The following is a 57,671-nucleotide window of genomic DNA, read 5'->3' on the forward strand; positions in this document are numbered from 1 at the left end:
CATGTTGACAGGATTATATCTGACCCGTCCGGTCTCACGCGCCGGCAGTTTGTCGAGATACTTAGTTAGATCAATTCCCTCCATGAATTTGTCAAAAGTTAAAACAGGGTCACAAATATCAAGAAAATCTGAAATAAACATTGGCAAAGTGCCTTGTTTTGGTATAGAATAAGTTGTGGTATTGTTTTTCATAGCAGATAAATTTTACCACAAAAAGAGGATTTTCAACCACTAAAGTGTATTGAAAATCCTCTTTTTTTATTCGGACTGTTTTTTCACAGCCTCAAAATACGATCGGGGTGTCCCATATGAGGGATGCCCTGTCCCTTTTTGCTATAGCAAAGTTTATTTGACGCCTCTGCCGGGAATAGTATATGATAATGAAAAACAAAACAAAGGAATTATAAGGAAAATGAATGAAAAGACGTATGAATTTGACGCAGTCATCAAAAAGGTCCCTGACATTGACGGTGCTTATATAGAAATCCCTTTTGATGTCAGGGAAGAATTTGGCAAGGGGCGGGTTAAGGTCTGTGCTGCTTTTGATGGTATAGAGTATAACGGCAGTTTGGTCCGGATGAAGACGCCTGGATATATTCTGGGCATGAGGAAGGATATCCGGACGGCACTGGGCAAGCAAGCGGGTGATTTAGTTCATGTGACGCTCAGGGAACGGCAGTAGAGGAGCAGGGAAAAATGAATGTATATGAGGATATTTTAGAATTCAAGGGTACTTGGAGGAAGTACCAGAGGCGGGTTCTTGAATCCGCAGAAATGTATAGGAATGACGGTAAAATTCATGTTGTTGCCCCTCCGGGTTCCGGCAAGACGACACTCGGTATTGAACTGATACGCCGCCTGGGAGAGCCCTGTCTGATTTTATCGCCGGCTATTGTCATACGGGAACAATGGCTGGAACGTGTGAGAGAGGCCTTTTTATGCGGAAGCGGGTACGATAAGGCGATTTTATCCAACCAGATCCAAGCGCCTGGCCTGATCACGTCCATTACATACCAAAGCTTATATAGCGCTGTGTCAAAAGGAAAAGAGGAGGAAGACTCTCTGGATTATGCAGATTTTGATTTGCTTCATACTGTCAGAAACCGGGGAATAAGAACTATCTGTCTCGACGAATGTCATCATCTCAGAAGTGAGTGGTGGAAGGCTTTGGAGGAATTTGTGAGGGAGCTGAAGGATGTCTACATTATAGCCCTGACGGCAACCCCGCCCTATGATTCCACCCCATTGGAGTGGGAAAGGTACAGCCGTCTGTGCGGTCCTATTGATGAAGAGATCCTTGTGCCTGAACTTGTGAGAGAGGGGAGTCTCTGCCCTCACCAGGATTATGTATATTTTAATTATCCCACAAGGGAAGAGCAGAAAACCGTCCGAAGCTTTCGAAAAAGGGTAGATGAAACTATAAAACGGCTGATGTCAGACGAACTGTTTGTAAGCGCCATTTCCGGTCACCGGGGAATCGGTGATTATGCAGCCTGCGCGGATACACTTTTGGAAAATCCTCCGTACCTCTCCTCTCTTCTGATTTTTTTTCAGGAGAAGGGGATTCCGTATTCCCGAAAGTGGCTGAAACTTTTAGGGGTAACACATCTTCCCCGCATGAATCCTAAATGGATGGAAATCCTGCTCCAGGGGTTTTTGTATGAGGATACAGACAGCTATCCCTGTGAGGAGGGATATCGCGAAGAACTGTTAAAGGAGCTGAAGAGGGCTAAGCTGATCGAGAGAAAAAAAGTGGGACTGGTGATGAACCAAGCCATAGAGAAGCTGCTGATTACCAGCAAGGGAAAGCTGAACAGTATACAAGATATCGTAATCTCGGAACACCAGACGCTGGGCAGAGAGCTTAGGCTGCTTATTTTAACTGACTATATCCGAAAAGAATATATACCTGCTCTGGGAAATCCAGGGCAGGCAGCAGACAGTATCGGCGTACTGCCTATTTTTGAAATGCTCCGCAGAAACCTTCCTCAAGAGCTGCGATTAGGTATTCTGTGCGGCAGCATGGTGATTCTTCCTTCGGAAGCGGTTCCCTATCTGAAAGAGCTTGCAGACAGACAGACGGTAGGAAAAGTTACCGTAACCGGAAAAGAGCTTGCAGACAAAGAAGGAACAACTCTTGGATACACAGAAGTTGTCATAGGCGGAAAAAAGCATACGGCGACGCTTTTGGTGACCAAAATTCTGGAAGCCGGATATATGCAGGTGCTGGTCGGAACCAAGTCTTTGTTGGGAGAAGGATGGGATTCCCCCTGCATTAATTCCCTGATACTGGCCAGTTTTGTAGGCTCCTATGTACTGAGCAACCAGATGCGGGGGCGGGCTGTCCGGGTAATGCCCGGCCATCAGGAAAAGACAAGCAATATCTGGCATCTGGTATGCCTGGAGGGTCCGGAGGAATCCCAGGACTATATTGCTCTGAAGCGCAGGATGGAAGGCTTTTTGGGGCTCAACTATACGGAAAATACCATTGAAAATGGAGTCGAACGGCTGACTGCAATCAAGGAACCGTTTACCCCTGAACGCGTGGAGGAAATAAACGAAACCATGAGAAAGATGGCGGAGAACAGAGCGTGCCTGAAAGAAAAGTGGGAAAAAGCGCTGGTTATCTTTGATAAGCCGGAAGTGGCCGATGAATGCAGGATCCCGAAAGAAAAACTTGCCCCCGGTCTTTTGCTTTATAATATCATCGGGGCTCAGCTTCTCTGTCTCTTACTCGAAGTGTGCAACTCCGTATTTTATTTCTACGCCAGAGGGCAGGGCGGAACGTCTCTTCACGCTTTATTCTTTCTTCTGTGTTCTGCCGTCTGTCTCATGGGCCTGATCCGGTACGGAGGGAAGCTGGCCAGGATTTTTACACCCTGCAGGCGTCTTCAGTCTATCGGGAACGGGATACAGAAAGCTTTGATTCAGGGCGGATATATTGTTTCCGAAACAAAAGTAGCGGTACAGGAGCAGGACGGGGTATTATTTTATGCGTGGCTGAAGGGCGGAACCGCCAGGGAAAAGGATATCTTTGCCTCCTGCCTGAGTGAATTTCTCGGAGTTGTGGATAACCAAAGGTATCTGCTGCATGCCGGGCAGCAGAGGAGGCGGGGAGAACAGTGGTTTCCTGTACCCTCTCTGTTTTCCAAATCAAAGGAGGAAGCATCCCTGTTTCACCGCGCGGTAATGCCGAGCATAGGAAATTACAAACTCATCTATACCAGGACACCGGAAGGACGCCGAATTCTGTTGAAAGCCAGGTGCTATTCTTATGCAAACCGCAGTGACCGCATCATTCACAGGGACAAGAAAATTAAGAATGCATTAGAGTAGATAGTACGCAGCAGGAAAAAATTGATAAAAAATTGAGAAAGACCTGGTATAGTTGAAAGAAAGGAGGTGCTGTATAAATGTCTCCCAAACTATTAATCGCAGACGATGAAACAGGCATTGTTGAGATTGTAAGCAGCTATTTTCAGGGGCTGGGGTACCAGACAATTACTGCGGCAGACGGAGAGCAAGTGCTCAGCAAGGTCTCCTGCGATCCGGATCTGATACTTTTGGATATTACTATGCCCGGACTGGACGGTCTGTCCGTATGTGAACGTATCCGGGAATATGTCGCCTGTCCGATACTTTTTCTTACTGCCAGGGTAGAATCTCAGGATAAAATCAAAGGATTTCAGGCCGGAGGGGACGATTATGTGGTTAAACCCTTTGATCTGGAGGAACTGGGGGCCAGAGTGGAGGCGCACCTGCGAAGAGAGCAGCGCAGGCAGTTCTCAGGAAATGTACGCTTTTTTGGAGAGCTTGCCGTTGACTATACAGCCAGAACCGTAACCGTAGGCAGGAAATCTGTGAACTTTTCCCGGCGGGAGTTTGATATTATCGAGCTTCTCTCATCCCATGAAGGCCAGGTATTTGACAGGGAGCGGATGTATGAATGTATATGGGGATATGACGGAGGAGGGAACAGCGATACTATTATGGAACACATACGAAAAATACGCATCAAGCTCTCTGCCTTTGGATTGGAACACTTGATAGGAACCGTCTGGGGGTGCGGATATAAATGGAATACATAAAACGAATGGGACTCAAACAGGCATTTTTCTGGCTTACTTTCTGGTGTCTGCTGGGAGGACTCCTTTTAGGAGGAATTGCTTTTGGCTCCTGTGTTTGTCTTCGTTCCTCACTGTCTGGAACAAGCCTGGAACTTGAAATAGGGCCTGAAACAACGATGCGATTTTTGCCCCCCGCTGCTTCCGGATCCGGGGACGGACTCTCAAGGATTTTGTCCATTCTGCAGTTTGCACTTCCTGCCCTGTTTCTGACCGGGGGGCTGGTGCTGGCAGATATTCTGTTTTACCGGTATAAATTAAAAAAGCCTATAGCTGATTTAACATACGCAGCAGAAAAAGTAATCGCCAATGACCTGGACTTTGTAATGCCTGAAGCCTCAAGAGATGAACTTGGCCAGCTTTGCCGGGCATTTGAAACCATGCAGAAAGAACTGCTAAGGAATAAACGGGATATGTGGAGACAAAACGAGGACAGAAGACATCTGAATGCAGCCTTTTCCCATGAGCTGCGCAATCCCGTAACTGTTTTGAAGGGCTCTCTTACACTGCTCGAGCATGAGCCTCAGAATCCCGAGATCCTCAGGCGCATGGCGGTTTATACCCGCAGAATCGAACAATATGTAGAAGCTATGAGCAGTGTGCAGCGGTTGGAACAGCTGCCTGTCCGGTGCAGGAAGACTTCTGTGGATACCCTTATCGCGGAATTGAAGGAGACGATAAAGCTTCTTTCTGCGGAGCAGCAGTGTGATGTGGAAGGGAAGGGATGGGGCCAGGTATATCTGGATACCGATCTTTTTTCTCATATTGCAGAAAATCTGATTGGAAATGCCGTCCGATTTGCCGAACGCAGGATTCATATTTTCCTGAGTGAATCAAGCTCCCATCTGACGCTGACAGTTACTGATGACGGTCCCGGTTATCCGGAAGAGATTCTAAAAAACGGTCCCTGTCCCTTCCAGAAAGGGACGGAAGGGGACAGGCATTATGGCATGGGACTCTACATCAGCAGAATTTTGTGTGAAAAGATGGAGGGTAAATTATATCTGAAGAATATGGGAACCGGTGCCAGAGCGTCGGCTGTATTTATGAAATCGCCTCATGACCGCAGGTTGAGAGAAAATTGAGATTTGTATCGTACACTCTTCTTTATCAGAAAGGAGAGTGTTTTTTATGGAGATTTGTGTAAACGGCGTATCAAAAATTTACGGAAAAGGAGAGAGCCAGATTATTGCCTTGGATCAGGCGGATATGGTCATAGGGGAAACAGATTTTTTGTCTATTATGGGGCCTTCCGGCAGCGGAAAAAGTACCCTTCTGCATATTATCAGCGGTCTGGACACCCCTACAAGGGGTACCGTAACCTATAATGGCAGAAACATACATAGAGGCAGCGATAAAGAGCTGTCTGCTCTCCGCCGCCAAAAAGTGGGGTTCGTATTTCAGCAGTTCCATCTGCTTCCGGTTCTGACCGTCCGGGAGAATATCTTGATGCCGCTGCTTTTAGACCGGCGGAAGCCGGATGAGGAATATTTATCTTTTCTAATGGAGATTCTTGGATTAAAAAACCGGCTGGACCATCTGCCGGGACAGCTCTCAGGGGGACAGAAACAGCGGGCTGCCATTGCCAGAGCCCTGAGTGCGAAGCCGGAAATTATCTTTGCAGATGAACCCACAGGCAATCTGGACTCCCGGAACGGGAAGGAAGTCATGGAACTTTTGCTGGCAATCCACAGAGAGATGAAAAAGGCCCTTGTGATTATTACACACGATCCTCGGATTGCAGAACAGGCTGGGCGGCAGTTTGTTATGGCGGACGGAATCCTGAGGGAGGTGGAGCGGTTATGAGATCCTACACATCCCTGGTATGGAGAGAACTGAAGGTACAGAAGGTTACCTCCTTTCTTATCCTGGCAGCTGTCATTCTGTCCTCCCTCATGACTGCTGTAATCTGCCAGTCCATAGGAATCCTTACTGCTATGCGGCTTCACCAGGCCTCTGTGCTGAACGGGGACAGACATGTAACTTTTCACCAGATTACCCGGGAGGAAAAAGAAAGGCTGTTTGCTGACCGCCGGCTGGAATTTGCCGCAAGCTGGCAGAGTCTCGGAACTGCCAGCTTGGGGAACAGCGGACTGCGTCTGCAGTTAAGAGAGTATCTGGAGGAGGATTTGTCCATTTATCCCCAAATAAAGAGAGTGAAAAAAGGACGTCTGCCGGAAAAACCTCTGGAGATAGCTCTGCCGGAGGATGCACTGCAGCTTTTAGGATTTTCCGGAGAGATCGGAGATACCATCTCCCTGAGGCTTTCTATAACCCTTCTTCATGATGACCAGCTGCCCTGGGAATATACGCAGGATTTTCTTTTGACAGGTATTCTTGAAAACAATTATCTGGGGTACACCAGCGGTGCTGTTTCCGGAATAGCCGGGGAAAGAACCGCAGAAAGGGTACTTCCGGAAAAATACCAGCTGTTCGCTGCGGATCTCCGCCTTCGCAGCCTGGATGACTTTCAGGAACAGATTGAATCTCTTGGGGAGTCCATCCATATGTCCGAAGATGAGATACAGTATAACTGGATCTACCTGAATGCCCTTGGCGTACCTTACGGGGAAGAGACAGAAGAAGCCCAGGGATTCCCATTTTTAATGCTTTCTGCAATCATGGTTGGTGTTCTGGTTCTGCTTGCCAGCGGTCTTGTGATTTATAATATCCTAAAAATCACAGTTACCCGGCGGATGAGCCAGTATGGAGTCCTTCGGGCGATAGGAACAGAGCGTATACAGCTTTACTGGCTTATTACTCTGGAGATCCTGATATTCTGTGCCGTTGGGATTCCGCTGGGAACCGCCGGCGGGATAGCAGCCTCAGGAGAGATTCTGGAAAGCGTGCTGACTATTTTATCCCCTGAGGCATTTCAAACCGGTTCTCCAGAGGAATTGCTTTCTCTGGTACGGCAGTCGGGAGACAATAGTCTGTGGGCAGTGTCAGGCAGCATTCTGATTACCCTGGCGTCCTCATTATTGGCTTCTCTTCCTGCTGCATCTTATGCGGCAAGAGTTTCTCCGGTAACAGCCATAGGGCATACATCTGCAAAGGCAGGAAGGCGGAGAAGAAGAAGGAAGAAGATAAAGCATTTTGAGGCATTTTACGGACGTCTGAATCTGAGACGCAACCCTGCAAGAACCTTTATTACGGTCCTGTCTCTCGCAATGAGTATCGCAGTTTTCGTTGCACTCCAGAGCTTCACACGATTGCTTGACACATCAAGAGAGGTGAGAGATATGCATCCGGGAGATTATTCCGTCACTAATAAAGCCACAGGATTTACTCCCCATGAGGCGTCAAATCTGGCAGCGGACCCTGCTGTTGCATCTTTTCGGGCGACAAAATTCAGCTGTTTCCAGCAGGATGACAATGGGGAGCTTCCTCTGGATGTAAATCTTTCCCTTCAGCCAGGGGAAACCTTCCAGATTACAGGCATAGATACCGGGCGTATCTGGAAGCTTGCCGGGGAATTGTCGGAAGAGAAGAAAACTCAGATACAGGAGGGGACTGCCTGTGTGGTTAAAAATCCGATCCCTGTGTCATTCCAAGGCAGAGAGCTTGCCCGCACACAGATTCAAAAAGGAGATACCATAGAAGTGGAAGGCCATAAACTGGATGTTGCCGCAGTGACTGACGGCTGTGTTACGGTCAATAACGACGGGTTTCAAAATGGCGTACAGGTGATTGTGACAGATAAGCTCTACGATCGTTTAACAGGAAGCAGTCAATATACGGAACTGTATCCGGTTCTGACCTCCAGGGCTGATGAAGCTGCGTTTGAAGAAAGACTAAAGGCATTCTGCGGACAGATCCCCGGGAGTACCTGGCTGTCCTACAGGAACACGGACCGGCAGCTGGAGGAGAGCTTTCAACAGATCCGGCTGCTCAGCTGGGGATTTATAATTTTTATCGGGCTTATCGGCATCTTAAATATAATCAACACTGTTTATACGAATATTCACACCCGCATCACAGAAATCGGTATACAGCGGGCGGTGGGAATGAGCACGGGATCCCTGTACAAGACGTTTCTGTGGGAGGGAGTGTATTACAGCCTCTGGGCTGCCGGTACAGGTTCAGCGGCAGGACTCTTATGTACCTATGTGATTTACAGAGCGGCAGGCGGCTCCTTTTCACTCCGGGAACTCCCTCTGTCTGCTGTTGCTGCGGCATCGGTATTCGCAGCTTTTGTCTGTCTTACTGCCACAGCCATTCCTTTAAGGCAGGCGGCGAAGAGGAGCATTGTGGAAGCTATCGGTACAGGGGAATAAAGGTTTGTCACCTGGCCTTCCCTCGTGATATAATAAAGAACAAGCGGACCCCGGTCTGCTTATGATAATTCCCGGGAACTTGCTAAGTCACCAGCAGAGGAGCATATAGATATGAAAAACAGAAAAGATGTCATTGACTTTTGTCTGAAACTTAAGAATTCTTATGAGGATTATCCCTTTCAGGATCCCAACTGGACCGTGATGCGGCACAAAGAAAACCAGAAGGTATTTGCCTGGATCTTTCAGCGGGAAGGACATATTTGGGTGAATGTTAAATGTGATCCCCAGTGGAGAGAGTTTTGGAGGGAGGCATTTTCCTCCGTAATCCCCGGGTATCATCTGAATAAAATGCACTGGAATTCTATCATATTGGACGGAACGGTCCCGGATAAAGACATTAAAAGAATGGTGCAGGAGAGCTATGATCTCACTGCACCGAAAAAGAGAGCCTAGACTACCTCATGAATCCCGGAGATATCCGGTTCGATCATGAGAGAGTAGTTGGTATAATAGATGACAAAGCCTGGTTTTCCCCCGCCGGGCTTTTTCACATTTTTTTTCTCCGTATAATCAATTTCAACCTTGGGAGCCTGCCTTCCTTTGGAATAATAGGCAGCCAGCCGGCCGGCCTCCTCAAAGGTGCGGTCAGGCAGCTCGTCTCCGTTTGTCTTAACAATGACGTGGGAGCCTGGCTGTCCTTTTGCGTGAAACCACCAGTCATTGCCCACAGCAAATTTAAAGGTCAGCTCCTCATTCTGATAATTATTTTTCCCCACATACATATGATAACCGTCAGAGGAAATATAATGGAGAGGTTTTGCAGTTACTCTTACTTTTTTTCCTGAAGGTCCTTTCCTTTTTATATATCCGTACTGCACAAGCTCTTCCTTAATCTGTACCAAATCCTCTTCTTTTCTGGCAATATCCAGGGCAGTGCTGATAGACTCCAGGTGCTCGATCTCGCTTTGTGTATCCTTCAGCTGCTCTTCCAGCGCCTCAGCCGTCCGTTTCAGCTTATTATACCTGTCAAAATATTTTTTTGCATTCTCCTGGGGCGTCATGGCAGGATCCAGGGGTATGACAATCTCTTCATTGGTGTAGTAATTCAATGCCTGAAAGGAACGGCAGCCCTCTTCCAGATTATATCCGTAAGTATTAAGTAATTCCCCGTAGACCTTATATTTGTCTTTTTTCACAGTATCCTTCTTCTGTCTGGTCTGCAGATCGAATTTTTTCCGGTTCCTCTCCAGCGCAGTCTGAACCACTTTTCTCAAATCTGCCGATTTCTGACGGATCCGGGTGATTACATTTTTTGCCGCATAATAATGCTCCAGCACCTGGGAGATAGAATCGTATTCCTCTGTCCGGAATCCCTCATACTTCATAAGAGGAACCGAGGCATATTCCAGGGGAGCCTCATCCTCGAAAATAATAGTTGGGCAAAAGTTCCCCTGCCGGATATCATCCATCAGCCGTTCAAATGTATGGAACAGGTGGATCTTCTCGGCTTCTGAAAGCGAGCTGACAGAAGCGCCCCCGTCCACAGAGGCCCTGCAGCAGATTTCTTCGCTCATAACAGGACTGATTCCGGTGAGAGAGGTATAGAGAGCTTTGGAGACCGGAAGGGGTTTGCTGTAGACAAAATCGGCAAATTCATCTTCTGAAATATTCAGAGGATTTTTTTTCTCCTGGGTCTCCGGAATAAAATAATTTCTGCCGGGAAGTACCTCTCGTACGGAACTCATGTGAGAGGATACGTGTTTGATGCTGTCAAGGATCTTTTCTGTCTCATCCAGGAAAATAATGTTGCTGTGCTTTCCCATGATTTCCACCGCCAGGGTTTTGTGACAGAGATCCCCCAGTTCGTTGAGGTGCTCAATCTCGATCCGGATGACCCGCTCGAGCCCCGGCTGGGTTACTGCAGTGATTTTTCCGCTTCCAATATGCTTGCGCAGAAGCATACAGAAATTCGGTGCTGTAAGAGGGCTGGGTTTATTGTTCTGGGTCAGATAGATCAGGGGGAGCGAGGCGCTGGCTGAGATGAGAAGCCGGTGCTGTACTCTCTGATTTTTAATTGTAAGAAGAAGTTCGTCTGCTTCCGGCTGGGCAATTTTATTGATCTTCCCTCCTGTAATAGTCTGATTTAACTCATGTACTATATTTGCAATGGTAATTCCGTCGAATGCCATAAAAAATCTCCTTTCCGTTCTGGAGTTATTATAGCAGAAAAAACGTCTGCAGGCAAAATACATTTGAAAAAGGATTTGACTAGGGATTTGTAATGACTTATAATAATTTTGTATGTTTATGCCCGGGAGGCAAATCAGGAACAGAAAAGAGTGGATGAAATGATTAAAAGTATGACGGGCTTCGGCCGTGCCGAGATCGCTGATGAAGAGAGAAAATTCACCGTAGAGATGAAGTCCGTGAACCATAGATACCTGGATATTAACCTTCGGATGCCTAAGAAATTAAGCATTTTTGAGGCATCTATCCGCAATCTCCTGAAAGAATACATTCAGAGGGGAAAAGTTGATGTATTTATCACTTACGAGGACTTTACCCAGAAAAGAGTCAATATAAAGTACAACCGGGAGATCGCTGCTGAGTACCTGGGATATCTCAGAGATATGTGCAGTGAGTTTCAGCTGAAGGATGATATCTGCGTGTCCCATCTTTCGAAATATCCGGAAGTGTTCGTCATGGAGGAGCAGTCCCTGGATGAAAAGGAGCTGTGGAGCTTTCTGGAACAAGGAATTACCCAGGCTGCCTGCCAGTTTGTGGAGGAAAGGAAAAAGGAGGGCGCGCATCTCAAAGAAGACATTATTACCAAATTAGACGGAATGAACGATAAGATTCATCTGGTAGAGCAGCGTGCTCCAGAGATTCTAAAGGAATATCGGGCCAAACTGGAGGAACGCACCAGAGAGCTGCTGGCCGATTCTCAGATTGAGGACAGCCGTATAGCCGCTGAGGTGGTATTATTTGCAGATAAAATCTGCACGGATGAGGAGACGGTCCGCCTGAGAAGCCATGTAAATAATATGAAAAATGTTCTGCAGGAAGGGGACGGCATAGGGAGAAAGCTGGACTTTATCGCCCAGGAGATGAACCGGGAGGCAAACACCATTCTCTCGAAAGCGAATGATTTGGAAACTTCCAATACAGCCATTGATCTAAAAACCGAGATTGAAAAAATCCGGGAACAGATACAGAATATTGAGTAACAGAGAGGGATACCATTGGCAAAGTTAATTAACATTGGATTTGGAAATGTTGTAAATACGGATAAGATAATTGCCGTTGTAAGTCCCGATGCCGCTCCCATTAAGCGTATGGTACAAAACGCCAAGGAGGCCGGCAAAACGGTCGACGCCACCCAGGGAAGGAAGACAAAGTCTGTCATTGTGACAGGGGAAGATATTCTTGTGCTTTCCGCCCTGCAGCCGGAGACGATTACAAAAAGATTTTCCTCTTTCAGAGAGGGAGAGATTAAAGGGGAATATGATGAGTAAAAAAGGAGTACTGGTTGTGGTATCCGGATTCTCCGGAGCCGGCAAGGGCACACTGATGCGGGCCCTGATGAACAGATACATGAATTACGCGCTGTCTGTCTCAGCGACAACAAGAGCCCCCAGGGAGGGAGAAGAAGACGGACGGGAATACTTTTTCAAAACAAGGGAAGAATTTGAACAGCTAATTAAAGAGGATGCCCTGATTGAATATGCGCAGTATGTTGGGAATTATTACGGCACTCCCAAGGACTACGTGGAAAAGCAGCTGGAGGCGGGCAGAGATGTCATCCTGGAGATAGAGATCCAGGGAGCCTTAAAAGTTAAGGAAAAGGTTCCGGACGCCCTTCTTTTATTTGTGGCTCCTCCCAGTGCCGGAGAGCTGAAAAGAAGGCTGGTGGGACGGGGCACAGAAACCTCCGAGGTCATTGCATCCCGGCTGCAGAGAGCTGCCGAGGAGGCAGAGGGCATGGAAAGATATGATTATCTTTTGATCAATGATGAATTGGAGCAGTGCGCAGAGGAAATGCATCAGGTGATTCAGAGTCAGCACCACAAAGTCAGTGAAAATCTTTCCCTGATACAGCAGATTGGGAATGAATTAAAGGTATTTATGAAAGGAGAATGAGGATATATGATACATCCATCTTATTCAGAATTAATGCAGGTAGTAAACAGTGAGCTTGAACCGGATGAGGCACCATTGGTAAACAGCAGGTATTCTATAGTCCTGGCCACCAGCAAAAGAGCCAGACAGATTATCGGCGGGGAAGATCCCCTTGTGAGTTCCCGGGGGAAAAAGCCTTTGTCCATTGCAGTTGAGGAGCTTTATAAAGGGAAAGTTAAGATTGTCTCTGACGACGAGCTGGATAAAAAAGAAAGCGAAGAATAACAAGAAAGGAGTGGCGCGTATCTGGTGGCACTCCTTTTATACATAAAAAGAAAAGGAGACTGATGTAGTGAAAAAAGTTTTATTCATCTCTCTGGGATGCGATAAAAATCTTGTGGATTCCGAGGAGATGCTCGGGCTTTTGGTTGCCCGCGGATATGAAATCACGGATACAGAGGAGGAGGCAGATGTAATAGTCGTTAATACCTGCTGTTTTATCCATGATGCCAAGCAGGAGAGCATTGATACGATTCTGGAGATGGCTGAGTACAGAAACACCGGTAAATGCAGGGCCCTTCTGGTAACCGGATGTCTGGCCCAGCGGTATCAAAAAGAAATAACGGAGGAGATTCCGGAGGTAGACGCCGTTCTGGGAACTACCAGCTATAAAGAGATAGTTACAGCCCTGGACAAAGTATTTGCCGGTGAAAAATACCTGGAGTTTCAGGATATCAACTTCCTGCCCCTGGCGGATACAGACCGTGTAGTCACCACCGGGGGACACTATGAATATCTGAAAATAGCGGAGGGCTGCGACAAACACTGCACGTACTGCATTATTCCGAAATTGAGGGGAAGCTACCGAAGCATACCTATGGAACATCTGATCCGCCAGGCAGAATATCTGGCGGAACAGGGGGTCAAGGAATTGATTCTGGTAGCCCAGGAGACTACTCTCTACGGACTTGACCTTTACAAAGAAAAGTCACTTCATATCCTTCTGAGCCGCCTGTGCAGAATCAAGGGAATTCGATGGATCCGGGTTCAGTACTGTTATCCTGAGGAGATATATCCCGAACTGATTCAGGTCATGAAGGATGAAAAAAAGATATGTCATTATCTGGATCTTCCTATCCAGCACGCCAATGACGCTGTCCTGAAGCGCATGGGCAGGCGTACGACCAGGGAGCAGCTGACGGTCATGGTGAATACGCTTCGGCAGGAGATACCGGATATCGTTCTGCGGACTACTCTGATCACGGGCTTTCCGGGGGAAACCCAGGAGCAGCATGAGGAGCTGATGGGATTTGTGGATGAGATGGAGTTTGACCGGATGGGAGTCTTTCCTTATTCTCCGGAAGAAGACACGCCTGCAGCAGAGATGGAGGGGCAGATTCCGGAAGAGGTAAAAGAAGAGCGCAAGGCCGAGCTTATGGAACTCCAGCAGGAGATTTCTCTGGATAAGGGGGACTCCAGAATTGGGATGGAGCTTGAGGTGATGATAGAAGGAAAGGTGGCTGATGAAAATGCCTACGTGGGCCGTACGTATGCAGACGCACCGGGAATCGACGGATATATTTTTGTGAATACAGAGACAGAATTAATGTCCGGAGACTTTGCTCTGGTTCATGTCACCGGAGCCTTAGAATATGATTTGATAGGAGAATTAGCTGATGAATACACCGAATAAACTGACTTGTCTTCGTGTCATAATGATCCCGTTTTTTGTATTTTTTATGCTGACAGATGCTGCGGGCAGCGCCGGTAAGTGGATCGCGCTGGTTCTGTTTATTGTTGCAAGCCTTACAGATACTTTGGATGGATATCTGGCCAGAAGGGACAATCTGGTCACTAATTTCGGAAAATTTATGGACCCGCTTGCCGATAAATTGCTGGTATGCTCCGCGCTGATCTGTTTTGTGGAGACAGGCAAGCTCCATGCATGGCTGGTGATCATAATCATAAGCCGGGAATTTATTATCAGCGGTTTCCGTCTTATTGCTTCAGACAATGGGATCGTAATTGCCGCAAGCTACTGGGGCAAATTTAAGACAGTATCTCAGATGATAATGACAATCCTGCTAATTGCCGATCTGGGCGGTGTTTTTGACATAGCGGAGACTGTTTTTATCTACCTGGCTTTGATTCTTACCGTTGTGTCACTGGTAGATTACTTATGGAAGAACAGGCAGGTAATCAGCATGCAGGATTAAGGACCTGCAGCTGCTGCGAAAGGAGAATGTATGGTTGTAGAATTAGTCTGTGTAGGTACAGAAATACTTTTAGGAAACATTGTGAATACGAATGCCGCCTATCTGTCGGAAAAATGCGCCAATCTTGGCCTTTCCCTCTATTATCAGACAGTGGTTGGCGACAACGAGGAGCGGATGACCACAGCCATTGCCACGGCCATTGACCGATCGGATATTGTAATACTCTGCGGAGGACTTGGCCCCACAAAGGATGATATGACAAAAGAAATTACAGCCAGGGTAATGGGAAGGGAACTGGTGGAGGATCCGCATACCAGAGAAAGAATTCAGGCATTTATGGATAATTATATAAAGTCCCAGCCCGAAGGCAAAATTACAGCCAACAACTGGAAGCAGGCCCTGATTCCCCAGGGGGCATCCGTCCTGGACAATCATAACGGGACAGCTCCCGGGCTAATCATAGAATCCGGAGGAAAGACTGCTATTCTCCTTCCCGGTCCCCCCAATGAGCTGAAGCCCATGTTTGAGGAAGCCGTATACCCTTATCTTAGGAAAAAACAGCCGGAGATCATTTATTCAGAGATGGTTAAAATCTGTGGAATCGGGGAAAGCAAGGCAGAAACGGATATCAGCGATCTCATTGCTGCCCAGACGAATCCAACTATTGCAACCTATGCCAAAACAGCAGAGGTGCATATCCGGGTAACCGCCAAAGCCTCCAGTGAAAAAGAGGCCAAGCAGCTGATCAAACCAGTAGTCAGAGAACTGAAGCTGCGGTTTGGCAAAAATATATACACTACAGATGAGAATAAAACACTGGAGGAAGCGGTGGTTGAGCTTCTGCGGGCCCAGCATCTTCGTCTTACCACAGTAGAGTCCTGTACCGGGGGCGCTTTATCCGCACGGATCGTCAATGTTCCGGGAGCGTCGGATGTTCTGAAGCAGGGGTTTGTCACTTACTCGAATTCTGCCAAGAAAAAGTTTATTATGGTGAAAAAAAGCACTCTGAAAACCTACGGCGCAGTCAGCAGCAAATGTGCAAAGGAAATGGCTAAGGGAGGCAACTTTACCACAGGATCGGATGTGGCAGTTTCCGTCACCGGCATTGCTGGTCCGGACGGAGGAACTCCCGAAAAACCGGTGGGTACTGTATTTATTGCCTGCTGTCTGAAGGGAGAGACCAAGGTACGGGAATTCCATTTCAACGGCAACCGAAGCAAAATAAGAGAACAATCAGTAGTAAACGCACTTATTTTACTCCGGGACTGCATTCTGGAGAATTTTAAAAAATAACAGAAAATAGCTGTGTTCTGCGGCTTTTCAGCCTGCAGAACACAGCTATTTTTCCCAGAGCTTAGTAGTTTCTGAAAATTACACGCCGCCTCTTTTTTAGTATGCCCAGTAAAATTCCGCCGAGAACCCCGCAGGAGAGGATCTCGCCGATGCCAACCGTCACCATAAAAAAGAGGATGGGCAGATGAATGCCGTATCCATACCTCAGTACAAAGGGTATGATCAATGTATTGGCAGCAATGGGTGGGAGCACCAGCAGGATTCTCTGGCCGAAATGCCGCACCCCGTAGGTGCCCAAAGCTCCCAGCAGGGTTGCCAGACTTCCGAATAGTATATCCGGGAGAATCCCTCCTCCCATAATATTGCCCAGAAGGCAGCCCACGAATAGCCCGGGAATAGCAGCCGGGGTGAACAGGGGCAGAATCGTAAGTGCTTCCGCAAGACGGATCTGTATCTGTCCAAAGCTTATGGGGGCAAAGATCATAGTCAAAGCCACGTACACAGCAGCAATTACAGCAGCCTGTGTGATAAAGGTTATGTTTTTGTTTTTCATAGTGATTCTCCTTTAGTTTTGTTTAACGTGTGGAAGGTCTCGAACACACGATGCTTCAGCGTCTTTCAGTATAGCACCCCATTTCGTGAAATGCAAGAAAAAGGGGCAAAAGTCTGCCCCTCCCTGCCCCTGCATATTAACGCATCATTTTCATAAGCTGCAGCATACGATCTATCTTTGCAACCTCAGCCGGCGGTTTGCCAATCTTCAGCACCTCAATAATGGTATCCATCTCATTTTTTGAGAACTGCATTCCGCTGGATTTGCTTTTGGACGCTGCTGCCATGAGAAATGGCATAATATCATTTTGTCCTTTCTGGCTGCCTTGTTCCGCCAGGGACTGGAGCATCGCCAGTTTGGCCGGATCCATTCCCGAAAGATTTGGATGGTTCATCCAGCTGTTGTTCTGATTATTTTCCTTATTGTTTCCATTATTGTCCATCTTTTATTCCTCCTTTATGTGTTGTTGTTATCCTGGGACAGTTCGAGTATCTGAACCATGACCAGAGTGTTGATAAGGCTGTCGATCCGCTCCTGAGTAGGTCCGTTGCAGAACCGGCGGATATCCTGGAGCATTTCCAGAGGCTCCACCTTTTCATTTTCCACCGCACAGATACTCATTTCTCCCCGCGGTTTGGAAAAAAGGGAAATGGTATTCTGCAGTTCCATCATTTTGGCCATAACGGACAGAAAACGCTGCCCGGAAGGGGGAACATAAGGAAGTGCAGCTTTCATTACTTGTATTTGATCCTGGGAGACCATCTGATCCAGAATCGTCCTGTTGTCTGATCTTTGTTCACTCATAAAAATTCACTTTTTTTAAAGCCTATGTTTTTCATTATTAAGATATGACAGATACTGGGAGATGACATAAGATAAACTATAAAGGAGTAAGGAGTTATCTATGAATACACACAAAACGAAGCTTATTATAGAAGATAACACTCTGTACGAAATCGATCTGGAGTGTGCAAAAAAGAAAAAGAATTCTCCCGAACAGGGAGTGAGAAAGCAGGAGCCTCAGATAAATCAGGGGGTCCGGCGGTATAAAAGAAAATAGCCGGGGAAAACTCCCCGGCTTTTTATTGACTGGTACTAGCAGAAAGAACCGTTTCCGCAGAACAGAAGCAGTAAGATAATCCAGCAGCAGTTGTTGTCGTTTCCGCATCCGCATCCACAGGAATCACCGCCGAAGCCGCCGTTGCCGCAGCAGCAAAGCAGGATCAGGATCCAAATCAGAGAACCACAGGAATTTCCGCCGAAGCCACATCCACAGTCTGAACGTACACCACATCCGCGGTCACCGCATCCGCAACCTCCCTGACAAGTATCTTCGCATCCGCATCCACAGTTTGTAGCAGCTAAATCGCTCATGTTTGTTCCTCCATTATTTTTGTTTGATTACACTTCATCTTATGTGTCAGGGCCTGTATGTGTTACTGAATAGATGAAAAAGATGAAAAGATCTGATAGACGTCCAGGGTTCCGTATCCCCACTCCCGGTTGGGGTAGAGCCTTGAGGGGCTGCGGTTCGCCCCCCGGATCAGCAGTGTTTTTATCTCCTCGCTGTTGAATACCCGCTCCTGGCTGGGGTTGGTGATTCCCCATTCGGCGATTAGAGCCACTGCCCCGGAGGTAATGGCAGAAGCAACTGAGGATCCTGTCATTGTGGTGAAGCCTCCTCCTGCACGGGGACCGAATACATTGACACCGGGGGCAGCAATATCCGGCTTGATATCTCCAAGACGGGTGTATCCTCTGCTGGAATTTAAAAACAGGCTTCCGTCATAGGCATTATAAGTACTGGGAGTAATTACCTGGTCCGAGGCAGAAGGGGTGGTCAAAGTGGTGTCCGGATTAGGCTGAAGAAATATCACGTCAGGATCTGAAAAGCCTGACACGGGCAGCCAGATGTGAAAGTTTCCGGTTCCCTCAGAACTGCAGTATATTCTTAACCTCCATACTCCCGGTGTGGGGTCTGTAAAACGAATAAATATCATTTGTCCCCCGGATATCGTCTGTATTCCTTCATAATTCACAAAGATCTTCGTCCTCTCCAGAACGAAATCAATGGTGTCTGTCAGGCGGATCCGGGCCGGAATTCTGGGAACCACCTCTCCAAGAGGTGTTTCAAATCCCACGGAGTAGGTCTCCAAGGGGGAACCCCACAGTTCCATGGTAAATCCAGAGGTGTTTTCTTTGACCTGGATTTCTGCCTCGTGATAACAGTTGGTATTTGTGGACTGATAATAATGATGCGCCTTTCCAGCCTCATTGCCTGCAGCTACGACGGCATGGGTCCCCCGTTCTTCTGAAATAGAACTCAGCACGGAGTTCAGAGGCGATTCCCCTGAGTGGGAGCCCTGGTTCGTACCAAGACCAATGCATACTACAAGAGCCCTGTTCAGCCGGCCTGCCAGTGACAGGAGATAACGTATGCCCAGAATAATATCCGTGTCCTGATAAAAGGGGCCGGGTCCTGTGGCAAAATAAAATTCCTTCAGATAATCCTTTGCCTCTTTTAACTTTACCATGGCGATGGCTGCTTCCGGAGCCGCACCGATAAAATCTTCCTCCGGTATTGCAGAGCCTGCGGCAACACCGGCCAGAAAGGTACCGTGCCCGTTGGTGTCTTCTGTGGGAACCAGCGCAGAGGGAGTGTCTGAACGCAGGGCTTCATTGAGCTGCTCATTGGTATATTCGGTGCCATAGTACTGACCCTCCGGCGGTGTTCCTGTCTGGATTGTCTGATCCCAGATACCGTAGATCCTGCTGCTCCCGTCACTTCTGCGGAAAACCGGATGGGTGTAGTCGATCCCGGTATCCACAAATCCCATGAGTATACTGCTTCCTTTTAAATTCAGGGTCGGCTGGTTCTGTACTCTTGTGATTCCGGAGGCATCAAGACTGACGGTATCCATAAGAGTCAGGATCTTTGGAGTGAAATTATAGGTAAAGCTGCTCAGATACTCCAAGAATCTGCCGTTTAAGGGATAGTGTATCAGTCCGTAATACCTGTTTAATACCTGTGCACCGTATTCCCTGTAATTTTCCAGAAATCCCTGCCGGTTGGGGATAATGAAATCTCCGTAATTCTGATCCAGTATCATATCTCGTATTTCTGCCAAGAAAATCTCCTTAAATGTTTCCTTGCTTTCATTTTATGTTGCAAAGAATTAAAGTAGGCTAATGGCTTTTTTTCTGATAGCGAATATCTTAAAGTAAGCATAAATAACGAGGCAATACAATTGGACACGAACTATAAGCTGACTGGACGCCATATCGGGGTAGCGATACTGGATACCGGTATCTTTCCCCATGTGGATTTTGAAGATAGAATTGTTGTTTTTAAGGATTTTATTCATCATCGCCGCACCCCCTACGATGACAACGGACACGGAACTCATGTGGCGGGAATCATAGGGGGAGCCGGCATAGCTTCTAAGGGGCGTTACTGCGGAGTGGCGCCCGCCTGTGATCTTATCGCGCTTAAAGTGCTGGATCAGGATGGAAACGGCAGCAAAGCCCATGTACTGAAAGCCCTGGAATGGATACGAGAGAACAGAGAAAATTACAATATACGGATTATTAACATCTCTGTGGGCACCACACAAAAAGTAAACGATGAACATAAAGACCTGATTGAAGGAGTGGAGGCTGCCTGGGATGATGGCTTTATCGTAGTAACCGCAGCAGGCAACATGGGGCCGCACCCGGGAACCATTACCGCTCCGGGCAGCAGCAAAAAGGTGATAACCGTGGGCTCCAGTGATATGCTGACACGCCATCAGGGGATCTCCGGAAGGGGACCCACCAGTCAGTGCATCTGCAAACCGGACATTGTGGCCCCGGGCAACAGCATTATTTCCTGTTCCTCCAAACCGGACAGAAGGTCTTATACGGTTAAGAGCGGGACTTCTATGTCCACGCCTATGATATCCGGGGCAATTGCCCTGCTTCTGGAAAAATATCCGGCAATGAGCAACCTGGAAATAAAATACAGGCTGAAGGAGACAGCAAGGGATCTTGGGTACACCCACAACATTCAGGGATGGGGAAGCTTTTCAATTCATGATTTTTTAGCTTCCTAAAATTTCCTGGAATGCATTGACAAATATTGTATCATCGTATACAATCATCTTAATTGTTTGATTGTATACGATGATACAAAAAAGAAAGAATTGAGAAAAAGGAGTAAAGAACATGCAAAACAGACCTGTAAAGATGGATCCGCATACGAATTTGTTAACTCTTGAGGAACATATGTATCCTCTGGTAGATGTGGAGACCCCCAATGTATTCCGTAACCTGTTTCCCTACACTGAGGTGCCTAAGATTGCATTTAATGACCGCATTGTTCCCCATCATATGCCGGATGATATCTGGATTACAGATACCACATTTCGGGACGGACAGCAGTCACGCGCTCCTTATTCTACGGAACAGATTATTACTATGTATGATTACTTTCACAGACTGGGGGGACCCAAAGGGAAAATCCGCCAGTGTGAATTTTTCCTGTACAGCAAGAAGGACAGGGATGCTGTTTATAAATGTCTGGAAAGAGGCTATCAGTTTCCGGAAGTGACCAGCTGGATCCGGGCGAATAAAAAAGACTTTGAACTGGTGAAAGATATCGGATTAAAAGAGACAGGAATCCTGGTAAGCTGTTCGGATTACCATATCTTTTATAAGATGAAGATGACCAGAAGACAGGCAATGGAACACTACTTAAGCATCATCAAAGAATGCCTTGAGATTGGAGTAAGTCCCAGATGCCATCTGGAGGATATTACAAGGGCGGATATTTATGGTTATGTGATCCCCTTCTGTCTTGAGCTGATGAGACTGATGAAAGAATACCAGATCCCCATTAAAGTTCGCTGTTGCGATACTATGGGATATGGTGTAAACTATGCAGGGGCAGTAATTCCCCGTTCTGTGCAGGGGATCATATACGGCATCATGACACATGCCGGAGTTCCCTCAGAATTAATTGAATGGCACGGTCACAATGATTTTTATAAAGCAGTAAGCAATTCTACCACAGCATGGCTCTACGGTGCAAGCGGAGTGAACTGTTCTCTGTTCGGCATTGGAGAGCGGACCGGAAATACGCCTTTGGAAGCTATGGTTTTTGAATATGCCCAGTTAAAGGGAACCCTGGACGGGATGGATACAACGGTGATCACGGAACTGGCAGATTACTATGAAAAGGAAATCGGTTACCGTCTGCCTTCCAGAACCCCCTTTGTGGGACGTGCATTTAATATTACAAGGGCAGGGATCCATGCGGACGGTCTTCTGAAAAATGAAGAGATCTACAACATTTTTGATACAGAAAAGTTTCTGAACCGTCCGGTAGAGGTCGCAGTCTCCAACACTTCAGGCTTGGCAGGCATTGCCCACTGGATTAATACACATTACCGTCTGAAGGGAGATGCGCAGGTAAGTAAAAGCTGCGAACTGGTAGCAATGGTAAAAGCCTGGGTAGATAAAGAATATGAGGATGGACGTGTTACGGTACTGACCGATGATGAGCTTACATCTGTGATCGCAGAGACTTGTGAGCGGCTTGGAATTACGCTGGGAACGAATTAACAAGGAGGTCTAATTGTGGCAGACTATGACGGCCCGGGAGGCGAATTAAAGAAATCGTCACTTCGAGGCAAAGTTTTTCAAAAAATCAGAGAGGATATTTTAAGCGGCAGATATCAGCAGGGAGATGAACTGATAGAGGCCGCTATCGGAGGGGAGCTGGGTGTCAGCCGCACACCGGTGCGGGAGGCGCTGCGCCAGCTGGAACTGGAGGGACTGGTGCATATTGTTCCTAACAAAGGGGCTTTTGTGACTGGCATTACGGTGAAGGATATTCAGGATATTTACCGAATCCGAGCCAAGCTGGAAGGGCTTTGTGCCCAATGGGCGGCCCAGAGCATTACAAAGGAGCAGCTGGATCTTATGGAAGAGACTGCGTTTCTGTCCGAGTATCATGCCCAGAAGGAGCACTATGATCAGGTATTTGAACTTGACGGAAGATTCCATGAGCTGCTTTATGAGGCTTCCAACAGCAAGATCCTGGCACATACCCTTTCAGACTATCACCAGTATGTGCAGAAGGTAAGAAAAGCTTCCATATCCAATAGAATCCGCTGTAAAAAGACAAACGAAGAGCATCACAAGATCCTGGATGCCCTGCGCGCCGGGGACGCCGGGAAGGCAGAAGAGGTTGCTACCCAGCATATTCTTAACACAATAGAAAATCTGGGACATTATAACCTGGAAGACATATTAAAAGCAGATGACGACTTAATAACAGGAGGTAAAAAATGAGCAAAATTCAGATGACGACGCCTTTAGTGGAGATGGACGGAGACGAGATGACCCGCATTCTCTGGCAGATGATCAAGGACGAATTACTGTCCCCTTTTATTGACTTAAACACAGAATACTATGATCTGGGATTAGAATACAGAAATGAAACAAATGATCAGGTAACAGTAGATGCCGCAAGGGCAACCATGAAGTATAAAGTAGCGGTCAAATGTGCCACAATCACTCCCAATGCGGCCCGTATGGATGAATACCATCTCAAGGAGATGTATAAAAGTCCTAACGGCACGATCCGTGCCATGCTGGACGGAACCGTATTCCGCGCGCCTATCGTGGTTAAGGGGATTGAACCTTGTGTCCGCAACTGGAAAAAGCCCATAACTCTGGCCCGTCACGCATACGGGGATGTATATAAAAATACGGAAATGGTGATTCCCGGTCCCGGTAAGGTAGAACTGGTATACACAGCTGAGGACGGCACGGAGAAGAGAGAACTGGTGCATAACTTTGCAGGCCCCGGAATTGTACAGGGGATGCATAATCTGGATGAGTCCATCAGCAGCTTTGCAAAGAGCTGTTTTAACTATGCCCTTGACACAAAACAGGATTTATGGTTTGCAACTAAGGATACCATTTCCAAAAAATACGATCATACATTTAAGGATATATTCCAGGAAGTATATGAAAAAGAATACAGAGACAGATTTGAGGCGGAAGGCATTACATACTTCTATACACTCATTGACGATGCGGTTGCCCGTGTTATGAAAGCAGAAGGCGGTTTTATCTGGGCCTGCAAGAATTATGACGGTGATGTAATGAGTGATATGGTTTCTTCTGCATTTGGCTCTCTGGCTATGATGACTTCAGTCCTGGTATCTCCTCACGGATACTTTGAATACGAGGCTGCCCACGGTACGGTACAGCGTCATTATTACAAACATCTGAAGGGGGAGGAGACTTCCACTAACTCTGTGGCAACAATCTTTGCCTGGACAGGAGCTCTGAGAAAAAGAGGAGAGCTGGACGGCAATCAGGAACTGATGGAGTTCGCCGATAAACTGGAGACAGCTACTATAGCAGCCATCGAGAGCGGAAAGATGACAAAGGATCTTGCTCTGATTACCACCATCGAAAATCCAACAGTACTGAACAGCCGTGAATTTATCCTGGCAGTAAAAGAAAATCTGTAAATAAAATACACAAGAGGAGAGAGGGCAGTATTAATAACAGAATGCCTTCTCTCCTTCTTTTGACGCCTAGGCCAGTTCCTCCCATTTTTCATAGAGAGCTTCCAGCTTGAGGGAAATTTCAGCCTTTTCATTGCTGAGCTTCACACATTGGGCCACGTCTGTGGCAACCTCTTCCTTCTCCATCTCGCAGTCAATTTCTTTGTCTCTGCCTTCCAGCTTCTCGATTTCCGCCTCCACTTTTTTTAGATCATTCTCCCGTTTTCTTCTCCTGGCCTGGTCCTCTTTCTGCTGCTGCCAGTACGTCTTGGTAGGGGAAGCTGTGGATAGTTCCGCAGTCTGCGGCTCCTCTCCTGGGGCATAGATCTGAGTGAGTTCGTCCCTTTTTTCCAGATAATAATCGTAATTTCCAATATAATTCACCAGGCTGTGATTCGTCAGCTCCAGGATCCTTGTGGCAGTCTGGTTAATAAAATAACGGTCATGAGAGACATAGAGCACAGTACCTGTATAGCCGCAAAGGGCCTGCTCCAGGATCTCTTTGGACATAATATCCAGATGGTTGGTGGGCTCATCCAGAATAATAAAGTTTGCTTCTGAGAGCATAAGCTTAGCCAGGGAGACTCTTCCCCGCTCCCCGCCGCTTAGGGACTGGATCTGTTTGAATACGTCATCTCCTGTAAATAAAAAGGCGGCAAGCACATTGCGGATCTGTGTGTTGGTCAGCCGTGGATAGTCATCGGATATTTCCTGGAAAATAGTTTTTTCCATATGGAGTACATGGTGCTCCTGATCATAATACCCCACGTGTACTTTGCTGCCCAGATGGAAGACGCCGGTATCCGGGGGAATCAGTCCGTTTAAAATTTTTAAAATGGTAGTTTTGCCGGTACCGTTGTTTCCTATGACAGCTACCCGTTCTCCCCGTTTTATTGAAAAATTCAGATCCTCAAACAGCTTCAGAGAATCAAAGGACTTACCGAGATGTTCTACGTCCAGTACATCATTTCCGCTGACAATCTGGGGTTCCAGCTGTATCCGCATCTGGTCTGCGGCTTCCGGGGGCTTTTCCAGGACTTCGATTTTTTCCAGCATCTTTTCCCGGCTTTCCGCTCGCCGAATAGACTTTTCCCGGTTAAACTGTTTTAGCTTGGTGATGACTTCTTCCTGGTGCCTGATCTCCTTCTGCTGATTGAGATAAGCCTGATACTCGGCATTACGTATCATGGCCTTCTTTTCTCCGTAGGCAGAATAGTTTCCCAGGAAGGTTGTCACCTTCCCAAAGTCAATCTCCACCACTTTTGTAACTACACGGTCCAGGAAGTACCTGTCGTGGGAGACAATCAGAACAGCACCCGGATAATTCAGCAGATATGACTCCAGCCAGGTGATAGACTCCATATCCAGGTGGTTGGTGGGCTCGTCCAGGAGAATAATATCAGGCTCGGACAGCAGAAGCTTTCCCAGGGCAACCCTGGTTTTCTGGCCTCCGGACAGTGTAGAGACTGGTTTATCAAAGTCCTCCTCGGAAAACCCAAGCCCTTTCAGAACCCCGGTAATCTGGCTTTTATAGGCATATCCGTTTCTCAGCTCGAATTCATGTGAGAGACGGGAATACGCCTCCATGAGACGATCCAGTTCACTGCCTGCGGTATGCTTCATTTCAACTTCAATGGAACGCAGCTTTTTTTCCATGTCCAAAATATGCTGTTTTACCTCCAGGAGTACATCGTATATGCTTCGGTCCCCGTCCAGCTCCTGATGCTGTGCAAGATAACCGATAGATTTCCCTTTCGCAAGGATTACTTCCCCTGAGTCAGAGGGCATCTCCCCCATAATTATTTTCAGCAGTGTGGTTTTCCCGGCGCCGTTAATGCCGATTAAAGCAGCCTTTTCTCTCTCCTCTATGTGAAAAGAAGCATTTTTTATCAAATGCATACTTCCAAATGTCTTATTTATTTCCTGACAAGCTAGTATCATAACACTTCCTCCGTTTCCTATACCTATTATAACGAAAAAACAAAATTTGACAACCGAAAAAATCCAATAATCATTTGACATTATTTTAACGGTTATATATAATAAAACCAAGAATAGAATAGGAGGGTAAGTTTTTGGACGCTAAGGGGATTTCTAGGGCAGTGATAAGCAGACTACCTCGCTATTACCGATATTTGGGTGAACTAATGGAAGACGGAGTAGAGCGAATCTCTTCCAATGAACTAAGCGAGAAGATGCGGGTGACAGCATCTCAGATCAGACAAGATCTTAATAATTTCGGCGGTTTCGGTCAGCAGGGGTATGGATATAATGTGCAGTACCTGTACACGGAGATCGGTAAAATTTTAGGATTAGACCATGTGCATCATATGATTATATTGGGAGCCGGCAATCTGGGACAGGCGCTGGCTAATTATGTTCAGTTTGAAAAAAGAGGTTTTAAGGTAGTTGGACTGTTTGACGTCAATCCCGTACTGGCAGGAGTATCTGTCCGTGGAATTGAGATTAAGATGATAAGCGATCTGGAGGAGTTTTTAAAGAATAACAGTGTACAGATAGCCGCCCTGACACTGCCGAAAAACAAAGCCGCAGAGATGGCAGATTTATTGGTGGCTAATAATATAAAGGCGATATGGAATTTTGCCCACCTGGATCTCACTTTACCGGAAAATGTGATTGTGGAAAATGTGCACTTGTCGGAAAGCCTGATGCGGCTGTCCTATAATCTGAACAGATATGTGAATGAACATCAACAATAAATTAAGAAATTAGCAGCGGAGCTTCCGCTGCTAATTTTTCGAACAAGGAGGAGGGGGATATATGCATTACGCAGTAACCAGCGAACAGATGAAAGCCCTGGATGCCCACACAATAAAGGATATGGGGATTCCGTCCCTTGTATTGATGGAGCGGGCGGCGCTGTGTACAGTGGAGGAAATCAGGGAACCGCTATTTTCAAAAGAGCGGATTTTGCTTGTTTGCGGGTCCGGCAACAATGGGGCAGACGGCGTGGCAATGGCCAGGATTCTTCACAACAGAGGAGTTACGGCTGAAATATTTTTAGTGGGGAATAAAGACCGCTGGACAGAGGAAATGCGCATACAAATAGACATAGCAAAAAATTACAGGGTACCATTTGTTAATAACCCGGCGTGGGATGAATATACTACTATAGTAGATGCAATTTTTGGCGTTGGTCTTTCCAGAAAGGTAAGCGGGAGGTATAATGATGTTATTACATCGATTAACGCTGCATCTGCAAGGGTCATTTCCGTCGACATCCCCTCGGGAATCCACGGAAACACAGGGGAAATTATGGGAACAGCTGTGAGGGCAGACAAAACAGTAACCTTTGCCTTTCCCAAAGCAGGGCTGTATTTCTATCCCGGTGCTGAGTATGCGGGAGAACTGGCGGTGGCCGATATCGGAATACAGATGATGGAGACTGGGGATACAAGAAAGTATTATTCCTGTATGGATGAGAGAGAGCTTGGTCTTCTTCCGAAACGGCAGCCTTCCGGGAATAAGGGTGATTTTGGCAAGGTGCTGATGATCGCAGGGACCAAAGGAATGAGCGGTGCTGCTTTTCTGGCCTCCAACGCCTGTCTGGCAGCAGGAGCGGGAATGGTGAGGATACATACACGGGAAGAAAACAGAATCATACTGCAGACGCAGCTCCCTGAGGCGATGCTCTCTGTATACGGGGAGGAGGACTGGAATCCCCGGGCGGTGGGTGAGGCAGTTGGGTGGGCGGATGTAATCGCTATCGGACCAGGCATTGGCAAAGATCCCATGCTTTTGGATATGATTGCCTGGATTCTGGAAAACAGCAGAAAACCCATGGTACTGGACGCTGACTGCCTGAATCTGCTGAGCACACAGGAAGAACTTCTGGCAAAAAGAAGCGGCCCCTGTGTGATTACGCCTCATATGGGAGAGATGGCCCGTCTGCTCCACACCACGGTGTCTGCCCTGAAAAAAGAATTCCCTAAAAATGTACAGGCTTACGGGCGGTCCAAAAACCTTGTCTGTGTCTGTAAGGATGCCCGGACAGTGACCTGCCTCCCGGACGGTACCTGTTATCTGAACCTGACCGGCAACGAAGGAATGGCTACTGCCGGAGCGGGAGATGTTCTTACCGGTGTGATTGCCGGCCTGCTGGCCCAGGGCCTGCCGGCGGAGAAAGCTGCTCCTCTTGGGGTTTATATCCATGGAAGGGCAGGGGATATTGCAAAAGAAAAGCTTGGATCCTATAGTATGCTGGCCCGGGATATTATCCGGGGACTGGCACCTATTATGAGAGAAAGAGGATAAAAAATGAAAAAATACAGCCGTATCTACGCTTCTATCGATCTTGACGCAATTGTTCACAATATGGAAAATCTGAAACGCAATATACATATGGACACCAAACTTTTGGCTGTCCTGAAGGCTGACGCCTACGGGCACGGAGCGGTCCCCATTGCCCGCCATATAAAAGATCTGGACTACCTCTGGGGATTTGGAGTGGCCACAGTGGAGGAGGCCGTCAGTCTCCGGAAAAACGGCATTGACAACCCCATACTGCTTCTGGGCTATTCATTCCGGGAGCATTACGATACAATAGCAGCATACGATATCCGCCCCACCGTTTTTAAGCTGGATATGGCACGGGAGCTGTCCGAAGCGGGGCAAAGGGCAGGAAAAATAATCAAGGTGCACCTATCCGTGGACACAGGTATGTCCAATACAGGTTTTTCCGATACGGCAGAAAGCATTAAGTTAATACAAAGCATTCAGCTCCTGCCTAATATCAAAGTGGAGGGCCTGTATTCCCAATTTACCAGGGCAGACGAAACAAGCAAGCGCCCCGCGTATGTACAGCTGGACCGTTATCTTAATTTCCTGGAGCTGGTGGAAAAGTCAGGCATTCATATACCGCTGAAGCATTGTTCCAACAGCGCATCTTTGATCCGTGTACCGGAGGCTAATCTGGATCTTGCGAGAACCGGCATAGCCCTCTATGGCATGTATCCCTCCAGCAAGGTAGAAAAGGATATCGTTTCCCTGAAGCCTGTGATGTCTTTAAAAAGCCATATTGCTTTTATTAAGACTGTGCCGGCGGATGTGGCGGTAAGCCTGGGAGGCACCTTTAAAACAGACTGGGAGACAAAGATAGCCACCATCCCGGTGGGATATGCAGACGGTTATCCCCGCTTTCTCTCCAACAAGGGGCATGTCCTGATACGGGGCCAGAAGGCACCTATCCTGGGCAGAATCTGTATGGATCAGTTTATGGTAGATGTCACCAGGATTCCCAATGTACAGGAACTGGATCCGGTAACACTTCTGGGAACGGATGAAGAGATGACGATCACTGCCGATGAGCTGGGAGATCTCTGCGGCCGGATTAATTATGAATTTGTAACAGAAATCAACAAACGGGTTCCCCGGGTGTATTTAAAGAATGGAGCGATTGCAGAACAGACCGATTATTTTGATGTAGATTAATTAGCAAAAATTACATACAGTTTGAATACACATGAGGAAGATGGCAATACTATGGCTATAACATAATTGCCGGGCCGCTGTATGCGGTGCCCGGCAATAAGAATCGGAGTGTGAATTGTGTGGTTATAAAACGTGGTGATATATTTTACGCTGATTTAAGGCCGGTGGTGGGCAGTGAACAAGGAGGAATCCGCCCGGTCTTAATCATACAGAACGATGTGGGCAATAAGCACAGCCCCACAGTAATCTGCGCCGCCATTACATCCAAGATGAATAAAGCCAAATTACCGACTCATATTGAAATTGATGCAGCATCTTATGCCATTGTAAAGGATTCCGTTATTTTACTGGAACAGCTGCGCACAATCGATAAAAGGAGATTAAAAGATAAGGTCTGCCATCTGGATCAGGATATCCTTATGAAAGTGAATCAGGCACTTTGCATTAGTCTGGATCTTCCTACATACAGGCGTAATCTTGACGAACGTAAATGAAAATGATATATTTTTAATGACAAATGAGAAATTTGGAAAATAAAGGAGCTTTTCATGGACGATGGGAGTAGCAGCCCTATATGGGCCTGCATAATTTTTGTTTTATTTATCATAATTAACGGTATTTTATATGGATTTGGGGCCGCCATACAGAGGGTGAGTGAAAGTGAGCTGGAGAAAAAGGCGGATGACGGGGATAAAAAGGCAGGATATCTGCTGAAAATGCTGGAGAATCCCACAGGATTTGTCAACACGCTTCAGATGATTGCAACACTTTTCAGTATTCTGGCAGGCTATCTGGGCGTGCGCGGCTTTACCCCATATCTGATTCGCCTTTTTAGAGGGTATGCACTGGACCAATACATATCAGTTTCCGTTTTATCAGTGATTTCTGTTATACTTGTAATTCTGGTTATCCTGATTTTATTGTTGGGTATTGGGATCCTATCCTTTAAAAAAATCTTCAGTTATCATCCTGAAAAGTATGCATACCGTTATGTCGGTTTTGTACGGCTGGCCATGAAGCTTTGCCGTCCGTTCACCTTTGTTATTACAAAATTATCCAATCTGGTGGTCCGGATCTTCGGCATTGACCCCAATAAAGTCTCTGACGATCTTACGGAAGAAGAGATTATATCCATCGTGGGCGAGGCACACGAGCAGGGGGTTATAGAAGAGGGCGAAGCAGAGATGATCCAGAATATTATGGAATTCAGCGATACCGAGGCAAAGGATATTATGACTCACCGGAAGAATATTAACAGTCTGGATGAGGAATTGACCTTAGATGAGGCCATCGGCGTTATGCTGGAAAAAAGCAATTCCAGATATCCGGTGTATTCCGGAGATATTGATAATATTCAGGGGATTCTTCATCTGAAGGATGCCATGAAGCAGCTCACCTATCACCATAATGGAGATAAGCAGCTGAAAGAGATTTCTCATCTCATTCGTCCCGCTGTATTTATTCCGGAAACGAGAAATATCAATCTGCTCTTTAAGCATATGCAGGCTAAAAAGGTGCATATGGTGATTGTTGTGGATGAATACGGACAAACCTCCGGCCTGGTAGCCATGGAGGATATTCTGGAAGAAATTGTGGGAAATATACTCGATGAATACGATGAAGACGATAATTTCATACAGACACAGCATGACAATACCCTGATCATGGACGGCCTTACACCTTTAGAACAGGTGGGAGAAGTGCTGGGGATTGATTTTGAGGAAGAAGAGTATGAAACACTAAATGGCTATTTAACTTCTATCCTGGGACATATTCCCAATATAGAAGAGGACAGAGAGGTACAGGGAAAAGGGTATTCCTTCGAGATCCTGTCCGTATTAAATAATACGGTTCAAAAAGTCCGTGTAAAAAAATTACAAGAAGAAAAAGAAGGAGAAGAAGCATGTCAGGACATTCAAAATTCGCAAATATAAAGCATAAGAAAGAAAAGAATGATGCCAAGAAGGGTAAAATCTTCACGGTTATCGGGAGAGAAATCGTGGTAGCCGTAAAAGAGGGAGGTCCGGACCCGGCGAATAACAGTAAGCTCAGAGATGTTATCGCGAAAGCCAAAGCCAATAACATGCCCAACGATACCATTGAAAGGGGCATCAAAAAAGCAGCGGGAGATTCCAATGCAGATAATTACGAGTATATTACATACGAGGGATACGGTCCGAATGGAATCGCTATTATCGTAGATACTCTGACAGACAATAAGAACCGCACCGCGGGGAATGTGAGGAGTGCGTTTACCAAGGGAAACGGGAGCATCGGTACTCCCGGATGCGTGTCCTTTATGTTTGATAAAAAGGGGCAGATCATCATCGACAAAGAGGAATGCGGGATGGACGCGGATGATCTGATGATGGCAGCCCTGGATGCCGGCGCGGAAGACTTCCAGGAAGAGGATGACAGCTATGAGATCCTCACCGATCCGGATTCTTTTACGGCGGTCAGAGAAGCACTTGAGGCTATGAACATTCCCATGATTGAGGCAGAGGTAACGATGATACCTCAGACCTATGTGGAACTTACAGATGAGGAAGCTGTTAAAAATCTGCAGAAGACGCTGGATCTTCTGGAGGACGATGATGATGTGCAGTATGTATATCACAATTGGGATGAGTAAAGAATTGCTGTAATGGAATATGAGAAAAAGCGGGGAAAGTTTTCCGGTACATTTTCGGAACGCTTTCCCGTATTTTTTGTCCTCCTTTCACACATACTATCTGCAAAAAAGGAGGCAGCTATGAATAATAATACAGATGCAAATAAACAAAAAGAATTAGAAAAAACTGCGGCACAGAATGAGCAGATTCAGGAATTCGGACAGGTAATTCTCAATGAGAACAATGAAGATCACAGAATCCATCTTCTTTCAATTATCGGGGAGATTGAGGGACATGAATCCCTGTCCAACAACAGCAAAACGACAAAGTACGAACATGTGCTTCCCCGGCTTGCCATGGTCGAGGACAATCAGGAGATAGACGGACTTCTTATCCTTTTGAACACAGTAGGAGGAGATGTGGAGGCAGGCCTTGCCATCGCGGAAATGATTGCATCCCTTAGCAAGCCCACCGTATCTCTTGTTCTGGGCGGGGGACATTCCATAGGGGTGCCTATGGCCGTATCCGCAGACTATTCCTTCATCGTGCCAAGTGCAACTATGGTCATCCATCCGGTGCGGACCAACGGTATGTTTATCGGCGTGATGCAGTCTTACAAAAACATGGAAAAGATACAGGACAGAATCACCGGATTTATCTCTGCCCACTCAAACATGAAGCAGGAGAGAATAGAAACCCTGATGCTGGATACTACCCAGCTGGTAAAAGATGTGGGTACAATGCTGGAGGGCACAGAAGCAGTCAGGGAAGGCCTGATTGATGAGGTGGGCGGCATAAGCCAGGCACTGAAGAAGCTCTACCAGCTGATTGAGGAATCCAAACAGCAGTAACCTTTCCTCAGGCCGGGAGCGGGCTGGAATTATCTGGAAACTCCCCCGGTCTGAGACTGTTTACACGAATTACTAATTGTGCAAAACCGGAAATTATGCTATAATATCGGATTGAGCACAGTTGCTTAAATACAAAAGAAAAGGAATTGTACAATGACGATATTAGAAGCCCTGCTCATGGGGGTAATACAGGGTGTCGCGGAATTTTTACCCATCAGCAGTTCCGGACATCTGGCTATATTTGAAAATATATTAAAGATCAATACCGATACTGGAATCTTATATGATGTTATGCTCCACGTGGGAACGCTGATCGCAATCTTAGTTGCGTTTCGCAAAGACATTGCCCGTCTGATTCTGGAATTCTGCAGAATTGTCTATGACATAATTCAGAATGCCAAGACAATGGTACATAATAAAAAAGAGGGGGACGCCAGACGATATAAAAAAATTATTTCCAATAATTACCGGAAGATGATTCTTTTGATTATCGTTTCCACCATTCCCACGGGTGTCATAGGCTTGCTTATGAAGGAGGTTGTAACAGCTGCCGCCGCAACGCTTCTGGCCCCGGGAATCGGACTTATGGTGACAGGCGTACTTCTGCTTGTAGTGGATTATTTTAAAGCCGGACAGAAAATTCCTAAGGATGTAAGCTATTGGCATGCGCTGGCGATAGGCGCATGTCAGGGACTGGCAACATTTCCCGGGGTATCCCGCTCGGGTACTACTATTGTAGCCTGCCTTCTCTGCGGGTTTAACCGCAAGTTCGCCGTAAAATATTCTTTCCTGATGTCAATTCCGGCTGTCCTTGGAGCGGCAATTCTGGAATTTAAGGACATCCCTGGTCTGGATATTGGCTGGGAGATGATGCTGACATACATCGGAGGCACTGTAATTGCGGGTATTGTGGGGTATATCTGTATCAAGACTATGCTTATTATGGTACAGAAGAAAAAGTTCCGGTATTTTTCCATCTATTGCTTTTTCATGGGTATTGTGGCGATCGTATGTCATTTTGCTTTGTAATTGCGTAAAACAATAAGGGAGGGGAGCCCGAATGGCCACAGCGAAAAAGAGAACAACAAAAAAGAAGACAGCCGGCAGGAAAACTGCTTCTGAGAACTTGCTTTATGGAGAAATATTCCTGCTGGTAATCCTTGCTCTGTCAATCATCCTGCTCATCAGTAATTTTGGGATTGGAGGCGTGGTTGGCAATGGGATCAGCGCCTTTTTCTTTGGGATCTTTGGTCTCATGTCTTATATATTTCCAATTTATTTATTTCTGGCAATTGCTTTTTTCATATCCAACAGACAGAACAAGCTGGCACGCAAGAAGCTGATAGGCAGCATCCTGTTTTTTTTGGCGGCCTGCGGTTTAATGCAGCTGTTTACAGAGGGGTATTTAAAAGGCACAACTATTTTAGAATATTATGAAACCTCGTCAAAATATAAAACCGGGGGCGGCGTACTGGGGGGCGTGCTCTGCAATATCAGCAGTCTGGCTTTCGGAATAGCTGGTGCTTATGTAATCCTAATCATAGCTCTCATTATCTCATTGATTCTAATCACTCAGCGCTCCTTTTTTTCATTTTTGAAAAAAGGGGGGAGCCGGGTATACCAGACAGCCCAAAGCGAACGGAAGACCAGAAAAGCCCAGAGAACGGCGGCAGCATCCATAGAAGAACAGGGGGACGGCAGGCGTTCCCGCAGGGCGAAAGATACTTTAGTGGATGCTAACCTGACCCCTGGAGGGGAACCAGGAGAGCAGCCGGCAAAAGAAAAGCCGGCCAGACGGAAAAGAAGGGCTTCCGGAACTTCAGCTGATAAGGCGGAGACAGTCAATGTTCCGGAACCTTCCGCGGATGAGCCCCGTGAGGAAACCTTTGAGATCCATCGTTCCGATCCTCCGGCAGAAGCAGCTTCCGAGGACCCCCCCAAAGAAAATGCGGTCATGAGGAATCCGCGCTCTACTAAGGAGGAAATCGAGAGCGGCATCAGCAATATTAAGGATGAAATCGCAACTCACACTGCGGCAGAGACCCACGCTTATGAATTCCCTCCGGTTACCCTTCTGAAAAAAGGCAGCCGGGGAGCCGGCGGCGACTCAGATCTTCATCTGAGAGAAACGGCCAGAAAGCTAGAAGATACCTTAAAAAGCTTTGGAGTGGAAGTTACCGTTACCAATGTCAGCTGCGGACCAACCGTTACCAGATATGAGCTGCAGCCTGAACAGGGGGTAAAGGTCAGCAAGATTGTGGGGCTGACAGACGACATTAAGCTGAATCTTGCTGCCACGGATATTCGAATAGAGGCTCCCATTCCAGGAAAAGCTGCCGTGGGAATTGAGATCCCCAATGAAAAGAACAGTGTGGTTATGCTCAGGGATCTGATAGACACAGACGCCTTCAGAACGGCAGAGTCAAAGCTAACCTTTGCTGCGGGCAAGGATATCGCCGGCCAGCCTGTGATTACAGATATTGCAAAGATGCCCCACCTCCTCATTGCGGGAGCCACAGGGTCCGGCAAATCTGTATGTATTAATACACTGATTATGAGTATTCTCTATAAAGCGGATCCGGAAGAGGTGAAGCTGATTATGATAGACCCTAAAGTGGTGGAATTGAGTGTATACAACGGAATTCCCCATCTGTTTATCCCTGTTGTGACGGATCCGAAAAAGGCAGCCGGTGCGCTTAACTGGGCGGTTGCCGAGATGACGGAACGCTACAACAAATTCGCGGAATACAATGTCAGGGACTTAAAGGGCTACAACAAAAAAGTGGCGGCCGTCAAGGACATTGAGGATGAGACTAAGCCGAAGCCCCTTCCCCAGATTATTATTATTGTGGACGAGCTGGCGGATCTGATGATGGTCGCTCCGGGTGAGGTGGAGGATGCCATCTGCCGTCTGGCCCAGCTGGCCAGGGCGGCGGGCATTCATCTGATCATTGCGACTCAGCGTCCTTCAGTCAATGTAATAACCGGTCTGATTAAGGCAAATATGCCTTCCCGAATTGCTTTTTCCGTCTCCTCCGGCGTGGATTCCAGAACCATACTGGATATGAATGGGGCAGAAAAACTGCTGGGAAAAGGAGATATGCTTTTTTATCCCCAGGGCTACCAAAAGCCGGCCAGAGTACAGGGGGCTTTTGTTTCAGACCCGGAAGTGGGAGAGGTTGTCCGCTTTTTATCGGAGCAAAATCATGGAATACAATATGACGCGGAAATCGAAGAAAAAATCAACCAGGCACAGACCGCCTCTTCTGCAGGGGCCTCTGAGGGGGGCAGGGATCTGGACGATTATTTTGTGGATGCAGGCAAATTTATTATAGAAAAAGATAAGGCTTCCATTGGTATGCTTCAGCGTATGTTTAAGATCGGTTTTAACCGTGCTGCAAGAATTATGGGACAGCTTTGCGACGCCGGAGTGGTAGGCGAAGAAGAAGGTACTAAGCCCAGAAAAGTGCTGATGAGCATGGAAGAATTTGAACGGTACGTGGAAGAGTGCCTGTAAAAGGATCATTGCAAATAAAAGAAATGAGGTATTGAACTATGAAATGCTCAAAGTGCGGAGCGAATATGCAGGAAGGCACCCTGTATTGCCCTGTCTGCGGACAGGAAGTACAATGGGTTCCCGATTATTCAACACTTGAAACTCTGATGCAGCAGCATCAGATTAAAAAAAGCATTCCAGACCCCGAAGAGATAAAAAGAAAGCAGGAGCAGGAGGAGGCCCGAAGAAAAGCAGAGGAAAAAAAGAGAAAAGTACATACTACTGTTCTGGGATTTGTGATCTGTGTTCTGCTCCTGGCATTGATTGCTTTTATCATTAACAGAAAGAACTATAATTCCTTTGATTATCAGCTTGCCCAGGCAGAATCTGAGCTTTCCAACAAGAACTTTGACAAAGCTTTAACGTATGCAGACCGGGCCCTGTCCCTGAATTCTGACAGTGTAGAGGCAAATCTTCTTCTGGCTGAAATATTTACCGCTCAGGGGGACACCGGTACAGCGCTTCCTATCCTGGAATCCGCTGTGAAAAATCATCCCACCAGTGTCAATGCCTACGGACAGCTGCTGAGGCTCTATGAGGCACTGGATAAAAAGGAAGAAATCAAGGCTCTCATGGATAACTGCACGGAGGAAAAGATTCTTGAAAAATATGCCGCCTATATCTGTGAAGTGCCCAAATTCAGCGATGAGTCTGGTACCTACAAGAAGAAATTAAAACTGAATCTCTACCCTTCCGGGGACTCAGATACCATCTATTATACAACAGACGGAAGTATCCCGGATAAAACCAGCAGACCTTACAGCGGCAGTATTGAACTCCCGGAGGGCAGTACGGTTTTAAATGTAATTGCGTACAATGAAAAAGGAATTCCCAGCGAGATCGTCACCCAGAATTATACTATTACACTGGTCGGACCTGAAACACCTGAGATTACACCGGCCTCGGGGGAGTTCGAGATAACAGATACTATCAAAGTGACAGTGCCGAAAGGGTGTACTGCTTATTATGCATTTAATGAGACGCCTACAACCTCCAGCAAAAGATACCGGGGACCTGTATCCATGCAGGAAGGGGAAAATATTTTTTCAGTAATTTTAGTGGATGAGGATGGGAAAGCCAGCAATGTAGCCAGTGAGACCTACGTAGTTTACTAGTTTGGTAAAAAAATAACGTTGATATTTTGGTCATTTTGCCTTATACTAGACTGTGATACATGTCATTTATGTAAAAATGAATACATATTTTAGGAGGGAACTATGTACAAGATACTACACGCAGAAAACCTTGCAGGGAATATCTTCCTCATGCAGGTTGAGGCTCCGAGAATTGCTAAACACTGTGAGCCCGGTCAGTTTCTCATTGTTAGAATTGATGAGGTAGGGGAGAGAATTCCTCTGACCATATGTGATTACGACAAAGAGGCTGGCACGATTACAATCGTATTCCAGCCGGTGGGAGCATCAACAGAAAGAATGTCCCATTTGAAAACAGGCGACTCTTTTATCGATGTGGTTGGTCCGCTGGGGCAGCCTTCAGAGTTTATTCATGAAGATATGGAAGAGCTGAAGAAGAAAAAAATGCTGTTTGTTGCAGGAGGCGTTGGCACCGCACCGGTGTACCCGCAGGTCAAATGGCTTCATGAGCACGGCGTAGACGTAGATGTTATAGTGGGCGCCAAGACAAAGGATTTAGTAATCCTTGAAAAGGAAATGGAAGCAGTGGCAGGAAATTTATATGTAACGACAGATGATGGTTCCTACGGACGTCACGGTATGGTTACAAAGGTGATTGAGGATCTCACCGCAGAGGGAAAACAGTACGATGTTTGTGTAGCTATCGGTCCTATGATTATGATGAAATTCTGCTGTTTAACCACTAAAAAATTAAATATCCCTACAATTGTCAGCATGAACCCTATTATGGTAGACGGTACCGGTATGTGCGGTGCCTGTCGTGTTGTTGTTGGTGATGAGATTAAGTTTGCATGTGTAGACGGACCTGAATTCGACGGCCATCTCATTGACTGGGCACAGGCAATGAAGAGACAGGCGATGTACAAAACAGAAGAGGGCCGTGCTTTATTAAAGCTTCGCGAGGGGGATACCCATCACGGCGGATGCGGACATTGTGGAGGTGATAAATAATGGCTGACAAATTAACAAAAGTACCCGTAAGAGAACAAGATCCCCAGGTCAGGGCAACGAATTTTGAAGAAGTATGCCTGGGTTATAATAAAGAGGAAGCCATGGAAGAAGCTTCCCGCTGCATTAACTGTAAAAATGCTAAATGTATATCCGGATGTCCGGTTTCCATTGACATTCCCGGATTCATCAAAGAAGTAAAAGAGGGCAATTTTGCTGAGGCTTATAAGGTAATCGGCAAATCCAGTTCTCTTCCGGCAGTCTGCGGACGTGTATGTCCTCAGGAAAGCCAGTGTGAAGGTGTCTGTATCCGCGGAGTAAAGGGCGAACCGGTTTCCATCGGAAAATTGGAGCGTTTTGTGGCTGACTGGGCCAAAGAGAATGGCGTAAAGCCAGAGCCGCCCATGCCTTCCAACGGACATAAAGTTGCTGTCATCGGTTCCGGTCCTGCAGGACTTACCTGTGCAGGAGACCTGGCTAAATTAGGCTACGATGTAACCATTTTCGAAGCCCTTCACCAGCCGGGCGGTGTTTTGGTATACGGAATTCCTGAATTCCGTCTTCCAAAAGACAAGGTAGTGGCAGTAGAAGTGGAAAATGTAAAATCTTTAGGAGTTAAGATTGAAACCGATGTAGTAATCGGAAAATCAACGACCATAGATGAATTGCTGCAGAACGAAGGCTTTGAAGCTGTATTTATCGGTTCCGGTGCCGGACTTCCCATGTTCATGGGCATCCCAGGAGAAATCTCAAGCGGAGTATTTTCCGCCAACGAATATCTGACAAGAAGCAATCTGATGAAAGCGTTTAGGGATGACTATGACACCCCCATCAAAACAGGCAAAAAAGTAGCAGTGATCGGCGGCGGCAACGTAGCCATGGATGCTGCCAGAACAGCGAAAAGACTGGGAGCAGAAGTACATATTGTATACCGCAGAAGTGAAGCAGAGCTTCCTGCCAGAGTAGAAGAAGTGCACCATGCAAAAGAGGAGGGCATTATCATGGATCTCCTCACCAATCCTTTAGAAATCTTCGCAGATGAAGACGGCTGGGTAAAAGGAATGAAATGTATCCGTATGGAGCTGGGAGAACCGGATGCTTCCGGCAGAAGACGTCCCGTAGAAATCCCTGGATCTGAATTCGAAATGGAAGTAGACACCGTAATCATGTCCTTAGGTACCTCACCTAACCCGTTGATCTCATCCACCACCATCGGTCTGGATGTAAACAAAAGGAAATGTATCATAGCAGACGAGGAGTATGGCCAGACCTCCAAAGAAGGCGTATTTGCCGGCGGAGATGCTGTAACCGGAGCTGCAACCGTAATCCTGGCAATGGGAGCCGGAAAAGCAGGCGCCAAAGGAATCCACGAGTTCCTTTCAAAAAAATAAATAAAAAAGGGGACGTGTTCTTTCTAAAAAGAACACGTCCCAAATTCGTTATGGCCTGTCCCAAATTCAAACTGGCCTGTCCCCAAAGGAGTTATTATGAAAATTACTGTCGTATGTGTTGGTAAAATAAAGGAAAAGTATCTGACGGCGGGTATTGATGAATATTCGAAACGACTAAGCCGCTACTGCCGTCTGGAAATCCTTCAGGTGGCGGATGAAAAAACCCCGGACAGAGCGAGTGAGGCTCTGGAGGCTCAAATTAGAACAGTAGAGGGGGAGAGAATACTAAAGTGTCTCAGGGATGACTCCTATGTCATCGCTCTGGCCATCGACGGAGATATGCCTGATTCGGTGGCTTTGTCTCAAAAGCTGGAAAAACTCGGGGTGCAGGGATGCAGCCACATTACTTTTATTATCGGCGGTTCTCTTGGACTGAGTGATGCTGTGTTAAAACGAGCAGATGAAAAACTTAGTTTCTCCAGTCTGACCTTTCCACACCAGCTTATGCGTATGATTTTGCTGGAACAGATTTACCGGAGTTTTCGGATCATGAATCACGAACCATATCATAAATAGCGTGCCTAAGTGCGAACGGAGGAATAGGATGAGCAAGATTGACTTTCACACCAGATATAGATCTGCAACCGCCGTCCCTTTTACTGAGGATAAAACATATGTTAACATTGCGCCTTCTCCTTTATTACAGCCATATATCCGCTGCTTTTGGGGCTCCGCATGCAGCTTCAACCCTAACGAGTCCTCCATCTATGGCCATATTCTGATTATTCCTGATACATGTTTTGACTTGATGCTTATTAAAAATCATTCAACAGGACGGATAAGGCATATTTTTTTAGGCTTAAACAATCGCCCCGGCCTTGACAGCTGGGATGAGCAGGAGAAAGAGATTTCTATTTTCGCGGTACGGTTTCCGATGTGGGCTATGAATTGCATTAGCAGGTTTCCCATGGCAGGAACTTTAAATCAAGCGCTGCCCCCAGGGGATATGTTCCCGTCTATAGAGAAGCTGTGTGAAAAAATATTTGAGGAGCCTTCGTTTTGCGGGCGAATGCTGATTGCCGAAGCATACATCAAAAACCTGTTGCGGCTGGCCGACATTTCGCCTCCTTTTTTTAATGGTGTGGATTATATTTTGAGGCAGAGAGGAACTGGTACCTTAAAACAGCTGTCTCGGCACCTCTGCTACAGCGAACGCCAGGTACAGAGGATTTTTCTGGACACAGTGGGTACAACTCCCAAGCAGTTAATGAATCTGGTCCGTTATCAGTCAGTCTGGCAGGAGATGGTTTCCTCCCCAAATATTGACTATATGAATATTGTCTGCCGATACGGATATACGGATCAATCCCACTTTATCGCAGACTTTAAAAAATTCCATTCTGTAACTCCCAGGGAAGCTGTGCAGATAATGCTGGAGTAATCTGGAAGATTTATGTCGTTTATTTCCTATAAATCAAGCCTAAATTTATGGTAAACTGGAAAAAAATCAAGGAGGACAACAGCATGAAGTATATGAGCACTGTGATTGCCGTGCATGATATAAATGCGTCCAGAAAATTTTATGAGGATTTATTTGGACTGCAGGTAGATCAGGATTACGGCAAGAATATTTCATTTACCTGCGGATTATCTTTGCAGGAGGAATTTGACTGGCTGGTACATCTGCCAAAAGAAAGAATAATACAAAGACCCAATAACATAGAACTTTGTTTTGAAGAGGAACAATTCGATTGTTTTCTGAAACGGTTAGAGCAATATTCTAATCTGGAGTATGTGAGTGATGTGATAGAGTGCGGCTGGGGGCAGCGTGTGGTGAGATTCTATGATTTAGACGGACATATGATTGAAGTTGGGGAATGTATGAAAATGGTAGTAACCCGTTTTCTTGATTCAGGCTTGACCATGGAAGAAACTTCTGTTCGAATGGATGTCTCAATAGAAGATTTGTGTAAGCTTTTGAATGAATAGGCAGAGTGTGCGAGAGGAATAACAAGGATTTGATACTTGTTATTCCTTTTTTTATGTTCCGGGAACCAAATTATATTAGTGTTAATGGACTAAAAAGTGGAATACGGAAGCTGCGGTGAAAAAGTACAAAGATATAGTAAATCAAAATATATATGTTGACAATACATATTATACAGAATATAATATACATATAAAAAGCATATAGGAAAGGAGAGTATTATGATTTTTCCATTAAATGCACCAATGTTCGATCTGCTTGTGCTGGCTGTTGTGGCTAAAGAAGATGCTTATGGCTATCAGATCAGTCAGATTATAAAAACTGTCTCAAATACAAAAGACTCCACCCTGTATCCTGTCCTGCGCAGACTGCAGGAAAGCAGCTGCCTGACGGCCTATGATGAACAGCATCAGGGACGCAACCGTAAATACTACCAAATCACGGAAGAGGGCAAGTCTCAGTACCAATTTCTTTTGAGAGAGTGGGAACTGTATAAAAGTGAGATTGATAAAATTGTTGAAGGAGGAGAAGAGAGTGAATAAAGAAGAATATATGAGGCAGATGCGGCATAATCTGCGCAGACTTCCAAAAGAAGACTTCGACAAAGCCATAGAATATTTTGAGGAGTATTTTGCCGAAGCCGGATCTGAACAGGAAGGTCAGGCCATTGAGGATCTGGGGGATCCTGATGCAGCCGCCGATGAAATCGTCCGGTCTCTGGCCGTACAAAATGCCATGGAATCACAGAAAAGCGTGAAGCGGGGAGTTTCGGCAGTCTGGGTGGGCGTTTTAGCTGTTTTCGCCGCACCGATCGGGCTTCCTCTGGCATTTGCGGCAGGGGTTCTTGCCCTATCTTTTGTACTGGTGATTTTTTGCATCCTATTTGCCCTGGTTGTCACAGCAGGAGTCTTGACATTGTCTGCGATTCCTCTGTTAGGGGGCAGTTTATGGCTGCTGTTTGCATCGCCCGCTAATGGGCTGGCAAGTACCGGCTTAAGTCTGATCGTTATTGGAATCGGATTCTGGTTGGTAAAAGGATGTATATGGCTAAGCCGGCGGTTCCTAAATGGAATGACAGGATTATTTGGAAAGATAGCAAGGAAGGGGAAAAAACATGAAAGTTAAAAATAAAGTATATCTGGCTTCGTTTATCTGCATTGGCGCCGGGGCAGTCTTACTCATACTTGGATTGCTGCTGGGAGGCCGCCCGGGATTCTATATTGACAAATCCGGAATCCATACAGCAAATGGGAGTGGATCTGACACGCCCTATATACAGGAAAAAATGAAATTAGATGAATTCTCATCCATGGATATCTCCATACAATACGCAGATTTGGAGATTCTTCCCTCTGACGGTTATTATATCGAGTACCGCCTCGACGGCAGCGAACCAAAGCCTGCGCTGGAGGTGAAGAACCAGAAGTTGTGTTTTAAAGAAAGAACTGCCGGTGGATTCATAGGTTTTAACTTTCTTTCAATTGGAGATTTCGATACCGCTCTTTCGCATTATTATGTGACATTATATGTACCTGCAGAAAAATATTTCACGAAGATAAAATTAGAAAATAACGACGGGGACATCCGCGCAGAACAATTGAAAGCAGAAACAATGGAAATTATAAATGACTACGGACAGATGTCATTGGGAAATGTGCAGGGTGATAAGCTAAAGGTCCATATGGATGACGGTACTTTAAAAATAAAATCGCTGGACACTGCAGCAGCATCGCTTTATAATGAATATGGAAAGTGCGAACTGGGTACAGTGAAAAGTCAGCGCCTGGAAGCAGAACTGGACGACGGGGACTTTACCGCAGACAGATGCAGTGCACAGTCTGTACGGATTGACAACGAGTACGGCAACGTAAGACTGGGCCTTCTGGGGAAGACAGAGACTTATGAATTCGAACTGGAAACAGAGTATGGAAACATAGAACTCCCGGGATACCCTGAAATGTCTGTCGGCGGGGACGATGAGAAACGCGTCAGAACAAACAACAGCGCAAAGAACAAAATTGTAGTCAATTGCGATGACGGTGATATTATGATTACCCAGGCTAAGTAGGGCGAAACAATACTGCCCGGCAGAGCATAGAGGCCTTGTATGAAAAAGAAAACTGAACATATAAGAGAAAATAACAGCTTCAATTGGAATTCCCTGCTGCAGACAGGCGGACTTTCATTCGGCTGGCTGGGCGGTTATTTTTATTTCAAAAACAGAGCGAATGGTTCAGCATCACGCGTGGGATTAATATTTTCTGCAATTGGCACAATCTTAGCGATTGCAGGAATCATGAAGGTTTTGGTTCAGATACCAATAAGTTCACTGCTTTACTGGGAATGGTCGGCATTTTATATTGTATCTAACATAATTATTTTTTCAGAATTGATAATTCCCATAGTAATCCTTTTTTTCTGTATTCGGCAGAAGAGAACGTAACATTTTTCCTTTCTTACGTAAGTATCATAACCTTGGACATATAGAAGCAGGTTACCTGCCTGAAGAAAAAGAAGAACCGAGAGAATATGAGAAATACCGGATTTTAACAAGACACATGTAAAGGGATATCAGGTCAAAGAGCCTGTTATTCCTTTACATGTGTTTTGACTTATTTGACAAAAGCAGGAGGGATCGGGGGATACTTGTTGACATTGAGTGGGACTGACTCTATAGTTGATTTATAAAGCTTAAAATATACGTAAGAGTTTAAAAGGAGGATAACATGGATACTTATTATGCAAGTATATTTAACGAGGTGTTTGGACCCATTATGGTTGGCACGTCAAGTTCGCATACTGCAGGCCCGTATCGAATTGGAGCTACTGCCCGTATGCTGCTGGGAGGGAATATTCAGCAGGCAAGAATTTCATTTGACCCCAACAGTTCGTATGCAGCCTATTATAAATTACAGTGGTCGGACAGAGGGTTCACAGCCGGGCTGCTGGGGATTGAGATAGACAGCGAGGAGATGACAGATGCACTGGACATTGCCCGTGAGAAAGGGGTAGAGATTCAGTTTGTGAAAGAGCCGAAGGAGAACAAACAGCCGAATTATGCCTGCTTGGAATTGACAGGAGAAAATGGAGACAAGATGACGCTGGGCACTACCTCCATTGGCGGCGGAGCCATAGAGATTGTGGAGATTGACCAATGCCCCATTTGTATAAAAGGTGACTTTAACACGCTTTTTCTCTATCTGGAAAAGGATGCGCAAAATAATGTGATTGAAAAACAGGCGTCGGAAATTATTCCGGATGAATGCAGAATAAAAGAGAGTATAGGAAAGAACAGAAAAATTCTTTATCTGGAGACCAGGGCAGAGCTGGATGAGGCACAGCTGCATGCATTTTCCGGGCTGCAAGGTGTTTCCTGCGTGAGGTATGCAGAACATGTACTTCCGGTTTTATCCCGCTTCCGGTATGACAATATCCCCTTTAAAACAGCGGCAGAGGCGCTGGAATATGGGAAGGCACATAACATTGACAGTGCCGGCGAACTGGGGATCGCTTATGAGATGGCACGCAGCGGCTATACCCGTGAAAAGGTTATAGATATTATGAAAAACATTATCAGAGTTATGAGGGAATCTGTAAAGAGAGGAATAGAAACCATTACGGATGAAAAGGTAGGAGGACTTTACCCCTTACAGGCTGCACAAATGTACCGGAAGATCCGGGAGAAGAACATTAAGATGGCTGATCTTGGTGTGCTAAATGACATTGCATGCGTGGCCATCGGAGTTCTGGAATCTGTGGAAGTAGAACGGCCCGGTGCGGTTGTAGCATCCCCCACGGTTGGTTCGGTGGGAATTCTTCCGGCGGCAGTTGTCTATCTGGGGGACTATATGAAACTGGGTGAAGAGGAAATAGCCAAGGCAATGTTTGCTGCCGGAAGCGTTGGTATCTTCGTCGCCCATCAGGCTACCTTCGGAGGGGAGGTGGCAGGATGCCAGGCAGAGTGCGGTTCAGCAAGTGCCATGGCTTCAGCAGGCGTGGTTGAACTGATGGGGGGAAGCGCCCGGCAGGCGTTTATGGCTGCGACTGTAACGCTTCAGAATATATTAGGTTTAATCTGTGATGCCGTATCAGTAGGATATGAGCCCTGCAATGCCAGGAATGCTATGGCTGTGTCCAATGCGATTTCTACGGCCAATTTGGTCTTATGCGGTTTCTCTGTACAGATTCCGCTGGATGAGACCATAGAAACAATGAACCGCGTGGGCGGACAGCTCCCTGCGTGTCTAAAAGGAACGTACGGAGGGCTCTGCTGTACTCCCACAGGACAAAAAATTGCGGATTTTTGTGAGAATCGGTAAATGTCAGGGGCTGCGGCACTATATAAGTGCGGCAGCCTCTGTTTGGGAAGAGAGAAAATAAAATATTTCTAGTTTACTATGTCAAAACTAGTGAAATTGATGCAGTTATCTTGTATAATGAATTGTAAAAACAATGTTAAATCCATGTAAATGAAATGATACCCTCTTTTTTTCGAATCTAAGCCACGTAAAGTAAGGCGGTAATGCCAGGGCGGGAATTCGGAGAGCGGGCATAGGAGAACTCATATGAATCAGGCAATGAAGAGCAGATGCGAATTATTTGTACAGAACAGAAATGAAATCCGTAGCCGTTTCGGCTGGGAGAGCAGTTATATGTATCCACTGTCCGCAAGCATTTTTACAGGCAGAAATATGCCGGTCAATATTGAGCGGATGGAGGAATGCAAAAAGCTGTTAATGCAGGAGACAGGACCCTTCTCCAATTTTCGGGGTATCTCCAGGTTAGCGATTATATCTCTGCTGGCGGCAGATGCGGACCCGGAGAGGAGACTTAAAAACTCCCTGAGAGCTTACGGGGAGTTAAAAAATGAATTCTATTCCTCCCCATATCTGCCTGTTACAGCGATTATTACAGCTGACATGGTCCAGCCGGAGGAATACAGCGAGGTTGCCCGGCGTACCAGGCGTATCTATGACCTTATGAAAAAAGAACATCCGCTTTTGACCTCCGGCGAGGACAGCAGTATGGCGGTACTGCTTGCCTTGTCTAATAAGGATGAAAGACTGGCGGTAGAAGAGATGGAAGAGTCTTACAAAGTACTTAGAGAACATTTTTTTTCCGGAAATGCCGTTCAGTCCCTGAGCCATGTGCTGACTCTCGGAGAGGGAACTCCCGGGGCTAAATGCCGCAAATCTATTGAGCTTTTTGAAAAACTTAAATCCGCCGGCTGCAGATACGGTACAGGATATGAGCTGCCTACTCTGGGAATATTGGCCCTTTTGGATGCCGGAACCGAGCAGATAGCTTCAGAGGCTGCGGAGGTGAACGACTACCTGAAGACCCAGAAAGGTTTCGGGGCTTTTGGAATTGGAGCAAAACAGCGTGTGATGTATGCCGGAATGCTGGTTGCAGATGAACATATGACAGGGGAAACGAAAGCTCTGAATACAGCGGCAATAAGCGGAACCATTTCCATCATTGCTGCGCAGGAAGCGGCGCTGCTGGCTGCTATTGCGGCGAGCACTGCTGCCGCGTCCGCTTCATCCGGCGCAAGTGATTAGGTAAAGAGGCCGATGATGACAGAATAAATCAAAAAACGGCCGGAAAAGCGTGATAGACAGGAGGTTATCTATGAAAAAGAAAACGAAAACAGCAGTCTGTCTGCTGATACTCACATTGCTGTCAGGCAGCCTGTTATCGCCTGTCTGTACATCAGCCGCCTCCCGGAAGGAGGAAGTCAGAGAATTTGCTAATCTGGTTGTATTTGTACAGTTTGAACCTCTCACTGAAAAGAACTTTGTAAAAGATAAAGCCGAAGAAATATTTAAACTGTGGGAGGATCCGGGATACGGCACTTCTCTCTCCAGTTACCTTACTGAGATTTCTTACGGAAAATTCCAGGTACATAATATTTTTCCCCAGTATGACGGCGGCTCTTTTACTCCTTATGTGATTCCGCCGGAGTCGTCTTCTGATGAATATTCTCTGGTTGATTATGTAATCAATCAGATCCAGACATCAGAGGCTCTGGATTACGATGGGGACGGAACGGTGGACAATCTGGTAATTGTGGCAGATAAGCCCTTTTCTGATGATCGGGGGAACCCTTTTTATTCCCACAAGGCTAATTATGACGGCAGCGGGACCATCGGAGGAAAGGAAGTCTTTTCTTACAATATGCTGAACGGATACAGTGTATTTGAGGACAGCATAAGCAGGGAGGGCGTTATCTGCCACGAATTTCTGCACTCCATAGGATTTCCCGACTTATACAGAGACAGTGCGTCAGATGACAGTCCGGTGGGTACCTGGGATCTTATGGCAAGCTCTTCCATCTATCTTCAGTATCCGCTTGCTTACCTGCGCCAGTCTGTCGCCGGCTGGACGCAAATAGATACTATTACGGAATCTGCACAGGGATTGATTTTGGACACCCAGACAAATGCGGAAGGAACTCATGCATATATTCTGAAGTCCCCTCTTTCCTCCAACGAATTTTTTGTGGTGGAATACAGGAAAAAGCCGGTTTATGATTTCAGCAGCAAGCCTTTGGATATTAAGATTCCTGGAAGCGGACTGATTATCTACCGCGTAAATACCAAGGTTGCCGGTCTGACAAATTTTGCTTCCAGGGATGACGGTGTCTACATTTTTCGGCCGGGCGTGACAGATGAACAGTATTGTTCCAAAGATCTCAGTCAGTCTTTTCTGTCTGCGGCTCCGGAGATAAACCGCACGTCCTTTGGATCTGCCGATTTTACAAGAACCATTGCAGACAATACGCCGGAAGAAAGTATAATAAGCTTTTCGGATGGAAGTAATTCAGGAATTGTAATAAAAAATGTGAGTGCCGGAGGGGGAGAGAGCATTACCTTTGACGTTGAATTCGGGGACCCCGGGGAACTGGAGCTGTGGGACACCTGCGGCATGGATACAGATTTCGCTTTCACCTCCCAGCTCTCTGCCGCTATTCATTCATCCGATGATATCTATGCTGTCCATGACGATGAAGAAACTGTGTATCTGTCCCATTGGGATAATAGCAGCTGGAGCAAAGCCGCTCCCGGACTCCAGGCGGCCGCAGCCGGAAGCGAACGGCTGTTATTTTACAGGGATATCCCCTGCATATTGTATACCAGCCAGAGGGACGGAAGCAGCACCCTTTTTGCTGCTATGTTCATAAATGGCAGCTGGGAAACTATACCATTAGCGTCCAACGTATATAACAGAGACTACCAGGCCGCTGCCGCCGGAGACAGTCTATACATTTCCTATACGGATACGCTGGAGGAAACCCCGGATCTGAAGCTAATAAGATTTCAGCCCGAAAGCAGAGAGGTTATCTCTGTAAGTCTGGGGGAGAGATATAATCCATCCATACAGGCGGAGGGTGACACCGCATATCTGGCGGCCCGCTCTTTTCCGGACAACCAGATTTCTGTATATAAAATAGCAGGTGATACATCTATAGAAGAACTGCCGGCACCTGAAGCTGCATCCAGTATCTTTGCGGTTTCTCCTGGGGAGGAAGGGTCGGTTTACCTCTGTGCGGCTATTGACGGCGGAGATGGACAGACACTTCAGGCATACCGGTTTTCTGAAGGAAACTGGTATGCGGCAGGTGATTTTGCAATGACAGCACGTGGAATCGTTTGTGATTTGACGGTGGCCGGAGGGATTCCGTATGCGGCAGTTATGCAGGCTTCCTCTGGTGAGAGCTGCAAAGTCTCCGTGTATCGGTATAAGGATGCTGTATGGGAACCCTTTGGAGGCGCGGTGGATCGTTCGGTAGATACCGCCTCTTATCCTGAGGTCGCTCTTCATACAGATAATGAATATATCTATATAGCATATACCAATTATCCCGGCGCTTTTTTGAAAAAAAAGAAACTGGAGGAGTCTTCCGGCACAGACGTACCGGATCCCACGGAGAATCCAGTGGTGAGGATTACCTGCATTCCTCCGGCCAAAAGGCAATATGAGACAGGGGAACAGCTGGATACATCAGGGATGGCAGTACAGGCAGTTCTGGCGGATAATACAGTCATGGCTCTGAATGATTCCCAGTATCGAATCTCAGGCTTTGACTCTTCCCGCACAGGCAGTCAAACCATAAAAGTTTCTTACAGTGAAAATATATACTGTTATTTTACTGTGAGTATTGCTGAAAAGACAGTGGTTCCGCCTCCTGCAAAAAAAGAGGGATGGGTACAAAACAGTGAGGGCTGGAGGTATCTGTATGCGGACGGTACGTATCCTATTTCCCGCTGGGCGCTGATTGAAGACCGATGGTATTATTTTAATAATCGCGGCTGCAGGCAAACCGGGTGGCTGAAGCTAGGGAACACCTGGTATTACCTGAAGGAGAGCGGAGCAATGGCCACGGGCTGGCTGAAGCTAGGGAACACCTGGTATTACCTGAAAGAAAGCGGAGCGATGGCCACGGGCTGGCTGAAGCTAGGGAACACCTGGTATTACCTGAAAGAGAGCGGAGCGATGGCCACGGGCTGGCTGAAGCTAGGGAACACCTGGTATTACCTGAAAGGAAGCGGAGCAATGGCCACAGGCTGGCTGAAGCTAGGGAACACCTGGTATTACCTGAAAGGAAGCGGAGCAATGGCCACGGGCTGGCTGAAGCTAGGGAACACCTGGTATTACCTGAAAGGAAGCGGAGCGATGGCCGCAGGCTGGCTGAAGCTTGGAAGTACCTGGTATTACCTGAAGGAGAGCGGAGCAATGGCCACAGGCTGGTTACAGATTGGAAAAAGCCGTTATTATTTTAATGCCGGAGGTGCCTGGATTCCAAGGTGAACCTCCGGCTGTATGCCGGCCGTACTTTACAGCGGCTGTTCCGGATTATAATACCTGGTCAGGAGCTGTGAAATGCGGCAATTCTTGTTAAAACTAAGGAGAAAATGATGGAATTACTTTTGACGTTATTAGGCGGACTTGGTCTGTTTTTATTTGGTATGAATTTTATGAGCCAGGGGCTGCAGAAGGCAGCCGGGGCAAAACTAAGGAATATACTGGAGGCCATGACCAAGAATAAAATGATAGCGGTTTTTTTTGGCGCACTTTTTACTGCAATTATCCAGTCCTCAGGAGCAACTACGGTTATGGTTGTCAGCTTTGTCAACGCCGGAATCATGTCGCTTGCTCAGTCTGTGGGAATCATCTTTGGCGCAAATATCGGTACAACTATCACTTCTCAGCTGGTTGCTTTTAATCTCACAGGGGTTGCCCCATTTATCTTGTTTGTAGGCGCCGTATTTATGATGTTCGGCAGAAAACCCATGGTAAAAAAAATAGGGGAAGTTATTCTGGGATTCGGGGCACTGTTTATGGGGATCAGTATGATGAAGGATGCTATGGCAGGACTTAGACAGTATCAGACGGTACTGCAGGTCCTTGGCAGCCTGGATAACCCGCTGCTTGGGATTCTGCTGGGCACTGTTCTGACTGTGATTGTGCAGAGCTCTTCTGTAACGGTAAGTATTCTGCTTCTAATGGCAAGCCAGGGACTAGTGGGACTCCCAGTATGTTTTTATGTGATTTTAGGCTGTAATATCGGCTCCTGTACGCCGGCGGTCCTGGCCTGTCTGGAAGCAAAAAAAGATGCCCAGAGGGCGGCACTCATTCATGTATTATTCAATGTCTTCGGCATGATTATTATCGGGGGGCTGCTTGTCTTTGGCATGCAGTATTTTGAACCTTTTATCCTGAAAATTTCGGGTTCCGATGTGGGAAGATGCGTGGCAAATGCAGATACTTTTTATAAGACCTTTCAGACACTTTTGTTTTTGCCCCTCTCCACGCAGTTTGTGAAGCTGACAAAACGGCTGATTCCCGGCGAAGATAAGGAGAGCGAGGGCTATCAGCTTCTTTACATCGGAAAGCAGAATATCTTTTCTCCGTCTACTGCCGTGGTAGAGACGACACAGGAAATTGAGCGTATGGCAGTTCTCACCAAGGGGAATCTCAGCCTTTCCATGGAAGCTTTTTTTGACGGAAATGAAGACAAGATCAGCAGGGTATATGAAACGGAAAAGCAGATAGACTTTTTAAGCCGGGAAATTACGGATTATCTGGTGCGCATCAATCAGCTGCAGCTGCCGGTGGCAGATGCTGAGCGGATCGGAGGATTGTTTCATGTGGTCAGTGATATTGAACGGATTGGGGACCATGCGGAAAATATTGCAGATGCGGCGGTAAAATGCAGAGAAGACGGCATTACATTTACCGAGAAGGGAGAGAAGGAAATTCTGGTAATGCACGGGAAGGCCATGGAGATTCTGGAAAAGTCTATGGAAATGTTTACTTCTTTGGATCCCAGGAATCTTCCCGATATTCTGGAGCTTGAGGACAGCATTGATCATATGGAGCGGGAGCTGCAGGAGAACCATGTAAGGCGGATGGCGAAGGGAACCTGTTCTCCCATGGCGGGTATTATTTTCACGGATCTGGTGACCGGCCTGGAGCGTGTGGCCGATCATGCAACTAATATTGCTTTTTCTATCCTGGAAAAAGACCCGGAGGAAGAGAAGCAGTACATATAAGGTTACAGGATTAACGGGACCTGTTCATCACTTCGCAGACGGTATCTGCTGCTTTCGCAGCCCCGCCTGCCCGGGAGAAGCTGTCTGCCAGTTTTTGTGCACAGACTTTGAACCGGTCATTGCCAAGCACTTCCCGGACAGCGCTTTTCAGATCTTCAGAACGGGAGTGTTTCAGAGGAATGCCGGCCCCGGCAGCGGCAGCCTGGGCTGCCACAAGGCGCTGTTTCTCCTGCTGCGGGCAGAGCACCATAGGGACTCCGTAGTACAGACTCTCGTTTACGCTGTTCATGCCGCAGTGGGTAATAAAGACATCGGTATTCTGCAGAACCCGGATCTGATCTACGCTCCGAAAAATATGGAAGTGTTCCGGAACCTGGTAAAAAGAGGAGATATCTGTTTTTTCGCCCACAGACATCACTATGTCCAGATTTTCTTTGCGAAACGCCTCAATACAGTTTTGATAGAATCGCCGGTTCCTATTATTCACGGTACCTAAGGAGATATAGACACGCTGTCTTGTTCTGTTGTCGGGAGGGACGGAGATATGGTCAATGGAAGGTCCCACAAAGGCATACCGTTGGGAAAAGAGTTCTGCCATGGGCTGGAATTCTTTTGAGGTATAGACAATGGTGTCTGTATGGTTGTCGTTCTGTATGATGGAGATAAAATTCTCAATGGGGAATCCATTCCGGCGCAGCTGGGAAATTTTCCGGTTGATCCGGGGCATTCCGGTCAGAAGGCGCAGGGTTTCCGGCAGAGTTCCCTTCATCAGCTTGGCTGTATGTTCATTGAAGGCAAAGGTTGTGGTAGAGCACACCCAGGGAATGGCAAGCTTCCTGGCAAACAATTTTCCCCAGAAACACAGGGAATCAGTTACAATACAGTCAGGAGCTATATGGGTGAGCTCCCGGCAGACTTGTTCATTCAGAGCTATAGTAGTGTCGGCGACCATCTCGATAAGGGCAGCAAAATCTTTTCCGATCTTTTTTTCGTCGGAGGACTTCAGCTCGGGCAAAGCATGATCACAGGGGATAAAATGGGCTCCTGTATCCTCAATTTTTTCCCGGAAAGGTGCAAAAGAATAATACCATACCTCGTGTCCCCGTTTTACCAGCTCCCGCACAACTGCTATGGTGGGGTTGGTATGTCCGTAAGCCGGAATACAAAAATATACTACTTTTCCCATCTATGTTTCCTCCTCTGTGATATCGCTGCACGCAACCCCCATCCTGCCTACGAATTTCATCAGCTCTCTCTGATGGACAATGCCCAGTCCCCGTTCTTCATCGCCCAGTATTAAGAGTTGATCTTCCGGACGGATGTGAAAGATTTCTCTGGCTTTTTTGGGTATTACGATTTGGCCTCTCTCCCCTACTGTGACAGCTCCGAAAAAATATTTTCCTTTCATGGGAATCACAAGGCCGGAGTCTTCTTCCGAATGGTGAACGAGGTTATCAATTGTGACTCCGAATATTTCCGCCAGTTTTGCACAGCTTATCATATCAGGCATAGATTCCCCTGATTCCCACTTGGCCACTGACTGTCTGGAGACGGAGAGCATTTCCGCAACCTCCTCCTGGGTATATTGATGCAGTTTTCTTAATCTATTTAGATTGGTTCCAATCATATTTTTCATATTTATCATGCCTTTCATTTTTCCTACATTGTAGTTCTTTTTTGATTTAATGTCTATCAACGAATGATAACATTGATGTTATTTCCAGTTGACTCTCTCACAGTGTTATACTCTATACTGACAGTGAGCTCAAAAACACATATATGTGGAGGTAGAAACATGCTGAAAATAGGAGATTTTTCAAAACTGTCAAGGATAAGTATACGGATGCTGCGCCATTACGATCAGATAGGCCTTCTGACCCCTGCCAGTACAGACCAATTTACCGGTTATCGCTATTACAGCGAGACACAGCTTCCTGTGGCCGGCCGGATTGCGGCACTGAAGGATATGGGATTTGGCCTCACTGCCATTGCAGAGCTGCTGAAGAATTACCATGATCCAGAGGCGCTGAAGCAATATCTGGAGATAAAGCAGCTTGAAGTGCAGGAACAGGCAGAAGAGGCAAAGCGCCGTCTGCAGCTCCTTGATGCAGCCATTAGGAGGCTGGGAAAGGATGAACTTATGATGAATTATGATGTGACAAAAAAAATAATGCCGAAGAGATATGTAGCAAGCGTGAGAATGGTAATACCTGCGTATCATCAGGAACATATTTTGTGGAATACCTTATACAAAGAGACTGCTTCCATGAATCTCCAGGAAGAGGAGCCCTGCTGCGGCCTTGCCCTGTTTCACGACGAAGGATTCAGTGACGGAGAGGTGGATGTAGAAATACAGCTTCAGGTAAAGGGAAACTATAAAGATACCGAACATGTGAAATTCAAAACAGTGGATGTCTTTGAAATTGCATCCGCCACTTATCAGGGGAGCTACGAAAAAATCACAGAGGTGAATGAAGCTGTGGCTAAATGGCTGTGCGACAACGGATATGAGATCAGCGGGCCTTCTTTCTGCATCTACCATGTAAGTCCCGCACAGACGCAGAATCCGGAAGAATTGGTCACAGAGGTCTGCTATCCCATCCAGCAAAAATAATACTCTGACATTAGTGTCCTGTCCGAACAGTTCCGGGGCATACACTTTAAAATTCAGGGCAAGCTATCTCTGAGGAGTGACATCCCGCAGAGTACTTGCCGGCTATTGCCCGGGCAATGACAGGAGAATGATAATGAAAGAAACCAAACATGAAGCAGAGCAGCAGCTTGAGGAAATTCTGGAGTATTACAGCAGTCTGGAGAACAGAGGAGAGCAGAATACAATAAAAGAAATGCTCTGGGAGCTCCAGGAGGCCTACGGCAGTATCCCTGTCTGGCTGAGTGAGCGGGCAGCAAAGGCGGCTGGAGTCAAGCTGTCCTTTATCCGGGTGCTGCTTCGTCTCTCTCCTTCTCTAAAAGAGATCCCTTACTCTCATGAAATACTTATCTGCACGGGAGAGCGGTGCCACAGGAAGGGAAGCAAAGACCTTCTTGCCATACTAAAAAAAGAGCTTCAGATTGGAAAAAATGGTGTCTCCAAAGACGGAAGCATGTATCTCAGGACGCAAAACTGCCTGAAGCACTGCAGAACAGCCCCCAATGCTGTGATTGATGGTGAGTGGTATTATGGGCGGTCTCCAGAGGAGATTCTGGAAGTGATTAGAAATCTGTGACAATTCACGCATAGAAGTACCAACAGAAAAAAGAGGCAGTAACCATACGGTTCTGCCTCTTTTCTGTTATTATATTACCACAAAACGGGCAATTTTTCAAGTCTTGCAATCCTCCTTGCACGGCCGTATAATTAGCTCCACCTATAGAAAGGAGTGGTACTGTGACAGAGAATATATTTGCTTTATGGCAGGTGCAGAAGCAGAAAGAAGAAACACGCCTGATTCTGGACTGTAACAAGACAACCCAGTCTTTTGGTCTTTCTCTTTCAGCAGAAGAGGCAAAGGAACTGATAGTTTGCAGAAATAGGAGCCTGAAAACTTATCAGAGGGTGGAACTGGGCGGCGGAATCCTGGATAAGCTTATCTATACCTTCTGTGACTCTGCTTTTATTACTTCTGATACCTATGGAAGCACACTGGCCAGACTTCAGGATATCTTTTACCGTTTTAAGAACGAGTCCCTGGATAAACTGGCAGATGACGAACTGCTGGAATTTATGAAAGACACCTTTGAGAACATATGCTTCGGAGATTTAGACTACCTGGAGTCTACCTGTCTGGAACGGTTTGCACGGGCCATACGCTGTGGATACGATGGGCATCTGGCGTCCGGCGGCAGCGGTGAATATGAAGAATTCAGCGAGGAAGAACGGTGGGACAGTGAACTGTATCTCGAGGCTCTGAGGGATCTGGCCTGGCGATAGCCCATGAAAGGAGTACTATGATATATACAGCGGAAGAAATATTGCCTGTGGTTTCGTATCTGATTGACAAATACACCAGCAAGGAGAGCAGCTCTGTGCCCTATGAAACTGCCCGGAGCCTGATGGAAGCAGTAGTTTACTGCATCAGGGAACTGGAACAATCTTCTTACAATTCTCTGGCCGGTGAACATCAACTGACGGCAAGAGCCGCTTATGAAGCCGGCTATGAAGCGGTTATCCATAAAGTATGGCGGACAAAAGAGCTTTATGAGAAGATGACAGAGAATTTCCTCTTTTACGGGTGCGCTAATTACAGAGACACTATTCAAACGGGCATGCCCCAGTTTTTTCTCAGGTACGATGCCCGGTTCTGTCCCCAGGACCATCTGCTTACACTGGACTACCCGCCGCTGTTTCTGGATTACAGACAGCAGGGAATTGATCTGGTTCATGAGTATCTGGGAAACCTTTTTCTGGAACAGAAGTTCCTCTCTTTGTTTTCCCCTGAAGCAGCAGAGTATCTGGTAAGGCAGCAGGAGGAACAAAACAAGGCCCCTTATATGGGAAACATAAGTGAACTGGTGCTTCTCAATGCCATTGGATGTTTCCTTACAGACTGTCCTCTGTATGAACCAGTCCTCTATGAGAAGCACGAGGAAGAGATCGCGGGTTATTTTTCGGAAGACACCCGGGAGCAGGCGGAGAGAAAGGCGGCAGGCATTATTAAGATTATCATCCGGGAGGCAGACACCCCCGGGATGACACAGTATTTTACGCGGATGAGCCGGGAGCTGGCGGCACGGATAAAAAACAGTCTGGCACACGGCACCTTATCTTCTGTCTTTACTTTTTCCTGAAGCTCTGGGCAGATTCCAGCGGTATCTGGTTGCCAGAAGGCGGATTATAACTACAAGAAAAGCACATAGCAGCATGGCGCTGTTTCCGGGAATGAGTTCCCGTAAAAAGATATAGCAGACGGCACCGATGATAGAAGCGCAGGCATAGAAATGCTTCCGGAGCACATAGGGAGTCTGGTTTGCCATAATATCCCGGAGCATTCCTCCTCCCACACCGGTGACAACGCCCAGAA

General features: G+C 46.7%; 56 protein-coding genes and 1 pseudogene (1 of these 57 running past the window's edge). 46 read left to right on the forward strand and 11 right to left on the reverse strand.

Annotated elements, in window-relative coordinates; all coding sequences use genetic code 11:
• Positions 1-192 (reverse strand): annotated as a pseudogene (locus BUA56_RS23355) (IS1182 family transposase); the annotation flags it as partial.
• A 220-nt stretch (positions 193-412) separates the two neighbouring features.
• On the opposite strand from BUA56_RS23355, the gene BUA56_RS13695 reads away from it, so the two are divergent.
• The 7 genes from BUA56_RS13695 to BUA56_RS13725 all read left to right on the forward strand — a co-directional run bounded on the left by BUA56_RS13695 (position 413) and on the right by BUA56_RS13725 (position 8,854).
• Complete coding sequence (locus BUA56_RS13695; protein ID WP_072852862.1) at positions 413-682, forward strand: DUF1905 domain-containing protein; 270 nt, start codon at positions 413-415, stop codon at positions 680-682.
• A 14-nt stretch (positions 683-696) separates the two neighbouring features.
• The gene (locus BUA56_RS13700; protein ID WP_072852676.1) at positions 697-3,336 is read left to right on the forward strand and encodes a DEAD/DEAH box helicase family protein; all 2,640 of its coding nucleotides are present in this window, start codon (positions 697-699) and stop codon (positions 3,334-3,336) included.
• A gap of 77 nt (positions 3,337-3,413) precedes the next feature.
• Entirely contained in the window at positions 3,414-4,088 is a 675-nt protein-coding gene (locus BUA56_RS13705) for a response regulator transcription factor (protein WP_072852678.1), read from the forward strand.
• 155 nt (positions 4,089-4,243) lie between these two features.
• Positions 4,244-5,209 (forward strand): HAMP domain-containing sensor histidine kinase, encoded by a 966-nt coding sequence (locus tag BUA56_RS13710; protein WP_207650939.1) that lies wholly within the window; start codon positions 4,244-4,246, stop codon positions 5,207-5,209.
• Between the two features lie 46 nt (positions 5,210-5,255).
• Positions 5,256-5,930, forward strand: a complete 675-nt coding sequence (locus tag BUA56_RS13715) for an ABC transporter ATP-binding protein (RefSeq protein ID WP_072852680.1) — start codon at positions 5,256-5,258, stop codon at positions 5,928-5,930.
• A complete protein-coding gene (locus tag BUA56_RS13720; RefSeq protein WP_072852682.1) occupies positions 5,927-8,401 on the forward strand; it encodes an ABC transporter permease in 2,475 nt (824 codons plus the stop codon). Before BUA56_RS13715 ends, BUA56_RS13720 begins: the two co-directional genes overlap by 4 nt.
• Before the next feature lie 111 nt (positions 8,402-8,512).
• Positions 8,513-8,854 (forward strand): MmcQ/YjbR family DNA-binding protein, encoded by a 342-nt coding sequence (locus BUA56_RS13725; protein WP_072852684.1) that lies wholly within the window; start codon positions 8,513-8,515, stop codon positions 8,852-8,854.
• Here the strand turns inward: BUA56_RS13725 and BUA56_RS13730 are convergent.
• On the reverse strand, positions 8,851-10,590 hold the full coding sequence (locus BUA56_RS13730; protein WP_072852686.1) for an Rqc2 family fibronectin-binding protein: 1,740 nt from the start codon (positions 10,588-10,590) through the stop codon (positions 8,851-8,853). The two genes, BUA56_RS13725 and BUA56_RS13730, sit on opposite strands and share 4 nt — an antisense overlap.
• A gap of 159 nt (positions 10,591-10,749) precedes the next feature.
• Between BUA56_RS13730 and BUA56_RS13735 the strand changes: the two genes are divergently transcribed.
• The 7 genes from BUA56_RS13735 (at position 10,750) to BUA56_RS13765 (ending at position 16,029) form a co-directional block, all read left to right on the forward strand.
• Positions 10,750-11,628: a YicC/YloC family endoribonuclease gene (locus tag BUA56_RS13735; protein WP_072852866.1), complete on the forward strand. Its 879-nt coding sequence runs from the start codon at positions 10,750-10,752 to the stop codon at positions 11,626-11,628.
• Positions 11,629-11,643: 15 nt separating this feature from the next.
• On the forward strand, positions 11,644-11,916 hold the full coding sequence (locus BUA56_RS13740; RefSeq protein WP_072852688.1) for a DUF370 domain-containing protein: 273 nt from the start codon (positions 11,644-11,646) through the stop codon (positions 11,914-11,916).
• Positions 11,909-12,541, forward strand: a complete 633-nt coding sequence (gene gmk, locus BUA56_RS13745) for a guanylate kinase (RefSeq protein WP_072852690.1) — start codon at positions 11,909-11,911, stop codon at positions 12,539-12,541. Before BUA56_RS13740 ends, gmk begins: the two co-directional genes overlap by 8 nt.
• 6 nt (positions 12,542-12,547) lie before the next feature.
• A complete protein-coding gene (gene rpoZ / locus BUA56_RS13750; RefSeq protein WP_072852692.1) occupies positions 12,548-12,805 on the forward strand; it encodes a DNA-directed RNA polymerase subunit omega in 258 nt (85 codons plus the stop codon).
• 67 nt (positions 12,806-12,872) lie between these two features.
• Positions 12,873-14,213: a 30S ribosomal protein S12 methylthiotransferase RimO gene (gene rimO, locus BUA56_RS13755; RefSeq protein ID WP_072852694.1), complete on the forward strand. Its 1,341-nt coding sequence runs from the start codon at positions 12,873-12,875 to the stop codon at positions 14,211-14,213.
• Positions 14,197-14,736 (forward strand): CDP-diacylglycerol--glycerol-3-phosphate 3-phosphatidyltransferase, encoded by a 540-nt coding sequence (gene pgsA, locus BUA56_RS13760; protein WP_072852696.1) that lies wholly within the window; start codon positions 14,197-14,199, stop codon positions 14,734-14,736. The genes rimO and pgsA overlap by 17 nt, the downstream gene beginning before the upstream one ends.
• Positions 14,737-14,766: 30 nt before the next feature.
• Positions 14,767-16,029 carry a competence/damage-inducible protein A gene (locus BUA56_RS13765; RefSeq protein ID WP_072852698.1) on the forward strand — a complete coding sequence of 421 codons (1,263 nt, stop codon included), beginning with the start codon at positions 14,767-14,769 and terminating at the stop codon, positions 16,027-16,029.
• Positions 16,030-16,090: 61 nt separating this feature from the next.
• On the opposite strand, the gene BUA56_RS13770 is transcribed toward BUA56_RS13765, so the two are convergent.
• From BUA56_RS13770 to BUA56_RS13780, 3 genes are all read right to left on the reverse strand, one after another.
• A complete protein-coding gene (locus BUA56_RS13770; RefSeq protein ID WP_072852700.1) occupies positions 16,091-16,582 on the reverse strand; it encodes a QueT transporter family protein in 492 nt (163 codons plus the stop codon).
• Between the two features lie 136 nt (positions 16,583-16,718).
• Positions 16,719-17,024, reverse strand: coding sequence for a hypothetical protein (locus tag BUA56_RS13775; protein ID WP_072852702.1), 306 nt, complete (start codon positions 17,022-17,024; stop codon positions 16,719-16,721).
• Positions 17,025-17,038: 14 nt separating this feature from the next.
• On the reverse strand, positions 17,039-17,386 hold the full coding sequence (locus tag BUA56_RS13780) for a hypothetical protein (protein ID WP_072852704.1): 348 nt from the start codon (positions 17,384-17,386) through the stop codon (positions 17,039-17,041).
• Positions 17,387-17,486: 100 nt separating this feature from the next.
• Between BUA56_RS13780 and BUA56_RS23010 the strand changes: the two genes are divergently transcribed.
• Complete coding sequence (locus BUA56_RS23010) at positions 17,487-17,642, forward strand: hypothetical protein (protein ID WP_154261758.1); 156 nt, start codon at positions 17,487-17,489, stop codon at positions 17,640-17,642.
• A 35-nt stretch (positions 17,643-17,677) separates the two neighbouring features.
• Here the strand turns inward: BUA56_RS23010 and BUA56_RS13785 are convergent, their stop codons facing one another.
• Both BUA56_RS13785 and BUA56_RS13790 read right to left on the reverse strand, forming a co-directional pair.
• Positions 17,678-17,956, reverse strand: a complete 279-nt coding sequence (locus tag BUA56_RS13785) for a hypothetical protein (RefSeq protein WP_072852707.1) — start codon at positions 17,954-17,956, stop codon at positions 17,678-17,680.
• 62 nt (positions 17,957-18,018) lie between these two features.
• A complete protein-coding gene (locus BUA56_RS13790) occupies positions 18,019-19,710 on the reverse strand; it encodes a S8 family peptidase (protein ID WP_103710780.1) in 1,692 nt (563 codons plus the stop codon).
• 120 nt (positions 19,711-19,830) lie between these two features.
• On the opposite strand from BUA56_RS13790, the gene BUA56_RS13795 reads away from it, so the two are divergent.
• The 4 genes from BUA56_RS13795 to BUA56_RS13810 all read left to right on the forward strand — a co-directional run bounded on the left by BUA56_RS13795 (position 19,831) and on the right by BUA56_RS13810 (position 24,108).
• On the forward strand, positions 19,831-20,673 hold the full coding sequence (locus BUA56_RS13795) for a S8 family peptidase (RefSeq protein ID WP_072852709.1): 843 nt from the start codon (positions 19,831-19,833) through the stop codon (positions 20,671-20,673).
• Between the two features lie 133 nt (positions 20,674-20,806).
• On the forward strand, positions 20,807-22,183 hold the full coding sequence (locus BUA56_RS13800; RefSeq protein ID WP_423241200.1) for a beta/alpha barrel domain-containing protein: 1,377 nt from the start codon (positions 20,807-20,809) through the stop codon (positions 22,181-22,183).
• A 15-nt stretch (positions 22,184-22,198) separates the two neighbouring features.
• On the forward strand, positions 22,199-22,915 hold the full coding sequence (locus BUA56_RS13805) for a GntR family transcriptional regulator (protein WP_072852713.1): 717 nt from the start codon (positions 22,199-22,201) through the stop codon (positions 22,913-22,915).
• Positions 22,912-24,108: an NADP-dependent isocitrate dehydrogenase gene (locus BUA56_RS13810; RefSeq protein WP_072852715.1), complete on the forward strand. Its 1,197-nt coding sequence runs from the start codon at positions 22,912-22,914 to the stop codon at positions 24,106-24,108. The genes BUA56_RS13805 and BUA56_RS13810 overlap by 4 nt, the downstream gene beginning before the upstream one ends.
• A 66-nt stretch (positions 24,109-24,174) precedes the next feature.
• Here the strand turns inward: BUA56_RS13810 and BUA56_RS13815 are convergent, their stop codons facing one another.
• Positions 24,175-26,085, reverse strand: a complete 1,911-nt coding sequence (locus tag BUA56_RS13815) for an ABC-F family ATP-binding cassette domain-containing protein (protein WP_072852716.1) — start codon at positions 26,083-26,085, stop codon at positions 24,175-24,177.
• Between the two features lie 134 nt (positions 26,086-26,219).
• Between BUA56_RS13815 and BUA56_RS13820 the strand changes: the two genes are divergently transcribed.
• From BUA56_RS13820 to BUA56_RS13930, 23 genes are all read left to right on the forward strand, one after another.
• Entirely contained in the window at positions 26,220-26,864 is a 645-nt protein-coding gene (locus tag BUA56_RS13820; protein ID WP_072852719.1) for a redox-sensing transcriptional repressor Rex, read from the forward strand.
• Between the two features lie 61 nt (positions 26,865-26,925).
• Entirely contained in the window at positions 26,926-28,419 is a 1,494-nt protein-coding gene (locus tag BUA56_RS13825) for a bifunctional ADP-dependent NAD(P)H-hydrate dehydratase/NAD(P)H-hydrate epimerase (protein ID WP_072852722.1), read from the forward strand.
• A 3-nt stretch (positions 28,420-28,422) separates the two neighbouring features.
• Complete coding sequence (gene alr, locus BUA56_RS13830) at positions 28,423-29,595, forward strand: alanine racemase (RefSeq protein ID WP_072852724.1); 1,173 nt, start codon at positions 28,423-28,425, stop codon at positions 29,593-29,595.
• A 119-nt stretch (positions 29,596-29,714) separates the two neighbouring features.
• A complete protein-coding gene (locus BUA56_RS13835; protein WP_072852726.1) occupies positions 29,715-30,089 on the forward strand; it encodes a type II toxin-antitoxin system PemK/MazF family toxin in 375 nt (124 codons plus the stop codon).
• A gap of 54 nt (positions 30,090-30,143) precedes the next feature.
• A complete protein-coding gene (locus BUA56_RS13840; RefSeq protein WP_072852727.1) occupies positions 30,144-31,529 on the forward strand; it encodes a hemolysin family protein in 1,386 nt (461 codons plus the stop codon).
• Positions 31,499-32,227: a YebC/PmpR family DNA-binding transcriptional regulator gene (locus BUA56_RS13845; protein ID WP_072852729.1), complete on the forward strand. Its 729-nt coding sequence runs from the start codon at positions 31,499-31,501 to the stop codon at positions 32,225-32,227. Before BUA56_RS13840 ends, BUA56_RS13845 begins: the two co-directional genes overlap by 31 nt.
• Before the next feature lie 120 nt (positions 32,228-32,347).
• Positions 32,348-33,058, forward strand: a complete 711-nt coding sequence (locus BUA56_RS13850; RefSeq protein ID WP_072852870.1) for a ClpP family protease — start codon at positions 32,348-32,350, stop codon at positions 33,056-33,058.
• Positions 33,059-33,211: 153 nt separating this feature from the next.
• Positions 33,212-34,087, forward strand: coding sequence for an undecaprenyl-diphosphate phosphatase (locus BUA56_RS13855; RefSeq protein ID WP_072852731.1), 876 nt, complete (start codon positions 33,212-33,214; stop codon positions 34,085-34,087).
• 31 nt (positions 34,088-34,118) lie between these two features.
• Positions 34,119-36,575, forward strand: coding sequence for an FtsK/SpoIIIE family DNA translocase (locus BUA56_RS13860; RefSeq protein ID WP_072852733.1), 2,457 nt, complete (start codon positions 34,119-34,121; stop codon positions 36,573-36,575).
• Positions 36,576-36,613: 38 nt separating this feature from the next.
• Positions 36,614-37,729, forward strand: coding sequence for a chitobiase/beta-hexosaminidase C-terminal domain-containing protein (locus BUA56_RS13865; RefSeq protein WP_072852735.1), 1,116 nt, complete (start codon positions 36,614-36,616; stop codon positions 37,727-37,729).
• A 102-nt stretch (positions 37,730-37,831) separates the two neighbouring features.
• Entirely contained in the window at positions 37,832-38,719 is an 888-nt protein-coding gene (locus BUA56_RS13870) for a sulfide/dihydroorotate dehydrogenase-like FAD/NAD-binding protein (RefSeq protein WP_072852737.1), read from the forward strand.
• Positions 38,719-40,107, forward strand: a complete 1,389-nt coding sequence (gltA, locus tag BUA56_RS13875; RefSeq protein WP_072852739.1) for an NADPH-dependent glutamate synthase — start codon at positions 38,719-38,721, stop codon at positions 40,105-40,107. The genes BUA56_RS13870 and gltA overlap by 1 nt, the downstream gene beginning before the upstream one ends.
• 96 nt (positions 40,108-40,203) lie before the next feature.
• Complete coding sequence (gene rlmH / locus BUA56_RS13880) at positions 40,204-40,683, forward strand: 23S rRNA (pseudouridine(1915)-N(3))-methyltransferase RlmH (protein ID WP_072852741.1); 480 nt, start codon at positions 40,204-40,206, stop codon at positions 40,681-40,683.
• A gap of 28 nt (positions 40,684-40,711) precedes the next feature.
• Positions 40,712-41,548, forward strand: a complete 837-nt coding sequence (locus BUA56_RS23990) for an AraC family transcriptional regulator (RefSeq protein ID WP_072852743.1) — start codon at positions 40,712-40,714, stop codon at positions 41,546-41,548.
• A gap of 83 nt (positions 41,549-41,631) precedes the next feature.
• Positions 41,632-42,096: a VOC family protein gene (locus BUA56_RS13890; RefSeq protein WP_072852745.1), complete on the forward strand. Its 465-nt coding sequence runs from the start codon at positions 41,632-41,634 to the stop codon at positions 42,094-42,096.
• Positions 42,097-42,315: 219 nt separating this feature from the next.
• The gene (locus tag BUA56_RS13895) at positions 42,316-42,636 is read left to right on the forward strand and encodes a PadR family transcriptional regulator (protein ID WP_072852747.1); all 321 of its coding nucleotides are present in this window, start codon (positions 42,316-42,318) and stop codon (positions 42,634-42,636) included.
• Positions 42,629-43,219, forward strand: coding sequence for a DUF1700 domain-containing protein (locus tag BUA56_RS13900; protein WP_072852749.1), 591 nt, complete (start codon positions 42,629-42,631; stop codon positions 43,217-43,219). The genes BUA56_RS13895 and BUA56_RS13900 overlap by 8 nt, the downstream gene beginning before the upstream one ends.
• Entirely contained in the window at positions 43,209-44,162 is a 954-nt protein-coding gene (locus BUA56_RS13905) for a DUF4097 family beta strand repeat-containing protein (RefSeq protein ID WP_072852751.1), read from the forward strand. Before BUA56_RS13900 ends, BUA56_RS13905 begins: the two co-directional genes overlap by 11 nt.
• Before the next feature lie 39 nt (positions 44,163-44,201).
• Positions 44,202-44,537, forward strand: a complete 336-nt coding sequence (locus BUA56_RS13910; RefSeq protein ID WP_072852753.1) for a hypothetical protein — start codon at positions 44,202-44,204, stop codon at positions 44,535-44,537.
• A gap of 283 nt (positions 44,538-44,820) precedes the next feature.
• On the forward strand, positions 44,821-46,413 hold the full coding sequence (locus BUA56_RS13915; RefSeq protein WP_072852755.1) for an L-serine ammonia-lyase, iron-sulfur-dependent, subunit alpha: 1,593 nt from the start codon (positions 44,821-44,823) through the stop codon (positions 46,411-46,413).
• Between the two features lie 246 nt (positions 46,414-46,659).
• Complete coding sequence (locus tag BUA56_RS13920) at positions 46,660-47,655, forward strand: DUF4003 family protein (protein WP_072852757.1); 996 nt, start codon at positions 46,660-46,662, stop codon at positions 47,653-47,655.
• A 70-nt stretch (positions 47,656-47,725) separates the two neighbouring features.
• Positions 47,726-50,905 carry a bacterial Ig-like domain-containing protein gene (locus BUA56_RS23880; RefSeq protein WP_072852758.1) on the forward strand — a complete coding sequence of 1,060 codons (3,180 nt, stop codon included), beginning with the start codon at positions 47,726-47,728 and terminating at the stop codon, positions 50,903-50,905.
• A gap of 107 nt (positions 50,906-51,012) precedes the next feature.
• Entirely contained in the window at positions 51,013-52,650 is a 1,638-nt protein-coding gene (locus BUA56_RS13930; protein ID WP_072852760.1) for a Na/Pi cotransporter family protein, read from the forward strand.
• A 10-nt stretch (positions 52,651-52,660) separates the two neighbouring features.
• Here the strand turns inward: BUA56_RS13930 and BUA56_RS13935 are convergent, their stop codons facing one another.
• Both BUA56_RS13935 and BUA56_RS13940 read right to left on the reverse strand, forming a co-directional pair.
• On the reverse strand, positions 52,661-53,836 hold the full coding sequence (locus tag BUA56_RS13935; RefSeq protein WP_072852762.1) for a macrolide family glycosyltransferase: 1,176 nt from the start codon (positions 53,834-53,836) through the stop codon (positions 52,661-52,663).
• Complete coding sequence (locus BUA56_RS13940; protein WP_423241199.1) at positions 53,837-54,295, reverse strand: helix-turn-helix domain-containing protein; 459 nt, start codon at positions 54,293-54,295, stop codon at positions 53,837-53,839.
• Positions 54,296-54,445: 150 nt separating this feature from the next.
• On the opposite strand from BUA56_RS13940, the gene BUA56_RS13945 reads away from it, so the two are divergent.
• The 4 genes from BUA56_RS13945 to BUA56_RS13960 all read left to right on the forward strand — a co-directional run bounded on the left by BUA56_RS13945 (position 54,446) and on the right by BUA56_RS13960 (position 57,438).
• Positions 54,446-55,264 carry a MerR family transcriptional regulator gene (locus tag BUA56_RS13945; protein WP_072852764.1) on the forward strand — a complete coding sequence of 273 codons (819 nt, stop codon included), beginning with the start codon at positions 54,446-54,448 and terminating at the stop codon, positions 55,262-55,264.
• Positions 55,265-55,397: 133 nt separating this feature from the next.
• Positions 55,398-55,877: an NADH-quinone oxidoreductase subunit NuoE family protein gene (locus BUA56_RS13950; protein ID WP_072852767.1), complete on the forward strand. Its 480-nt coding sequence runs from the start codon at positions 55,398-55,400 to the stop codon at positions 55,875-55,877.
• A gap of 161 nt (positions 55,878-56,038) precedes the next feature.
• A complete protein-coding gene (locus BUA56_RS13955; RefSeq protein WP_072852769.1) occupies positions 56,039-56,581 on the forward strand; it encodes a DUF6323 family protein in 543 nt (180 codons plus the stop codon).
• A gap of 17 nt (positions 56,582-56,598) precedes the next feature.
• Positions 56,599-57,438, forward strand: a complete 840-nt coding sequence (locus tag BUA56_RS13960; protein WP_072852771.1) for a DUF6179 domain-containing protein — start codon at positions 56,599-56,601, stop codon at positions 57,436-57,438.
• Here the strand turns inward: BUA56_RS13960 and BUA56_RS13965 are convergent.
• Positions 57,412-57,671, reverse strand: the 3' portion of a protein-coding gene (locus tag BUA56_RS13965; RefSeq protein WP_072852773.1) for a trimeric intracellular cation channel family protein. Its footprint extends 406 nt past the window's final position; only the last 260 of its 666 coding nucleotides appear in the window; its start codon lies beyond the right edge, outside the window; its stop codon occupies positions 57,412-57,414. The two genes, BUA56_RS13960 and BUA56_RS13965, sit on opposite strands and share 27 nt — an antisense overlap.

This window comes from Lactonifactor longoviformis DSM 17459, from assembly GCF_900129135.1.
GTDB lineage: Bacteria > Bacillota > Clostridia > Lachnospirales > Lachnospiraceae > Lactonifactor > Lactonifactor longoviformis.

What these genes read in the sequence shown, in the direction of transcription:
- gltA (WP_072852739.1), top strand. Translation starts at nt 38,719, where the DNA reads ATGGCTGACAAATTAACAAAAGTACCCGTAAGAGAACAAGATCCCCAG.
- BUA56_RS13700 (WP_072852676.1), top strand. Translation starts at nt 697, where the DNA reads ATGAATGTATATGAGGATATTTTAGAATTCAAGGGTACTTGGAGGAAG.
- BUA56_RS13815 (WP_072852716.1), bottom strand. Translation starts at nt 26,085, where the DNA reads ATGATACTAGCTTGTCAGGAAATAAATAAGACATTTGGAAGTATGCAT.
- BUA56_RS13775 (WP_072852702.1), bottom strand. Translation starts at nt 17,024, where the DNA reads ATGGACAATAATGGAAACAATAAGGAAAATAATCAGAACAACAGCTGG.
- BUA56_RS13870 (WP_072852737.1), top strand. Translation starts at nt 37,832, where the DNA reads ATGTACAAGATACTACACGCAGAAAACCTTGCAGGGAATATCTTCCTC.
- rlmH (WP_072852741.1), top strand. Translation starts at nt 40,204, where the DNA reads ATGAAAATTACTGTCGTATGTGTTGGTAAAATAAAGGAAAAGTATCTG.
- BUA56_RS13730 (WP_072852686.1), bottom strand. Translation starts at nt 10,590, where the DNA reads ATGGCATTCGACGGAATTACCATTGCAAATATAGTACATGAGTTAAAT.
- BUA56_RS13810 (WP_072852715.1), top strand. Translation starts at nt 22,912, where the DNA reads ATGAGCAAAATTCAGATGACGACGCCTTTAGTGGAGATGGACGGAGAC.
- BUA56_RS13890 (WP_072852745.1), top strand. Translation starts at nt 41,632, where the DNA reads ATGAAGTATATGAGCACTGTGATTGCCGTGCATGATATAAATGCGTCC.
- BUA56_RS13735 (WP_072852866.1), top strand. Translation starts at nt 10,750, where the DNA reads ATGATTAAAAGTATGACGGGCTTCGGCCGTGCCGAGATCGCTGATGAA.
- BUA56_RS13695 (WP_072852862.1), top strand. Translation starts at nt 413, where the DNA reads ATGAATGAAAAGACGTATGAATTTGACGCAGTCATCAAAAAGGTCCCT.
- BUA56_RS13770 (WP_072852700.1), bottom strand. Translation starts at nt 16,582, where the DNA reads ATGAAAAACAAAAACATAACCTTTATCACACAGGCTGCTGTAATTGCT.
- BUA56_RS13765 (WP_072852698.1), top strand. Translation starts at nt 14,767, where the DNA reads ATGGTTGTAGAATTAGTCTGTGTAGGTACAGAAATACTTTTAGGAAAC.
- BUA56_RS13720 (WP_072852682.1), top strand. Translation starts at nt 5,927, where the DNA reads ATGAGATCCTACACATCCCTGGTATGGAGAGAACTGAAGGTACAGAAG.
- BUA56_RS13895 (WP_072852747.1), top strand. Translation starts at nt 42,316, where the DNA reads ATGATTTTTCCATTAAATGCACCAATGTTCGATCTGCTTGTGCTGGCT.
- BUA56_RS13910 (WP_072852753.1), top strand. Translation starts at nt 44,202, where the DNA reads ATGAAAAAGAAAACTGAACATATAAGAGAAAATAACAGCTTCAATTGG.
- BUA56_RS23880 (WP_072852758.1), top strand. Translation starts at nt 47,726, where the DNA reads ATGAAAAAGAAAACGAAAACAGCAGTCTGTCTGCTGATACTCACATTG.
- alr (WP_072852724.1), top strand. Translation starts at nt 28,423, where the DNA reads ATGAAAAAATACAGCCGTATCTACGCTTCTATCGATCTTGACGCAATT.
- BUA56_RS13905 (WP_072852751.1), top strand. Translation starts at nt 43,209, where the DNA reads ATGAAAGTTAAAAATAAAGTATATCTGGCTTCGTTTATCTGCATTGGC.
- BUA56_RS13780 (WP_072852704.1), bottom strand. Translation starts at nt 17,386, where the DNA reads ATGAGTGAACAAAGATCAGACAACAGGACGATTCTGGATCAGATGGTC.
- BUA56_RS13855 (WP_072852731.1), top strand. Translation starts at nt 33,212, where the DNA reads ATGACGATATTAGAAGCCCTGCTCATGGGGGTAATACAGGGTGTCGCG.
- BUA56_RS13935 (WP_072852762.1), bottom strand. Translation starts at nt 53,836, where the DNA reads ATGGGAAAAGTAGTATATTTTTGTATTCCGGCTTACGGACATACCAAC.
- BUA56_RS13945 (WP_072852764.1), top strand. Translation starts at nt 54,446, where the DNA reads ATGCTGAAAATAGGAGATTTTTCAAAACTGTCAAGGATAAGTATACGG.
- BUA56_RS13840 (WP_072852727.1), top strand. Translation starts at nt 30,144, where the DNA reads ATGGACGATGGGAGTAGCAGCCCTATATGGGCCTGCATAATTTTTGTT.
- BUA56_RS13940 (WP_423241199.1), bottom strand. Translation starts at nt 54,295, where the DNA reads ATGATAAATATGAAAAATATGATTGGAACCAATCTAAATAGATTAAGA.
- BUA56_RS13860 (WP_072852733.1), top strand. Translation starts at nt 34,119, where the DNA reads ATGGCCACAGCGAAAAAGAGAACAACAAAAAAGAAGACAGCCGGCAGG.
- BUA56_RS23010 (WP_154261758.1), top strand. Translation starts at nt 17,487, where the DNA reads ATGAATACACACAAAACGAAGCTTATTATAGAAGATAACACTCTGTAC.
- BUA56_RS13950 (WP_072852767.1), top strand. Translation starts at nt 55,398, where the DNA reads ATGAAAGAAACCAAACATGAAGCAGAGCAGCAGCTTGAGGAAATTCTG.
- BUA56_RS13915 (WP_072852755.1), top strand. Translation starts at nt 44,821, where the DNA reads ATGGATACTTATTATGCAAGTATATTTAACGAGGTGTTTGGACCCATT.
- pgsA (WP_072852696.1), top strand. Translation starts at nt 14,197, where the DNA reads ATGAATACACCGAATAAACTGACTTGTCTTCGTGTCATAATGATCCCG.
- BUA56_RS13785 (WP_072852707.1), bottom strand. Translation starts at nt 17,956, where the DNA reads ATGAGCGATTTAGCTGCTACAAACTGTGGATGCGGATGCGAAGATACT.
- BUA56_RS13960 (WP_072852771.1), top strand. Translation starts at nt 56,599, where the DNA reads ATGATATATACAGCGGAAGAAATATTGCCTGTGGTTTCGTATCTGATT.
- BUA56_RS13845 (WP_072852729.1), top strand. Translation starts at nt 31,499, where the DNA reads ATGTCAGGACATTCAAAATTCGCAAATATAAAGCATAAGAAAGAAAAG.
- BUA56_RS13865 (WP_072852735.1), top strand. Translation starts at nt 36,614, where the DNA reads ATGAAATGCTCAAAGTGCGGAGCGAATATGCAGGAAGGCACCCTGTAT.
- BUA56_RS13850 (WP_072852870.1), top strand. Translation starts at nt 32,348, where the DNA reads ATGAATAATAATACAGATGCAAATAAACAAAAAGAATTAGAAAAAACT.
- BUA56_RS23990 (WP_072852743.1), top strand. Translation starts at nt 40,712, where the DNA reads ATGAGCAAGATTGACTTTCACACCAGATATAGATCTGCAACCGCCGTC.
- BUA56_RS13920 (WP_072852757.1), top strand. Translation starts at nt 46,660, where the DNA reads ATGAATCAGGCAATGAAGAGCAGATGCGAATTATTTGTACAGAACAGA.
- BUA56_RS13825 (WP_072852722.1), top strand. Translation starts at nt 26,926, where the DNA reads ATGCATTACGCAGTAACCAGCGAACAGATGAAAGCCCTGGATGCCCAC.
- BUA56_RS13705 (WP_072852678.1), top strand. Translation starts at nt 3,414, where the DNA reads ATGTCTCCCAAACTATTAATCGCAGACGATGAAACAGGCATTGTTGAG.
- rpoZ (WP_072852692.1), top strand. Translation starts at nt 12,548, where the DNA reads ATGATACATCCATCTTATTCAGAATTAATGCAGGTAGTAAACAGTGAG.
- gmk (WP_072852690.1), top strand. Translation starts at nt 11,909, where the DNA reads ATGAGTAAAAAAGGAGTACTGGTTGTGGTATCCGGATTCTCCGGAGCC.
- BUA56_RS13715 (WP_072852680.1), top strand. Translation starts at nt 5,256, where the DNA reads ATGGAGATTTGTGTAAACGGCGTATCAAAAATTTACGGAAAAGGAGAG.
- BUA56_RS13800 (WP_423241200.1), top strand. Translation starts at nt 20,807, where the DNA reads ATGGATCCGCATACGAATTTGTTAACTCTTGAGGAACATATGTATCCT.
- BUA56_RS13930 (WP_072852760.1), top strand. Translation starts at nt 51,013, where the DNA reads ATGGAATTACTTTTGACGTTATTAGGCGGACTTGGTCTGTTTTTATTT.
- BUA56_RS13725 (WP_072852684.1), top strand. Translation starts at nt 8,513, where the DNA reads ATGAAAAACAGAAAAGATGTCATTGACTTTTGTCTGAAACTTAAGAAT.
- BUA56_RS13710 (WP_207650939.1), top strand. Translation starts at nt 4,244, where the DNA reads ATGCGATTTTTGCCCCCCGCTGCTTCCGGATCCGGGGACGGACTCTCA.